A 40,486-nucleotide genomic window follows, 5' to 3' on the forward strand; every position below is an offset into this window, starting at 1 on the left:
GACAGCGGATCCTGGAAGATCATCGCCATGTCCCGACCCCGCAGCCGCCGCACCTCCTCCTCCGGCAGCCCCACGAGCTGACGCCCACCCACCGAGATCTCCCCGGCGATGGTGGCCCGCTTGGAGTTGTGCAGACCCAGGATCGCCAACGACGTCACGCTCTTGCCCGAACCCGACTCCCCCACGATCCCCAACGTGCGGCCGCGCTCCACGGCGAACGACACCCCGTCCACCGCCCGGACCACACCGTCCTCGGTGTCGAACCGCACCCGCAGATCCCTGACCCGCAGGTACGGATCCCGCGACGACGACTCCACCATGTCCACCCCTCCCTCTCAGCTCAGTCGGACCCGTGGGTCGATCACCGCGTACAGCACGTCGACGACGATGTTGGCGACAACGATGAACACCGCCGCCAACAGCACTGTCGCCATCACCACCGGCAGGTTGAGGAACTGCACCGCCTCCACGGTGGCCTTGCCGAGACCCTGGAGGCCGAAGATGGTCTCGGTGATGAACGTGCCGCCGAGGCTGGTGCCGATGTCCAGCCCGGCGATGGTGACGATCGGGGTGATCGCCGCGCGCAACGCGTGCCGGGTGTGCACCTGCCGGGCGGAGAGGCCCTTGGCCCGGGCGGTGCGGACGAAGTCCTCCGACAGCGTCTCCAGCATCTGGGCCCTCGACAGCCGGGCGTAGAGCGCCGAGTTGAGGAACCCCAACGTCATCCAGGGCAGCACCAGGCCCGCCGCCCAGCGGACCGGGCTCTCGGTCAGCGGGGTGTAGCTGGGGAACGGCAGCAGCCCGGTGGAGTAGACCAGCAGGTAGAGCAGGATCAGCCCGAAGAAGTAGACCTGCATGGACGCCCCGGCCAGGGTGATGCCGATGGCGGCGCGGTCGAACGCCGTACCCCGGCGCAGCGCCGACACCATGCCCAGCGAGATGCCCAGGGCCAGCCAGAGCACGGCCCCGCCGAGGACGATGCTGAACGTCACCGGGGCGCGCTGCACGACGATCTGGGTGACCGGTTGGTTGTTGCGGAACGAGTAGCCCAGGCAGGGCGCCGGGCAGTCCTGGCGGAAGTCGCCGTCGCCGTAGCTGCGGCCGACGAACACGCCCTGGACGAAGTCCGCGTACTGGCGCGGCAGCGGCCGGTCGATGCCGAGGCGACGCTCGACCTGGGCGATGTCGGCGGCGGTGCAGTTCTTGCCGCACATCACCTTCGCCGGGCTGCTCGGCACCGCGAAGAACAGGCCGAAGGTGACCAGGCTGATCACCACCAGGGTCAGGACGGCGACGAGCAGCCGCCGGACGACGAATCGGAGCACGGGACACACCTCCCCCGGAAGGGGCGGGGGCGGCCGTGGCGACCGCCCCCGCCGGTGGCTGTCACTTCTTCACGTAGATGCCGTTGAGCGAGATGATGCCGAACGCGTCGCTGAGGACCGCGTTGCCGACCTTCGAGCCGAACAGCTCGTAGGTGGCGTCGTAGTAGCAGGGCACCACCGGGGCGTACTCCTGCATGATGGTGCGGTCGAGCGCCATCCAGCCGGCGTCCTGCTCGGCGGCCGGCAGCTTGCGGACCCGGTCGATCTCCGCGCTGACCGACGGCTGGTTGAGGTACGACAGGTTCTGGTTGCCCTCGGCCACGATCTCCCGGCCGTCGTAGACCGGCGGGATGACAGTCGAGCCGGTGGGCCAGTCCGAGCCCCAGCCGCTGAGGTAGATGTCGTACGGGTTGTCCTTGCGGCCGATCTCGTCGTAGTAGCTGCTGTTGTCGATCGGCTTCATCACGATGTCGAAGCCCATGTCGGTGAGGTTCTTGCGCAACGCCTCCGCCTGCTGGGTGCGCAGCTCCAGGTTGGAGTGGGCGAGCACCAGCTTCGGGCGCTTCCCGGCGAGCAGCTCGTCGACCTTCGCCTTGTCCCCGGTGACCGGGGCGTTGAACAGGTCGTACTTGGCGAAGCCGGCGGTCGTCGGTGACATCAGCGTGGTGGCCGGCGAGCCGGCGGCCTGTCCACCGAGCACCTTGAGCAGCGCGTCCTTGTCCACGGCGTAGTTCAGCGCCCGCCGTACGTTCAGGTCGGTGACCCGCTGGGTGTTGATGCTCAGCACCCAGTTGTACTGGGTGGGGCCCTTGGCCACCCGGTCGGCCACGCCGGCGCCGGTGGTGCGGGGCAGCACCGACGGCGGCACGTCGGACCAGCTCAGCGACGCCTGGTCGGCGGGGCCGTCGGCGACCAGGCGCTCGGCGATCTGGGCCTGCTCCAGGCCGAAGGTCATCCGCACCGAGTCCGGGTAGGCGTTGCGGATCGGGTCGGTCGCCGGGTCCCAGTTCGGGTTGCGTTCCAACTCCAGCGCCACGTCGCGCTGGTACGACTTCACCTTGTACGGGCCGGACGAGAACGGCCGCAGGTCGTAGTTGGCGCGGGTGTCCTTCGCGGCCGGGACCGGCGCGCTGGTGGCCAGCGCGGCGGCGTACGGCAGGTCGCAGTGCGGCTGCGGGAACGTGAACCGGACGGTCCGGTCGTCGGGGGTGGCGACGCCGTCGGGCACCGGCTTGCCGCCGTCGTACGGCCCCTGGTAGCTCGCGTTGTACGTCCCGCCCGGGTAGAGCCACTGCTGGATGTAGTGCGGGCCCTCGTTGAGCGCCGGCGCGAACGAGCGGGCGATGCCGTGGGCGACGTCCTTGCTGGTGACCGGCGAACCGTCCTCGTACTTCACGCCGTCGCGGAGGGTGAACTCCCAGACCTTGCAGTCGCCGTCGACGTCCTTGCCCGGACCGGTCGCCAGGTCGCCGACGAGCAGCAGCTTGCCGGTGCCGTCCTCCTTGTAGCCGTTGAGCGCGCGGTAGAGCAGCCCGCCGGCCACCTGCTGGGTGTTGACGTAGTTGCGGGCCGGGTCGAGGTGCTCGAAGTCGGCCGGCTGCATGACGGTCAGGGTGCCGCCGCGGGCCGCCCCGTCGACGGGCTTGGCCGGGCCCTGGTTGTCGGCCGCGTCGTAGGAGATCGAGCCGCTCTGCGTCTTGGTCTTCTGGTCGTCGCCGCCGCCACCGTCCGTGGTGGGGCTGCAACCGGCGGTGACCAGCGCCGCCGCCGCGAGGACACCGGTCAGTGTCCGGGTTCGGGTACGCACGTGGTGCTCCCTTCCTTGCCCGGCGGCCCCCGCCGGCCGGGCACGTGATGGCCGGATGGGGACTACCGGGCGGAACGGGGGTCCAGCGAGTCGCGCAGCGCGTCACCGAGCAGGTTGAACGCCAGGACCAGCAGGAAGATCGTCAACCCGGGGAACAGGGTGTACCAGGGGTCGCTCGCGACGCAGCCGATGCTGTTGAAGATCATGCGGCCGAGGTCGGGCGTGGGTTCGGTGACGCCGATGTTGACGAAGGCCAGCGCCGCCTCGATGGCGATGAACTGGGGCACCATCAGCGAGACGGTGACCAGGATCGGCGCCCAGATGTTCGGCAGGAGTTGCCGCAGCAGGATGTGCCAGGTGCCGGCGCCGGCGGCGCGGGCCGCCTCGACGAACTCCCGCTCCCGCAGCGAGATCACCTGCCCGCGGACCAGCCGTGCGGTATAGGTCCAACTGAACAGGCCGAAGGTGGCGACGATCAGGGCCACCCGGAAGGCCGGTGAGGGGGACTCCCGGTCGGAGTAGAACCGGTCCTGCAGGATCGGGATCACGGCGAGCGCGAAGATGAGGAACGGAAACGCCAGGGTCAGGTCGACGAGCCAGTTGACGACGCTGTCCAGCCAGCCTCGCGCCCAGCCGGCGAGCACCCCCACGGCGACGCCGATGAACGACGCCAGCAGCGCCGAGGCGAACGCGATGAACAGGGACGTACGCAGGCCGTAGACGAGTTGGAGGAGGATGTCGCGGCCACTGCCCGGTTCCAAGCCGAGCCAATGGTCGGCGTTGATGCCACCGGCGTATCCGATCGGCATTCCGAAATCGTTGAGCCGGTCGACGAACTTGTCGGTCGGGTCGATTCCGGTGGCCCGGCCCAGCAGCGGCGCGCCGATCGCGACCACTGCGGCGACGGCGAGCGTGACGGCACTCGCGCGCGCCGTGCGGTCGCGCTTGAGCCGCAGCCAGGCGAGTTGGTTGGGGGACCGACCGACGATCTCCCGGCGCCCGGCGGTGGTGCCCGGCGGGGCGGTGACGATCGGGTCGCCGGCGGCCGGATCGCCGGGGGCGGTCAATGACGGTGGATGGGAAAGGTCGCTCATGTCACGTCCTCGAGACGGGAACCGGAAACGCCCTGCCACCCGACGGTAAAGCGAATGGGAACACTCGAATGAATCGTTACGGTAACGGCCGTTCCGGTTGTCGTCGACGGGCAACGATATGGCCTACGAGCGGCATCGGCGCAATAACGGAAAGGATAGGTTGTCAACCGTTCGGCCATTCCTCCCGCTGTTTCGGAATGTGTTTCCCCGGGGCGCGGAACCGGTTGTCAGCCGTTCGGGCATTCCCCGGCGCCGATGTCACACCGATCGTCCCGCACCGTCGGCGGGTGTAACACTTCGTGACTCTTCGCGTTCACACCGTCCACCTAGGGTTCTCGGCGGTCCGGTTCGCACGACGGCCCGGGCCGCCCACCGGCCCCCACCCGGGGCCCCGACGGAAGGACCACCCATGCCCTTCACCCGACGTACCGCAGCCCTGGCCCTGGCCGCCGTGCTCGGCGGCCTCGCCTCGGTGGCCGCCCCCGGCTCGGCCGGCGCGGCGCCCCGCCCCGGTCCGGAGACGCCCTCGGTGCTGCTGCTCACCGTCGACGGCGGCGCCGACGTGCGCGCCACGGTGCTGGTGTGCGGCCCGGCCGGCGGCCTGCACCCGGACCCGGTCGCGGCCTGTCGGCTGGTGGCCCGGGTCGACGGCGACCTCGACGCGCTCGACGTGGACGCCGACCCCTGCACCACGGTCCACGCCCCGGTCGTCGCGCGCGCCGTCGGCGTCTGGCAGGACCGCCCGGTCCACTACACCCACACGTTCGGCAACCGTTGCCTGCTGACCCGCGCCACCGCCGCCCTCTTCACCTTCTGATCCCCCGAGCCCACCCGCCGGGCCGATCATGAAGTTGGCGTCTCCGCGACGGCAACTTCATGATCGCCGGGGCGGGTGAGGGGTGGGGTGGGGGTGGGCGGAGAATGGGGGGATGGTGGACGGCGGGTGGGACCTGCAGGCGGACTGCTCGCGCTGCGCCGGGGTCTGCTGCGTCGCCCCGGCGTTCGCCGCGTCGGCGGACTTCGCCATCGACAAGCCGGCCGGGCGCCCCTGCCCGAACCTGCGCGCCGACGCCCGCTGCGGCATCCACTCGGAGCTACGGCGGCGCGGCTTCCCCGGATGCACCGTGTTCGACTGCTTCGGCGCCGGCCAGCACCTCACCCAGGGCACCTTCACCGGCCGTGACTGGCGCGCCGACCCGGACACCGCCCGGCGGATGTTCGACACGTTCGCCGTGCTGCGGCCGTTGCACGAGCTGCTCTGGTATCTGACCGAGGCGGTGCGGATCACCCCGCCCGGCGCGCTGCGCGACGACCTGACCGCGGTCCTCGACGAGACCGGCCGGCTCACCGACGGCACCCCGGACGACCTGCTCGCGGTGGACGTCGACGCCCACCGCGGCCGGGTCAACCGGCTGCTGTCGCGCGCCGGCGAGCGGGCCCGTGCCGGCCGGGCCGGCCCGGACCGCCGGGGCGCCACGCTGATCGGGGTCGACCTGCGCCGCGCGACGCTGACCGGGGCGAACCTGCGCGGCGCGGTCCTCGTCGGGGCGGACCTGCGGGGCGTACGCCTCGGCGCCGCCGACCTGACCGGCGCCGACCTGCGCGGGGCCGACCTGCGCGGCACCGACCTCGGCGAGTGCCTGTTCCTGCACCAGTCCCAGCTCGACGCCGCCCGCGGCGACCACCGCACCGTCCTGCCACCGGCCCTGCACCGCCCCACCCACTGGTCCCCGTCCCTCCCCCTCACCCCCGTCCCCCGCCCCACCCCCCGCACCCGCACCCGCCGCTCCCGGTGATCACGGAGTTCGCGTCACCGTCGACCGGCTCCCCGACGCAAACCCCTTGATCACCGCACCGACCGGCCGGCGCGCGGTCGACGGAGCGCGGCCCGGGGGGACGCGGTGGGGGTGGGGCCGGAGGGCGGGGTGGCGGGTTTTGGTGGGGGTGGGGTGGGTAGGCGTGGGCACGGCCGGTCGAGGCGGAACGGGGGCGCACCGATGGGGTATCGGGCACGCGACGGCGAGGAACCGGTGGACCCGGCGCACGCCGAGGACGCCGCCGGCCAGGCGAGGCTGGTGCAGGTGCCGGCGGACACCGACGTGCCCGCCCCCGCGCCGGACACGCCGCGACCGGACGAGGTGACCGAGGACGACGGGTCCGGGATGGCCGGCGGCGCCTCCGGCAGCAGTTCGGGCGGCTCGTCGATGCCGACGCATCCGGACGCCACCCGGTGAACGTTTGCCGCCACCGGATGCGGGCAGGAGTGCGACATGACCAGTGAAGAGTCCTTCGGCCGCGCCCCCGGCGACGAGCCCGACGGCGCCACCGCGTACGAGGCGTCGCTGCGCCCGCCGGGCGAATCCCTGCACACCACGGACGACACCGGCGACGACTTCGCCGACCTGCCGGCCGAGGACCGGCGCTCGGCCCGGGAGACGAGCCGGGCCGGCTACGACGTGGACGCCGTCTCCGGCACCGCCGACCCGGCCGACGGGCCGGAGGAGATCGAGGAGGGCCGTCCGCTGCGCTGACCCGACGCGGCGCGCGGGGCGGCCGGTGCGCCGGCGCCCCGCGCCTCGGTCATCCCCCGGTTGGCCAGCGCGTCGGCGCGTTCGTTCTCCGGGTGCCCGTTGTGGCCCTTGACCCACAGCCAGGTGACGTCGTGCCGGGCGCACGCCGCCTCCAGCCGCTGCCAGAGGTCCGCGTTCTTCACCGGCTGCTTCGCGGCGGTCCGCCAGCCGTTGCGCTTCCACCCGGTCAACCAGCCGGTGATGCCGTTGCGCACGTAGGTGCTGTCGGTGTGCAGCCGCACGGTGACCGGGCGGGTCAGGCTCTCCAACGCGCGGATCGCGGCGGTCAGCTCCATCCGGTTGTTGGTGGTGGCGCTCGCCTCGCCGCCGCACAGCTCCCGCTCCCGATCGCCCCAGCGCAACACCGCGCCCCAGCCGCCGGGCCCCGGATTGCCGCTGCACGCGCCGTCGGTCCAGATCTCCACGACCCGGCCGGTCTCCGCCTCCACCATGCCGGCAACCTACCCGGTACGCCGCCCTCGGCTGCCCGCCGACCCGCCGCGAGCCGACCGGCGCACGGGCCGACGGGGCCACCCGATCCGACGACGCGCGGCCCGGCGCCCCCGCCCGTCCACCACCGCCACGCCCGGCGCGGATGCCCCGCCCCCGGCGGGACCGCGGGTCACGCGCCGTCCGGCTACGGTGCGGACCATGACCGCACCCCCGCCGTTCAGCACCCTGTGCAACTTCCGGGACCTCGGCGGCTGGCGCACGGCCGACGGCCGCACCGTCGCCCGGGGCCGGCTCTACCGCTCCGACTCGCTGGCCAAGCTCGACGGCGACGACCTGACCCGCTTCGCCGCGCTCGGCGTCCGCACCGTCATCGACCTGCGCTACCCGTGGGAGATCGCCGACCGCGGCCGGGCGCCGGAGAGCCTCGGCGTGACCTGGCACAACCTGAGCATCGAGCACCGACCCTACGTGCAGGCCGACATCGACCCGGACGTGGACCCGTGGCGCTACCTGGCCGACCGGTACGCCGAGGTCGCCGAGGACGGGGTGGTGGAGTTGCGCCGGGCGCTGGAGGTGATCGCCGACGGGGAGCACCCGCTGGTGTTCCACTGCGCCTCCGGCAAGGACCGCACCGGGCTGCTCGCCGCGCTGGTGCTGGCGCTGCTCGGGGTGGACGACGACCAGATCGCGGCGGACTTCGCGCTCACCGGACACGCCACCGACCGGCTGGTCGACGAGTGGCGGGAGCGCAACGGCGGCGCGACGCCCTCCTGGCCCGCGTACGGGCGGGCGCCCGCCGCGCTGATCCGGCTGGTGCTCGCCGAACTGGTCGCGGCGCACGGCTCGGTGCGCGGCTACGTCACCGGCCGGCTCGGCGTCGGCGAGGAGACGATCGCCGCGCTGCGCGCCCGACTGCTCACCGACGACGATAAACCGCACGACGGCGACGCCGCCCTCTGGCAGGCTCCCTGATCATGGACAGCCGGTGGGACGGCCTGCGGGCCGAGGTGCGCGCCGCTATCGACGAGCTGGTCTCCGCCGGCCGGGAGGCAGGCGTGCAGGTGGCCGCCTACCTCGACGGCGCGCCGATCGTGCAGGAGCAGGCCGGCCTCGCCGACACCGGCGCCGGGCGGCCGATGACCGCCGACACCCCGGTGCACGCGGTCTCCACCGGCAAGGGCCTCACCGCGACGGTGGTGCACGTGCTCGCCGAGCAGGGCCGCCTCGACGTCGACCGGCCGCTGGCCGACGTGTGGCCGGAGTTCGCCCGGCACGGCAAGGACCGCATCACGCTGCGGCACGTGCTCACCCACACCGCCGGCCTGCCCGCCCTGCCCGCCGACGTGACCCGCGCCGACCTCACGGACTGGACCCGGATGTGCAAACTGCTCGCCGACGCGACACCGTTGTGGGCGCCCGGGGAGCGGCTGGCCTACCACGCCTGGACGTGGGGGTGGCTGGTCGGCGAGGTGGTCCGGCGGGTCACCGGCCGGTCCGTGTCACGGGTGCTCGCCGAGGACGTCGCCGGGCCGCTCGGCGTCGAGCGGGAGCTGTTCCTCGCCGTGCCGGAGGCGGAGCTGCCCCGGCTGGCCCGGCTGGAGGACGCCGGCCTGTCCGCGCTGATGACCTGGGCCGGGGCCAACCTGCCGCACTTCGACGCGGTCGCCCCGCCCGGGGTCCGCCCGGACGCGACGACAGGCGCCGACCCCGACGTGCTGCGCGCCGAGGTGCCGTCGGTCGGCACGATGAGCGCCCGCGCCGTGGCCCGGATGTACGCGGCGCTGCTCGGCCCGGTCGACGGGGTCCGGCTCGTCTCCCCCGACCGGCTGCGCGCGATCTCCGCGCCGGCGGTCCGCGCCCGGGAGTGGGTGTTCGGGCAGGAGAGCACGTTCGGGCTCGGCTACGCGGTCGACGACGACGGGTCGTTCGGCACCGCCGGCAGCGGCGGCAGCCTCGCGTTCGCGTACCCGGAACTGGGGTTGACCGTGGCGGCGGTGCGCAACCGGCTCGGCGCGGGCGACGGCGACCCGATGGAACGGCTGCGCGTGCTGGTGCGCGACCGGGTCGCCGAGACGCTAGGCCGGGCGCAGCCGGGCGCGTAGCCGGCCGGCGGCGTCGCCGAGCACCGCGCCGGTCATCGGCAGCAGCGGGCTGGACCGCATCACCGCCAGGTCCTCGGCCGGCGTGGTCACACCGTCGAGGAAACGCAACACCCGCTCCGGCGGGTTGCGGTCGAACAGCCGCTCGAAGAACCCCACCCCGTCCACGTGCCCCCGGTCCAGGGCGCGCAACGCCACCGCGTCCATCCACCGGTGCCGGCCCGGATAGGCGGGCGCGGGCACCGGCGGCCGGCCCGCCGCGACCGCCCGGGCCACCTGGTCGGCCTGGCGGAGCATCGCGGAGAAGGTGAACCCGGTGGACGGCCGGGTCGCCCCGCCGGCGGTGCCCAGCCGCACCACCCGAGGGCTCGGGCGGGCCACGAACGGGCCGTCGGTCATCGGGATCACCCCGTTCTCCACCTCCCGCACCCGCAGCGCCGCCAGGTCCAGCCCCAGCAGGTCCGCGTAGCCCCGCAACGCCGCGTCGTAGCCGGCGTCGTCGAGCAGCGCCGGCCCGAACTCGGTGTACTCCACGAGCGCGAAGCGGTCGTCGACAGGCAGCACGTAACCGAACGACACCCCGCGCGCCGGCTGCGGCGTGCGGAAGTCCATCAGCACCGCCCGCCCCGGGTCGAACGTCGGCTCGTCGGCCGCCAACCACCAGCCCCGGAAGTGCTGCAACCAGCTCGTCCGACCGGGCCGAGCCGGCTTGCGGGGACGCGAGTCGAGCACCCAGCCGGCCCGCACCAGCGCCCGGCCCTCCGGATCGCACACCGTCACCCGGTCGCCGTCGTCGCGCAACTCCCCCGCCGGCGCGCCGATCCGCACCGCGCCCAGCCGCCGCTCGGCCTCGGCAGCCCGGTCGTAGACCGGGGCGGAGCGCACCATGGCGTACCGCAGCGGGTCCAGCGGCAGGACGCGGCGGCCCGCCGCCGTGACCACCTCGACCCGCGACCAGCTCGCGCTCAACAGCGGCTCCAGGTCGCCGCCGGGCGTGCCCCAGAACGCCCAGGTGCGGTCCTGGCCGCGCTTGTGCACCGGGTCCACCACTGCCACCCGCACGCCGGTCACCCGGTGCCGGTCCAGGGCGGCCAGGACCAGCGAGGCGGCGCCACCGCCACCGACCAGCGCGAGGTCGACGTCGACCGGGGAGGAGTCGGGCACCCGCCCACGCTGTCACACCGGCGGGGAGCGCCGCCGGGGACCCCACCGCCCGCGTTGGCGCACGCCGTAGATTCGGCGGCATGACGGGCGAGCCGCTGCGGGTGGGGTTGCTGGGCTACGGCACGGCCGGGCGGTTCTTCCACGCCCCGCTGATCGCCGCCACCGACGGGCTGCGGCTGGACGCCGTGGTGACCCGCGACGCCGAACGCCGCGCGCAGGCCGCCACCGAGCACCCCGACGCCCGGGTGGTCGACGACGCCGAGCGGCTCTGGTCCGACACCGACGCGCTCGACCTGGTGGTGGTGGCCGCGCCCAACCGGCAGCACGTGCCGCTGGCCCGGGCGGCGGTCGCCGCCGGCCTGCCGGTGGTGGTGGACAAGCCGGTCGCCCCGGACGCCGGGCAGGGCCGGGCGCTGGTCGCCGAGGCCGCTGCCGCCGGGGTGCCGCTGACCGTGTTCCAGAACCGGCGCTGGGACGGCGACTACCGCACCGTGCGGCGGCTCGTGCAGGGCGGCGACCTCGGGCGGGTGCTCCGCTTCGAGTCACGGTTCGAGCGGTGGCGTCCGGCGATCAAGCCGGGCTGGCGGGAGAGCGCCGCACCCGGCGGGGCCGGCGGCGCGCTGTTCGACCTCGGCGCCCATCTGGTCGACCAGGCGGTGCACCTGTTCGGGCCGGTGGAACACCTCTACGCCGAGGTGGACCGGCGACGCGCCGGCGCCGAGGTGGACGACGACGCGTTCGTCGCGCTCACCCACACCTGCGGCGTGCGTTCGCACCTGTGGATGGGCGCGGTCACCGCGCAGCTCGGCCCGCGTTTCCGGGTGCTCGGCGACCGGGCCGCCTACACCAGTTGGGGCCTCGACCCGCAGGAGGCGTCGCTGCGCGCCGGCCGGCGACCCGGCGAGCCCGGCTGGGGCGAGGTCGACCCGGACCGGTACGGGCGACTCGGCGCCGACGGCGACCTGCGCGCCGTGCCCACCGAGGCGGGCCGCTACCCGGACTTCTACGCCGGGGTCGCGGCGGCGCTGCGCGACGGCACGCCGATGCCTGTCGACCCGGCCGACGCGGTCACCGTGGTGGAGCTGATCGAGCTGGCCCACTCCTCCGCCGCGCAGGGCGTCATCCTCCCCGTGCCCCCGGTGTAAGGAGGGGCCCCCTGTTAACGCCTGCGGTAGAGAAGGGGCCCCCTCTCACACCCGCCAGGCGAGCACGGTCGGGGCGAGCGGGTCGGTCAGGTCGAGCAACACGTCGGCCCGCTCCGCCGGGCGGGCCCGCGCCCGGTACAGCTCCTGCCCCGGCAGGTAACGCGCCCGGTAGCGGCGGCGCACCTCGTCGGTCGAGCCGAACACCTCGAGGTCCCGGGCCAGCGCCCGGCGCAGCGTCTCCTCCGCAGCGACGTGCAGGTGGACCGTCACCTCCCAGTGCTCCCGCAGTTCCGGGCGGAGCAGGAAAACCCCGTCGAACAGCAGCACCGCGTCCGCCTGCGCGGTCACCGGCTCGACGGTCACCGGCGTGTCGGCGCACACGTCGTACGCGGCCGGCAGGTAGCGCCGGTCGCCGCCGGGGCCGAGCGGGCGCAGCACCCGCGCCACGATCGTCTCGTGGTCGAACGAGTCCCGGTAGTAGCCCTCCGGCGAGAGCCGTCCCCGCGCCGACCTGATCGCGGCGGGCCGATGAAACCCGTCCACGCTCACCCGGCACACGGGTCGCCGCCGGGCCAGCACCCGGGCCAGGTCGTCGGCGAACCAGGTCTTGCCGGCCGCGTCGGGACCGTCGATCGCCACCCGCAGCGGGTGCGGCGGCCGGCGGCCGGCGAGGTCGTCGGCGAGGCGGTCGAGCAGTTCGGCCCGCACGATCTATCCGGTGACCCGCTCGCGGGCGTCCACGGCGGCCGGCTCGGCGTACGCGGCGGCCACCGTGGCCCGGTCGAAGACCCGCCAGGTCGCGGCGATCACCCCGATCGCCACCGCGAAGCCCACCCAGTACGGGGCGGTGATGCCGAACCGGGCGGCGACCACGCCACCGAGCAGCGCGCCGACACAGTTGCCGCCGGCCGCGACGAACAGCGTGGTGCTGCCCACCCGACCCATCATCGCCGGCGGGGTGAGCCGCTGGCGCAGCGAGTTGGCCACGATGTTCCACAGTGCGCTGTGCACGCCGAACGCGAACAACGCGACGCCGACCACCACCGCGCTGCGTGAGGCGGCCAGCGCCAGGTGCAGGCCGGCCTCGACCAGCAGACCGACCCGGACCGTCCAGGTGGCGGTGATGGCGGCGATCAGCCGGTCACCGAGCACCGACCCGAGCAGCCCGCCCACCGCCATGCAGGTGAACAACGCGCCGTAGCCGACCGAACCGAGGCCCAGGCGCTCGGTCGCGAGCAGCACCAGCACCGCGATCGCCGCGGTCAGCGTGACGTTGAGCAGCCCGATCAACGCCGCCATGGTGCGCAGCAGCCGCTGCGACAGCAGCCACCGGAAGCCCTCGGCGATCTCCGCCCGCGCCGATCGCCGGCCGTCCGGCGGCGTGCCGCCCCGGTACGTGCCGGCGAGCAGGCCGACCAGCACGGCGCTGAGCGCGTACGTGCCGGCGTTGAGCGCGAACGGCGCGGCCGCCGCGAGCACGAACAGGAACCCGCCGAGCGGGCCGGCGATCATGTTCTGCGTCACCTGGGTGCCGCCGCCGAGCCAGCCGTTGGCCCGTTCCAACCGGGAGCGCGGCACCACGGCCGGCAGCACCGCCTGGGCGGCGACGCGGAACACCACCTCGCCGGTGTTGACCACGAACAGCACCACGTAGAGCAGCGCCACCCCGGCCCGGTCGGTGACCATCGCGGCGGCCAGCACGACAAGCGCGACGACCCGTACCCAGTCGATGAGCACCATCAGCCGACGCCTGTCCACCCGGTCGGCCAGCACGCCGCCGGGCAGCGCGAACAGCAACCACGGCAGCCAGGACACCGCCGCGCCGGCGGAGACCACCAGCGGATCGTCGGTACGCGACGCCACGTACAGCGGGGCGGCCACGGTGGCCGTGCCGCTGCCGAGCGCGGACAGCGTGCTCGCGCTCCACAGCAGGGCGAACCGCCCGCCGAGCCGTTCCCCCGTCACGACGAGGCAAGCTACCAGCGGCCGCGCCGCCTGCCGAGCGGTTTACGGAGGGCGGCGCACCACGCCTCGGGTGTCGGCGGCGGCCCCGCGCACCGTCGACAGGCCGGCGCCGGTCCTTCGACGCTCAGTCGCGCTCACCGGGGAGGGGAATCGGCAACGCGAACGGGACCGTCGGGCCGACCGCCGTGACCGAGTGCGCGGGTGCCGGCAGGTCCGCCGCCGGGCGCCGCGAGTACCGCCGGCCCTGGCCGGCCGGACCGTTGCGGCGGGACACCTCGACCGTCACCATCCGGATCGGCGCGGGCGGCTCGGCGAACCCGGGTACGCCCCAGCGCAGCCAGATCGGGATCCGCCCGGCCCCGGCCTCGGCCAGCAGCTTCTCCACGGTGCGTCGGCGATCGGTGTGGTCGACCTCGACGACGACCGGTGGACGGCCCGGCCGGGCGCAGGCGATGTCGAGCACCGACTGCCGCCCCGCCAACGGAGGCGGCAACGGCAGCACGCTCGCCGCCCGACGGTAGACCCGCCAACCCTCACCGGTGGCCCACTCGGCCACGGCGTCGAGGAGCCGGGTGGTCACTTGGTCGGCGGAGAGATCCTCGAAGGTCAGCAGGTCGAGTCGGTGCGCGAGGGAGACGGCCACCCGCTCGCCGTCCTGCCCCAGATCCATGCCCGCAGGCTAGCGCGCGGCCGCAGCCCACCGTCGAGGACCACCGGCCCGGGTCACCGGGTGTTCAGGCGGGCGGCCTGCCGGGTCAGGTGGTCGCGTTCGGCCAGGTTGGTGGCCCGGCGGGCCGCTTCGGCGTAGAGCCGGGCCGCCGTCGACCGGTCGCCGTCTCGTTCGTGCAGGTAGGCCGCCGCGGCGGTGTGCCGGGGCAGGGTGCCGTCCAGCGCCGCGAGCGCCGCCAGCCCGGCCCGTGGGCCGTCCGCCTCGCCGACCGCCACCGCGCGGTTGAGCCGCACCACCGGGTTGTCGGTGAGGCGGACCAGTTCGTCGTACCACTCGACGATCTGCACCCAGTCGGTCGCCGCGGCGGTGGGCGCGTCGGCGTGCAGGGCCGCGACGGCGGCCTGGGCCTGGAACTCACCCAGCCGGTCGCGGGCCAGGGCGGCCTGCAGGATCTCCACCCCCTCGGCGATCAGCCGGGTGTCCCAGCGGCGGCGGTCCTGCTCGGCCAGCGGCACCAGGCTGCCGTCCGGGCCGGTGCGGGTGGCCCGGCGGGCGTGGTGCAGCAGCATGAGGGCGAGCAGCCCGGCCACCTCGGGATGGTCGACCACGGCCGCGAGCTGCCGGGTGAGCCGGATCGCCTCGGCGGCCAGGTCGACGTCGCCGGAGTAGCCCTCGTTGAACACCAGGTAGAGCGCGCGCAGCACGGTGGCGACGTCGCCGGGCCGGTCGAACCGTACGCCGGTCACGGTGCGCTTGGCCCGGCTGATCCGTTGCGCCATGGTCGCCTCGGGCACCAGGTAGGCCCGCGCGATCTGGCGGGTGGTGAGCCCGCCGACGGCGCGCAGGGTGAGCGCGACCGCCGACGACGGGGTCAGCGACGGGTGCGCGCACAGGAAGTAGAGCCGGAGCGTGTCGTCGGTGTCGGGCACCGGCCCGGGCGCCGGCTCCTCGTCGACGAGGTCTTCGCGCCGGCGCCGGGCGGCGTCGGCGCGGGCCACGTCGAGGAACCGGCGCCAGGCCACGGTGACCAGCCACGCCTTCGGCTCGCGCGGCGGGTCGTCCGGCCAGACGCGCAGCGCCTCGACCAGCGCGTCCTGCACGGCGTCCTCGGCCGCCGCGAAGTCGGCTCCGCGGCGGACGAGGACGCCGAGGACGCCCGGCGTGAGGCTGCGCAGCATCGCCTCGTCCATCGGGTCAGGTCACTCCGTGATGGTGGGCCGGTCGGTCATGAACGGGCGCAGCTCCAGCCACTCGCGGATCGGCTGGCCGCCCTGTCCCGGCGCGGCGGACAACTCGGCGGCCAGTTCGAGGGCGCGCTCGTAGCTGTCCACGTCGATCACCATCCAGCCGGCGATGAGGTCCTTCGTCTCGGCGAACGGCCCGTCGGTGACCGGCGGACGCCCCTCGCCGTCGTAGCGGACGAACGTGCCCTCCGGGGAGAGCGCCTGCGAGTCGACGAACTCGCCGGAGGACTCCAGCCGGGCCGCGAAGTCCTTCATGTACTGCACGTGCGCGGAGAACTCCTCCGGTGCCCACCTGTCGAACTGCGGCATGTCGGTGACCGGGTCCGGGCCGCCGCGGTAGTGCTTCAGCAGCAGGTACTTCGCCATGGTGCTTCTCCTCGGTACGGGTGCGACCCATTCTGGTCGCGTTCGAACCGGGGACGGAGCCGACGCCCGGTTCTCGACGTTCGCGGCGGAGATACTTTCTCCGCCGCACACTGCCTAAGGCATCCTAGGAGGCTAGCCTCGGACTGGACGGGCAGCCGACAGGGTGCCTATCCTTCGGAAGGGCAACCGAACGGCTGCCCTTTTGCGACGGGTGGAGCGACGGGTGGACGACGTGTTCCGGGCGCTGGCGGACGCCAACCGGCGACGCCTGCTCGACCGCCTGAACGCCCGCAACGGCCAGAGCCTGCGTGAGCTGTGCGCCGGGCTGGACATGACCCGGCAGTCGGTGAGCAAGCACCTCGCCGTGCTGGAGGCCGCCGGCTTGGTGACCACCACCCGGCGAGGGCGGGAGAAACTGCACCACCTCGACGCCGCTCCGATCAACGCGGTGGCCGACCGCTGGATCGGCCGCTACCACCGGGAGCGCGCCCGCGCCCTCGCCGACCTTTGGACCGCACTGGAGGCGGAGCCCATGGAGAGCCCCAAGTTCGTCTACACCACCTACGTCCGGACCACGCCCGAACGGCTCTGGCGGGCCCTGACCGAACCCGCGTTCACCCGCCGCTACTGGGGCGGCGTCACGTTGGTGTCCGACTGGCAACCCGGCTCACCGGTGCGGTGGCAGGACACGCCGGACGGCGAGCCGAAGGACCTCGGTCAGCGGGTGCTGGTCGCCGAGCCCTACCGGCGGCTCGCGTACACCTGGCACGGCTTCCAGGCCGAGCACGCGGCGCACTTCGGGTGGTCCGACGAGGAGCTGGCCGCCCGGCTCGGCGAGCGCCGTTCGACTGTCACGTTCGATCTCGTTCCGCGGGGCGAGACCGTCCGGCTGACCGTGGTCCACGACGACTTCTCGCCGGACAGCGAGATGCACCGGGCGATCAGCGGGCAGCTCGACGGCAGCGGCGGCTGGCCGGAACTGCTGGCCAGCCTCAAGAGCCTGCTGGAGACCGGCGAGCCGCTGCCGGAGCCGGTCCCGGCGAGCTGACCGGCGGTCGGGTCGGGACCACGCGCCCCCGTGACGGCGGTCCCGACCCCCACCGGTCAGCGGACGGCGCTCCGCCGCAGGCCGGGCACCAGCACGGCGCCGGCGAGCAGGTGCAGGACCACGAGCGTCACCGTGGCCGGGCGACCCACTCCCCCGGTCAGCGGACCGAGCAGGGACAGCAGCAGCACCACCGCCGCCACCGCGGTCCAGACCGTCCGCGCCCGCCCGGTGAGGCGCTCCAGCACGGCCAGCAGCGCCCAGCCGGCCACCCCGGCCAGCAGCGTGCTCGCCGCCACCGCCACCGGGGTGACCCGCTGCTCACCGCCGCCGCTGCGGGCGGTCAGCTCCACCCCGGCGAGCGGCACCGCGACGGCCCAGCCGGACAGCGTGGCGGCGGTGGCGGCGAGCACCGTGAGCAGCCGGTCACGGCGGTGGGCCGGACGGACGGTGGTGGCGGGCATCGCGGTCTCCATCGGTGCGTACCTCCGGTGCGGCGGAATCGACTGCCGCAACGCTAGGGCGGAACGGACGTCGCGCGGATCACGCCGCGGACCGGTTCCCCGTTCCGTCGCGAGGACCAGGACCCGACCGGATCTCCGTCTCGCGGCCGATGAACACGCGCGGGCCGGCGGCCTAGCATCCGGACATGAGGTGCCCGTCCCGCTCCCGGACCGCGCTGCTGGCGATCGACGGTGGCATCGCCGTCGTCGTCCTCGCCGTGTCGCTGCTCGTGCTGCTGACCTCCGGCACCGGGCCGGCCACCGCGGGCGGGACCGCCGTCGCGGTCGGCCTCGCCGCGCTGCAGGCCAGCTGTCTGCTGTGGATCCGCCACCGACCCGGGTACGCCCTCGCGCTGGCCGCGCTGGCCGGCGTCGGGCTGGAGGCGCTCTGCCCGGCGCTCGGCTGGCTCGGCCTGGTGGCCGCGCCGCTGTCCTACGTGGCCCGGCTGCGCCCGCCCCGGTTCTCGCTCGTCGCGCTCGCCCTGCTGGCCGCCCCCACGCCGTGGAAGCTGGCCACCGGCGACTGGCGCGACCTGCTGCTCGCGCTGTTCGCGCTCGGCTTCAGCTGGTCCGTCGGTGAGGTGATGCGGGCCCGGGAGCAGCGGCGCTGCGAGTGGGAGCGGCAGGTGCGCGCCACCGAGCGGGAGCGGATCTCCCGGGAGCTGCACGACGTGGTCGCCCACCACGTGGCGGTCATCGCGGTGCAGGCCGTCGCCGCCGAGGACGTCTTCGACAAGCACCCGGAGCAGGCCCGCGCCGCGCTCGGGTCGATCAACGCGGCGGCCCGGTCGGCGCTGACCGAGCTGCGCGCCATGCTGCACGCGCTGACCGCCGACGACGGTTCCGACCCGGACGGGCCGCAGCCGCGCCTGGCGCAGCTCGACGCTCTGGCCGACGCCGTCCGCGCGGTGGGGTTGCCGGTGACGCTGCGCCGGGAGGGCGACTGCGAGACGCTGCCCGGCGGGGTGCAGCTCTCGGCGTACCGGATCGTGCAGGAGTCGCTGACCAACGCGCTGCGGCACGGGCACGCCACGCGCGCCGACGTCGACGTGCGGTACGACGACGGGGTGCTGCGGCTGGAGGTGGTCAACGACGGCGCGGCGCCCGCCCGCCGGGCCGGCACGACCGGCGGGCGCGGCATCGTCGGCATGCGGGAACGGGCCCGGCTGCTCGGCGGCACGCTCGACGCCGGCCCGCTGCCGTCCGGCGGTTTCCGGGTCCGCGCCGACCTCCCGGTGGGGGCGCGCCGATGAGGACCCGCGGTCACGGACGGAGGAGGAACCGGTGAGCGTGCGGGTGGTGGTCGCCGACGACCAGGAGCTGATCCGCGCCGGGCTGCGGATGGTCCTCGACGCGCGGCCCGACCTGACCGTGGTCGGCGAGGCGGCGGACGGCGTCGAGGCGGTCGAGGTGGCGACGCGTACCCGGCCGGACGTGGTGCTGATGGACGTGCGGATGCCCCGGCGGGACGGCATCGCCGCGACCCGCGAGCTGGTGGCCGCCGGCAGCCCCGCCCGGATCGTCATGCTCACCACGTTCGACGTGGACGAGCACGTCTACGCCGCGTTGCGGGCCGGGGCGAGCGCCTTCCTGCTCAAGGACACCCGCCCGGCCGACCTGGCGGAGGCGGTGCGGGTGGTCGCCCGGGGCGAGGCGCTGCTGGCCCCGACCGTGACACGGCGACTGCTGGACCGGTTCGCCGGTCGGCTGCCCGGCCCGGCGCCCACCGCCGAGCGGGCCCTGGCCGCGTTGACCGCCCGCGAGGTGGAGGTGCTCACGTTGACCGCGCGGGCCCTGTCCAACGCGGAGATCGCCGCCCGGCTGCACCTCAGCACCGCCACCGTGAAGACGCACGTCTCGGCCGTCCTCACCAAGCTGGGCCTGCGCGACCGGATCCAGGCGGTGGTGCTGGCGTACGACACCGGGCTGGTCCGGCCGGAGCCGCCGGCCCGGTGAGGCCGGGTTCGTCCGCTCGGGCGCCGGCTGTGCCGGCATGTCCGTCGACCGGTGGCGAGACGGGGAACACCGGACGGCAACGAAGATTTCTCAATTACCCCCAGTGACGGTCGCAACCCTCCTAGTGTTGGCCACACCGGTGCTAGTCACGGAGTTGGCCACCCGAACGACGTCCCACGCAGACAGCGGACGAAAAGTGAGGGAAGACGCGGATGAAGGCACAGTCAATTCTCGGAACGGCGGCGGTCGGCGTGGGCCTCGGCGCACTGCTGCTCCCGGCCGCCGCGCTGGCGGACACCAGAGTCTCACCCGCCACCACCCCGGTCGGCGGCACGGTCGTGCTCACCACGACGTGCAACCCGAACGCCGGTGACGCGATCTTCCGGGTCACCGGACCGGACCGCGACCAGAACGTCCGGTCCACCACGGCCGCCGTCGGCGGCGGGCTGAGCGCCGAGCTGTTCACCGCCGGGTTCACGCTCGGCACGTACACCGTGGCCGCCACCTGCGGCGACGGCAGCGACGGCGGGAGCGCCACGTTCACCGTCACGCCGATCGGCGGCGCCCAGGCCGGCGCCGGCGGAAGAGGCGGCGACACCGGAGTGCTGGTCGCGGGCGGCGCGCTCGCCGTCGGCGCGCTGGCCGGCGGGACGTACGTCCTCGTCCGTCGCCGTCGGCGGGCCGGCGTCACCGCCTGAAACGGCTCACCGAGCGGGTCGCCCGCGCCGGTCCACCGGCGCGGGCACCGCGTCCACGTCGGACGGAGGTGGAACCGGTGTCCTCGTCCAGTCGCCCGGTGCGCGGGGCGTCGCGCCTGCGCACCGCGGTCGTCGTCACCGCCGTCACCCTCGCCGGCGCCCTCGGCGTCGGCCTGGTCTCGGCCGGCCTCGGCCGCACCGCGGCGGCCCCGCCGCAGCCCGGCGCGTCCGCCGCGCCGGCCACCGAGCGTCCCGGTTCCGCCGGCCCGACGCTCCCCCGCTCGACGCCGGTCCGGATCGCCATCCCCCGCATCGGCGTCGACGCCGACGTCGTGGCGGTCGCCACCGACGACAACGGCGCACTGGAGGTGCCGCCGCTGGAGCGCCCGGAGGTGGCCGGGTGGTACCGCCCCGGCCCCGCGCCGGGTCAGGCCGGCAACGCGGTGCTGGTCGGGCACGTCGACTCGCAACGCGGGCCGGCGGTCTTCTTCGACCTGGGCAGACTCCGCCCGGGCGACACCGTCCGGGTGGTCCGGGCCGACGGCCGGACCGCGGCGTTCACCGTGGACGGTGTCGGGGCGTACCCGAAGGACCGCTTCCCCACCGAGCGGGTGTACGGCGGCGGCGCGGCGGCCCGGCTGCGCCTGATCACCTGCGGCGGGCGGTTCGACCCGCGCACCGGCAGCTATCCTGACAACATCGTGGTCTTCGCCACCGCCGCCCGTTGACGCGGGCCGGACACCGCCGGGACCCGGAAGCACCGTACGGTAGGCCGTCGGTTTCCCGGGCGGGCGGAGGTTGCGGTGGACCGGATCCGGTGGCGGGAGCGGCTGCCCGGCCTCGTCGGTCGGCTGCTGCGGCGCGGCGAGGCGACCGTGCCGCGACAGCGCCGGGTGAACCCCGACGCGGTGGTCGACTGCGCGGTCTACGTCGCGGGGCGGCGGGAACCGGGCCGGCCGCACTACGCCGACGCGTACGACCGGGCGCGCCGCGGCCGGCGTACCTTCGTCTGGCTCGGGCTGCACGAGCCCGGCGCCGCGGTGCTGGCCGCCGTCGGGCGGACGTTCGGGCTCGACGAGGCGGCGGTGCAGCAGGCGCTCGCCGACGGGCACCGGCCCACCGTGCGGCGCTACGGCGACGTGACGCTGCTGCTGCTGCGCAGCGCCGGCTACGTGGAGCACGCCGAGCTGACCGCCACCTCCGAGGTGGTCGACACCGGCGACGTGCTGGTGTTCCTCGGCGAGCGGTTCGCGCTGACCGTCCGGCACGGCGCGACCGGCGCGCTCGCCCCGGTGCGCGAGGAGGTGCAACGCCGGCCGGACGTGCTGGCCCAGGGCCCGTGGGCGGTGGGGTACGCGGTCTGCGCCCGGATGGTGGAGCTGTACCTGGAGGTCGCCGAGCACTTGGAGCGCGACCTGGACCGGGTCGAGGAGAGCGTCTTCGCCCGTGAGCACGGGGCCGACATTCAGCATCTCTACCAGCTCAAGCGGGAGGTGGTGGAGTTCAAGCGGGCGGTGCTGCCGCTGACCGCGCCGCTGCGCGCCCTGCTGGACTCCCCCGACGGCGGCCCGCCGGCCGCGCTGCGGCACCGGTTCGCCACCGTGGCCGACGGGTTGGCGCGGGCGGTGGAGCGGATCGGCGCCTACGACGAGCTGCTCACCTCGCTGGTGCAGTCCCGACTGGCGCAGCTCGCCGTGGAGCAGAACGACGACATGCGCCGGATCGCGGCGTGGGCGGCGATCGCCGCCTCGCAGACCGCGGTGGCCGGGGTCTACGGGATGAACTTCGCGCACATGCCCGAGCTGCACTGGCGGTACGGCTACGGCGGCGCGCTGCTGCTCATGGCGACGCTTGCGGTGACGCTGCACCGGCTGTTCCGCCGCTCCGGCTGGCTCTGACCGGCCCGGCCAGGTCGGACAGCTCCGCGTCGAGCAGCTCGGCCAGCCGCGCCACCCGCCCCGGGTCCGACTCCGCGGTGATGGCGCGGCTGGGCATCTCCACCGTCATCAGCAGGTAGAGGTGCAGCCGGTAGAGGCCGAGCCGGCGCCGCGCGCCCGCGTCCCACGCGAACGGCGCCACCTCCCGGTAGGCCCGCACCAACGCGTCGTCCGGCTCGTCCTCGGCGCGGCGGAACAGCAGCGGCGAGACCAGGTCCAGCAGCGGGTCGCCCCACAGGTGCCGTTCGCCGTCGACCAGGCCGCTGAGCCGGAGCGCGCCGTCCGGCCCGTCGACCGCCAGCACGTTGCCGGCCCAGCCGTCGAAGTGCAGCAGCGCCGGGCGGCGTACCACGTCGAGCACGGCGGCGTGCCGGGCGACCACCTCGCGGATCCGGTGCGCGGGCGCCGGCAGCGGCACCGCCCAGTCCGCCGCGTCGGCGAGCAGGTCGTCCACCATCGCGGTGTAGGCGGCCCGCCAGGTGGGAGCGGCGGCCCGGCCGCCGTCGTAGCCGTACCGGTCGCCGGTGACGGCGTGCAGCGCGGCGAGCGCCCGGCCGAACTCCGCCCGCAGCGACGCGACGTCCGCGCCGGCCCGGGTCAGGTCCCACAGGGTACGACCGGGCAGGCGCGCGGTGAGCAGCCAGTCGCCCAGCTCCGGGTGGTGGCCGTGGTGCAGCAGCGACGGCACCGGCACCGCGGGCGCGCGGGCGGCCACCAGGCGCAGGTAGCGCGCCTCCGCGCCGATCATGTCGCGCTCGTAGCGCAGCAGCGGCACGTGCGGCGGCGGCCCGACCTTGAGCACCACGTCACGGCCGTCGGTGAGGTGCACCCACCACACCGCGGCGAACCCGCCACCGGCCAGCGGGCCGCAGTCGACCACCTCTGCGGCCAAGCCGACCGATGCGGCGAGGTAGCGGCGCACCTGGGCCGGGTCGAGGTCGCGCCGCGTCGGGCTCACGCTCATGGTTCCCGCACCCTAGTGCCCCGCGTGCAAGGAGGGGCCCCCTGTTAACGGATTCGGTAGAGGCGGGGGCCCCGCTTAACACTCGCGCGTCGAGCGGGGCCTCCTCCGTGCGCTCCCCGGCGGTGGGTGAGAATCGGCGGATGGTGACACGCGCAACGGCCTGCCCGTGCGGCTCCGGCCGGCCGTACGAGGACTGCTGCGCCCCGGTGCACCGGGGCGCCGCGACGGCGGCCACCGCCGAGGCGCTGATGCGGTCCCGGTTCAGCGCGTTCGCCCTCGGCGACGCCGACTACCTGCGGCACAGTTGGCACTCCCGCACCCGCCCCGACCTGCTGGACCTGGACGCCGGCACCCGGTGGACCCGGCTGGAGGTGCTGGAGACCGGCCAGGGCGGCCTGTTCGACAGCGTCGGCACGGTCCGGTTCCGGGCCCACTACCGCGAGGGCGGCCGCCCGGGCGTGCTGGCCGAGCTGAGCCACTTCACCCGCGAGGACGGCCGTTGGGTGTACGTCTCCGGGGAGAGTGGTTAAGAGGGGGCCCCTCCTCTACCGAATGCGTTAACAGGGGGCCCCTCCTTACACCCTCGGCGCGGGTTGGGCCAGCTCGCCGATCTCGCGGGGGAGCTGGGCCACGGCGCGGTCGAACTCGGCCGGTCCGACCACCCGGTGCAGCGCCTGGAGCACCGCCCGCGCACCCCGCTCGGCGTCGGCCGGAGTGGCGCCGGCCCGCTCGGCGATCCGGCGCAGGAACTCGTCGTACCCGAAGGACTCCGCGTCCTCGGTGCGGACCCGGGCCAGCAGCGGGCGCAGCTCGTGCGCGACGTGCGCGGACAGGTCGGCGGCCTCGCCGCCGCTGAGCCGCTCGGCGAGCGTGGTAAGCGTCGCCTCGGTGAGGGCGCGGGCGGTCGTCTCCGGCACGCCGGCGCGCGCGGCCACCCGGGCGTGGAACTGCGATTCGGCCATTGTCGGTCCTCCCGTCGCGGCGGCAGCGTGGCTACCCGCCGGGGCTCGTGGCAAACGCCTGTCAGGCCAACGCGCGCGCCGCCGCGACGACCGCGTGCGGGCCGATCCCGGCGCGGTCGAGCTGTTGGGCCGGGGTGCCGGAGCCGGGCAGCCCGCGCACCGCGAGGTGCTGGACCCGGACCGGTTCGGCCAGGTCGGCAAGCGCCTCCAGCACGGCCGAGCCGAGGCCGCCCTCCGGGTAGTGGTCCTCGACCACGACGAGCCGGCCGCCGGTGTCCCGGACCGCCTCCCGCAGCCGATCCCGGTCCACCGGCTTGATCGAGTAGAGGTCGACCACCCGGGCGTCGATCCCCTCGCGGGTCAGCTCGTCGGCGGCGGCGAGGCAGACGTGCACGGTGACGCCGGCGCCGAGCAGCGCGACGTCGCCGCCCTCGCGGACCACCCGGCTGCCGCCGATCGGGAACGCCTCGCCGGCGTCGTAGAGCACCGGGTACGCCCCGCGGGTGGTGCGCAGGTAGGCCACGCCCGGACGGTCGGGCAGTTGGGCGACCAGGGCCGCGCAGGAGACCGCGTCGGCCGGGCAGAGCACCGTGGAGCCGGGTACCGCGCGCAGCGCCGCGACGTCCTCCAGGCCCATCTGGGACGGGCCGTCCGGGCCGATCTCCACCCCGGCGTGCGAGCCGACCAGGGCGATGTCGGCGCGGGAGACGCCGGCCATCCGGATGAAGTCGTAGGCGCGGGACCAGAACGCGGCGAAGGTGGCCGCGAACGGTCGCCGGCCCCGCACCGCCAGGCCCACGGCGGCGGCGACGAGCTGCTGCTCGGCGATGGCCATCTGGAAGTACCTGTCGGGGTACGCCTCGCCGAAGCGGTCGGCCCGGGTGGAGTCGCCGACCTCGCCGTCGAGGGCGACCACGTCCGGCCGGGCGGCGCCGAGGGCGCGCAGCGCGTCGCCGTACGCGTCCCGGGTGGCGACCTTCGCGCCGCGTTCGTAGCGGGGCAGCTCCGGCCGCCGGTGCTCGACCGGGTCGGCCCGGGGCACGGCGAACGGCTTCGGTCCGGCGACCCGGATGCGCCGCGGCCCGCCGAGCCCTCGCACGGCCCGGTCGGCCAGCTCGGGGTCGAGCGCCTTGCCGTGCCAGGACGGGTCGTCCTCGATCTCGGGCACGCCCCTGCCCTTGACCGTTCGGGCCAGCACCACTGTCGGGCCGCCGGCGTCGCGGGCCTGCCCGTACGCCTCGTCGACCGCGCCGAGGTCGTGGCCGTCGACCACGATCGCCCGGCAGCCGAACGCCTCCACCCGCCGCCGGTAGGTGTCCAGGTCCCAGCCCAGCTCGGTGGGGCCGCGCTGGCCGAGCCGGTTGACGTCGACGATGGTGGTGAGGTTGCGCAGCCCGTAGTGGCCGGCCTTGTCCAGCGCCTCCCAGACCGAGCCCTCGGCGGTCTCGCTGTCGCCGCAGAGCACCCAGACGTGCGCCGGTGAACGGTCGAGGTACTGCGCGGCAAGCGCCACGCCGACGCCTACCGGCAGGCCCTGCCCGAGCGAGCCGGTGGCGACGTCGACCCAGGGCAGGACCGGGGTGGGGTGGCCCTGCAGGCGCGAGTCGGCCCGGCGGTACGTCTCCAGCAGTTCCTGCTCGCTGATCGCCCCGGTGGCCCGGAACACCGCGTACAGCAGCGGCGAGGCGTGGCCCTTGGAGAAGATCAGGTGGTCGTTGCCGGGGTTGCCCGGGTAGGACCAGTCGTAGCGCAGGTGCCGGGCGACGAGCACGGCGAGCAGGTCGGCGGCGGAGAGGCTGGAGGTGGGGTGCCCGGAACCGGCCATCGTGGTGCACCGGATCGCGTCCACCCGTAGCTGGGCGGCCAGCTCCGCCAGCCCGGTCAGGTCCTCGTCGCACAGGGTGCGCTGTGCTTGCAGGGTCACCGGACCCACCGTAGTGACGAGCGCCCTTTTTGTTTCGCTTTCTGGCGACTCACCCCCGACCCGGTGAGCACCCGGAGCGCCACCGGCAGGTACGGCAGGACGGCCACCGCGAACGCGGCCGGGTTGCCCAACGCGCCGGCCAGCAGCCCGTACCCGCCGTAGAAGGCGACGGTGGTCAGGTCGGTGGCCATCCCGGCCAGCGAGGTGACGGTGGCCCGGGCGTCGCCGGTGATCCGCGCCTGCAACCGCACGTCGGCGAGCACGGTGGCGAGCTGGAACGCGGCGAACGAGACCGCCAGCAGCAGGAACCCGGCCGGATGGCGCAGCAGCGCCCCGGCCGCCGTCGCCGCCGCCGCGAGCACCAGCAGGCCGGCGTACCCCCGGTGGGACAGCCGTTCGCCCCACGGGGCGAGCAGCCCACCCACTGTCATTCCGGCCCACACCAGCAGGAGCAGCAGCGGGACGGCCACCTCGCCCACGCCGGTGTCCCGGGCCAGCAGCCCGGTGTACTCGTCGAGTCCGCCCCAGATCGCGGTGACGGCGGCGACCAGCAGCACCGCGGCGCGGACGGCGCGGACGGCGCGTACCTCGGCGAGACCGGCGCGCAGGCTGTCCCACCAGCCGGGCTCGCCCTCGTCCGGCCGCTCCCCCGGCGCCGGGCCGGCGTCCGCCGGGGACCGGTGTTCGGGGAGGCGGGCCGCCACGGCGGCGGCGAGCAGGCAGGTCAGCACGCTGGCGGCGCCGACGGCGAGGTAGCCGCCGAGCGCGTACACCGGGCCGGCGAGCACTCCCGACCCGACCGCGCCGAGCACCTCGGCGGTGCGGGTGCGGCCGATCAGCCGGGCGTAGCGGTCGGCGGCGCCGAGGCGGTCGAGTTCGGTGAAGACCAGCGCCTCCAGCGCCCCGGAGCGCAGCGCGCCGCCGGCGCCCCAGAGCAGGAAGCCGGCGGCGAAGGCCGGGTAGGACGGCACCAGCACCCAGAGCGCGAAGCCGGCGGCCGCGAGCAGCGGCGCCAGGCAGAGCAACAGCCGGCGCGACAGCGCGTCGGCGAGCGCCCCGGAGGGGACCTCCAGCAGGATGCCGGCGGCCGACCAGAGGACGAAGAGCGAGGAGATCTGCCCGACCGACAGCCCGGTGTCGGCGAACAGCAGGACGTAGAGCGGGTAGAGCAGGACGAGGTCGGTGAGGAACGCGTAGCCGTAGAGCGTCGCCGCCAGGCGGCGGATCGCGGGCACGCGGGCAGGTGCGACGAGCATGAAACCTTCCCACGGGACGTGACGGACACCTGTCGCAGTGCGTGGTGTCCGCGGCGGCCCGCGGGCTCGTCGCTCAGGCGGGGATCAACATCGCCAGGTCATGCCGACGATCCTAACCGGACCCGCGGCTTGACGGGCGCCCCGCCGACCGGGCAGTCTGTTAATCGATTAACAACGGAAGGCGGGCCATGGGATCCCGGGTCACGTTGCGGTCCGTCGCCGAGGCGGCGGGCGTCTCCACGGCGGCGGTCTCCTACGCCTTCAACAGGCCGCAGCGGCTCTCCGCCGAGATGCGGACCCGGATCCTCGCGGTGGCCCGCGACCTCGGCTACGCCGGCCCGAACGCCGCCGCCCGCTCGCTGCGCACCGGGCGGGCCAACGCCGTCGGCGTCATCCTCACCACCGAACTGGGGTACGCGTTCCGCGACCCCTACGTGCTCGACCTGCTCGGCGGTCTCGCCGAGACGCTGGCGGCGGGCCGGACCAGCCTGGTGCTCATCCCGTTCGCGCCGGTCGTCGCGGGCCTCACCGACGCCCAGGTGGCCGAGTCGCTCGACGCCGTGCACCGCGCCGTGATCGACGGCGCCGTGGCCGACGGGCTCACCGACGCGCACCCGGCCGTCCGGGCGCTCGCCGACCGCTCGCTCCCGCTGGTCCTCTCCACCGAGTCCACCGCCGCCCGCGCCGTGCTGATCGACGACCGGCAGGCCGGCCGGGCGATCGGGCGGCACCTGGTCGACCTGGGTCACCGCGACCTCGCGATGGTGGTCGCCGCGCCGCAGCCACCCGGGCGGTACGTCCCGACGGTGGACGAGGCGGCCCTCTACCCGTACTCCCGCAACCGGCTGGCCGGGGTCCGCGACGCCCTGCCCCCCGGCGCCCGCCTGCGGGTCGTCAGCGCAGGCAGCAACGCCACCGCCTCCGGCCACGCGGCCGCCGTGGCGCTGCTCGCCGACGGCGACCGGCCGACGGCGATCGTCGCGGACAGCGACGTGCTCGCCGCCGCCGTGACCCGCACCGCCGAGGACCGCGGACTGCGCGTCGGACACGACCTCTCGGTGACCGGCTTCGACGACGTGCCGCTGGCCGCGGCGGCCGGGCTGACCACCGTCCGCCAGCCGATCGCCGAGAAGGGGCGGTTGATGGCCCGGATGCTGCTCGACCCGGCCGGCACGCCCAACCGGATCACCCTCCCCACCCACCTCGTCGTCCGCGCCAGCACCGGACCGGCGCCGGCGCGCTGAGCAGAGAGGACCGTGACGTGACCCCTCCACCGGCTTCCCCGCCCGGACCCGTCGACCTGGCCGCGCACTGGCCTGTCGACGCGCTGGACCTCGACGCGTACCTGCGGCGCGTCGGCCACCGCGGACCCGTCACGCCGGACGGCGCGACGCTGCGCGCCCTGCACCGGGCGCACGTCGCCGCGATCACGTCCGGCCTGCTCGAACCGCTGCCGCTGGTCGAGGACGCCCCGCGCCGGCAGGGCCGCTGGGAGTACCGGCTCCGGCGCGGCCCGGACGGCGCGTGGCGGTTGCGGGAACGCGCCACCGACGACTGGGTCACGGTGCAGACCTTCACCGAGGAGCCGCAGTATCCGGTGGACGTCGAGGTCGCCAACCACCACACCGCCACCGATCCGCGCTCGCCGTTCACCAGGCAACGCGTCGTGGTCCGCAAGGACGACGAGTCGGTGCGCCGGCTGATCGACCGCGCATACACGTGGGAGAGCCCCGGCCACCCCACCCGGTGCCGCACGCTCACCGACGAGGAGTACGCCGACGCGCTGGTCGGCGAGTTCGCCCTCACGCTGAGCGAGGACGAGATCCGGGCGCTGGTGAACTCGCTGCCGCCGCCCGACGCGGACGCCGCCGTCGCGCCGGACCTCGAACTCCGCTCCCCGACCGGAGGACACCGTGCCTGAGCGGCTCTCCCCCTACCTGCTGGCGGTCATCACCGCCAGCGTCCGGCCGGACCGGATCGGCCCCACGGTGACCCGCTGGCTGCTGCGACGCCTCGACCAGCACCCGGCCGCCGAGGTGGACCACGTCGACCTGGCCGACCTCGACCTGCCGGGCGACCTGGCCGGCGGCGGCGACGCCGAGGAGTTCACCGAGCGGATCGCCCGGGCCGACGCGTTCGTCGTCGTCACACCCGAGTACAACCACGGCTATCCCGGCCCGCTGAAGACCGCGATCGACACCGCGTACGTCGAGTGGCGGGCCAAGCCGCTGGGCTTCGTCTCGTACGGCGGCACGTCCGGTGGCCTGCGCGCGGTGGAGCAGTTGCGCGGCGTCCTGGCCGAGCTGCACGTTCCCACCATGCGTACCGGCGTCCTGGTCCCCGACGTGCACGCCGCGTTCGACGCGCGCGGCGAGCTGCGCCGACCCGGGCCGGCGGAGTCGGGCCTGGCCGGGATGCTGGGCCAGTTGGACTGGTGGGCGGACACCCTGCGGCGCGGCCGGACCGAGCGCCCCTACCCCGGGTGAGACGCTTCCGGGGCGGGATCCGATCGGATCCCGCCCCGGTCGACCGGCTCGGCTCAGCGGCGGAACTTGTCCACGTCCGCCTGCGGGATGACCATCGTCGCCTCGCTGTCCGCGGCCTGCTCGGCCGTCGGCTGGCGCGGCGTGGTCGGCGGGGTGCGCCCGGTGTCGCCGAGCGCCGGGATCACCTGGGTGGTCTCCCCGACGGCCGTCGGGTCGCCCGCGGTCTGGGTCGGCACCACCTGGGTCGGCTCGGCCGAGCCCGCGTACGCCGGCACCGGCTGGGTGCGGTCCGCCTCGCCGCCCGCGACCACCGGCCGGGCCAGCTCGGCCTCGCGGTCCGCGGCGAGCCGGGCCGCCACGTCACGCCGGCCGGCCTGGTAGGCGCGGGCGTGGGTGGCGATGGTCCGCGACTCCTCCTCGGCCCGGGTCAGCCAGTTCTCCCAGCGGCTCTGCATCGGCCGGACCAGCCCGCCGCCGACGCCCACCACCAGGATGCCGCCGACGGTGGCGAGCACCGCGATCAGCACCGGGGTGGTCACCGCGGTGGCGACGCCGATCTGGTTGAGCGCGGCGATCACGCCGAGGCCGAGGATGAACACGGAGGCGAGGTTGGCCAACACCCGGCCGTAGGAGAGGCCGCCGAGCGCGCTGGAGATGATGTCCTTCACGGCCCGGGCGATGGCCGCGGCCACCACCACGATGACGATCGCCACGAACGCCCGGGGCAGCCAGGCGACCACGCCGGCGATCAGGTCGGAGATCGGGTTGGGGCCCCAGATGCCGAACGCGAGCTGGAGCGTGACCAGCAGCACCGCGTAGTAGGCGAGCTTGGCGACGAGGTCGCTGGCGTCGTACTTCGAGCGGGCCAGCGCGGTCTTGATGCCGCCGCGCTCGACCGCCCGGTCGAAGTGCACGCGCTCCAGGATCTTGTCCACCAGCTTGAGCACGGCCTTGGCGACCAGCCAGCCGGCGACCAGGATCGCGACGAACGCGACCGCCTTGGGCAGGAAGAGCATCACCGAACGGAACGCGTCGCCCACCGCGTCACCGAAGTTGTCTTTCATCGAAGGGCCTCCACGCACGAAGTCAGGGTCGTTCCGGGAGGGCCTACCCTGGCCGGCGCGCGGGGAAACGCTCAGCCGCCGGGGCAGCGGTAGTCGACACGCGTACCGGCCTGCGCCGGCGACGGCTCGACGATGTTGACGGTGGCCGTCCCGGTGGTCGCGCCGACCCCGCTGAACGTCCACCTGAGGGTGAGCGTGGCGGTCCGCTGCCCGTTGCCGACCCGCTCGGTGAGCAGAGCGCCGGGCGGCGCGTCCGAGCGGAACCACTGGTAGCGGATCGTGCCGGCGCGGCCGTTGGTGCGGACCGTGGCGACCACGTCGACGGTCACGTCGCAGGCCACCCCGGGCGGCCGGGGCACCGCCACCGCGACCTGCTCGACCTCCAGCGGGCGCAGCCGCTGCCACAGGTAGAGCCCGACCGTCACCAGCAGCGCGGCGGTGAGCAGAGTGGACAGCACCGAGACGACCCGACGCCACACCGGGCGCGGCGGGCGCACCGGTGGCGCGACCGGCCAGGCCGGGGCCGGCGGCGGCGTCGCCGGCACGCCCGGACCGAAGCGCAGTTCACCGCCGGGCGCGGGCGTCGACCCGCCGGTCACCGTCGGTTGCCGGTACGCCCCGGCGGTCGCCCCCGCCGTCCGGGCGGCCGGTCCGGTCACTGTCGCGCGGTACGACGCGGTCGGCTGCTCACCGGCCGGCCACGGCGCGGCCTGGTGCACGGTCGACTCCCCGCCGGCGGAGGCGCCGCCGGACGACCCGGTCGACGCGCCGAACGGGACGGTCCGCTCCCCCGTCGTCGGTCCGAGGTGCACGGTCGGCTCGCCGCGCCACCCGGGCGCGGCCGGCCCGGCGAGGTGCACCGTGGCGTCGGCGTCGGCGTCGGCCGGGGTCCGGGGCGGGACGAGGTGGACGGTGGACTCGTCGCCTGTCGGTGCGGTGGGCAGGGCGCGGGTGGGCAGCGCCTCGGTGGGCTCCTCCGGCCGGGTCACGCCGGCCGTCCCCGGTCGGGGCCGCGATGCGGGGCAGCGGGCACGTCGTCCTCCTAGCCGGGGGTGCAGTAGTTGTAGAGCGTCACGTACGCCGGCCTGGCCGAGGTGGTCGCGTTGCCGGCGGCGTCGACGGCGGTGACCTCGATCGGGATGCGGCTGCTCTGCCTCGGCGCGGCCAGCGGCCCGAGAGTGCCGGTGAACACGCCGCGCCCGGCGGCGGTCATCCGGACCGTCCCGGTGGCACCCTCCAGCGTGTAGCGGAACGTGACCTTCAGGGCGGCCGGAGGGCTGCGGTCGTCGGTGGCGGTGACGGTGACGGCGCTGCTCTGGACCCCGAACGGGCAGCCCTTCGGTTCGAGCTGACCCGGGTCGACGCCGACGCCGCCGACGACCGGCGCGGTGACGTCCGGCGGGGGCGGCGGCGACGTGCTGCGCGTCGGGGTGGGGATCGGCGTGCCGGTGCGTACCGGCGGCCGGGTCGGCGCCCGGGTCGCGTCCGGGGTGGCGGACGGGGTGGCCGCCGACGGGCTGGGCAGCGCGGACGGTGTGGGGGACGCAGTGGGGGTGGCGTCCGGGGTCACGGCGCCCGTCGGGTCCGGGGCGGTCGGGGCGACGGGTCCGGCGCCGGACGGCGACGGGCCGCCGGACGCGCCGGCGGCCGGGGTCTCCCGGGCGGCGTAGCTGTACCCGGCGCCGCCGACCAGCACGGCGGTGACCAGCGCGCCGACCGCCAGCAGGGTGCGCTTGCGTCCGCGCCGGAGCAGGCGGCCCCGGCCGGTCGTGGCGCCGAGCGCGGTGCTGGTCACCGCGGTGGCGCCCTCCGCCCGGTCGGGGAACGGCCACAGCGCGGCCAGCAGGGCGGCCCGCCGGGCCAGCTCACCCAGCCCGCGCTCCTCCCATCCGGGGCCGTACCCGGCCCCGGCCACCCGGTCCAGCAGCTCCAGGAAGACCTGGGCCGGTTGCGGCCGTTCCTCGGGACGCTTGGCCATGCCGAGCCGCAGCAGCTCGTGCACCTCGGCGGGCGCCGGGTCGGTGGGCACCGGCGCGGTGGCGTGCTGCACGCGGAGCGCGAGCAGGTCCGGACCCGGGTACGGGGGCCGCCCGGTGAGGCACTCGAAGAACGTGGCGGTGGCGGCGTAGATGTCGCAGGCCGGGCCGGCCGGGGCGCCGGTCCACTGCTCCGGCGCCATGTAGCGGGGCGTGCCGGAGACCGTGGTGTCCGAGCCCTGGCCGATCGGCATGGCGATGCCGAAGTCGGCGAGCTTGCTCGCCCCGGCACCGGTGACCAGCACGTTCTCCGGCTTGTAGTCGCGGTGCACCACCCCGTGAGCGTGCGCGGCGGCGAGCCCGGCGAGCGAGCCCTTCAGCACGCAGAGCGCCGCCTCGGGCGTGGTCGGGCCGTGCGCGCGCAGCATCTGCCGCAGCGACACGCCGTCGACCAGCTCCATCACGATGGCCGCGCCGTGCGGCGACTCCACATATTCGTAGAGCCGGCTGACGTGCGGGTCGTCGACCTCGCCGAGCAGCCGGGCCTCGTCGCGGAAGGCGAGGCGGAACGAGGAGTCGGCGCCGAGGTCGCGGACCAGATACTTGATCGCGACCGGGGTGCCGGTGGCGTCGTGGGTGGCGAGCACGACGCTGCCCGACGCCCCGGAGCCGAGCGTACGAACCGGCGTGTAGCCGGACAGCTTCCAGCCGCTCATGCGACGAACCCCACCGCGCTCCAGGGACGGCTGCCGGTTGCCGCCTCGCTGGTCATTCTGGTCGCGCCGGCACGGGCGTCCATCGGCGCAACGGACGCTTCCCCGCGCCGGACGGCGGCCCCGGACCGGCGGTGTCCCGCCGGGCCGGGGCCGGGCGGCGGATGGTCGGTAACGGACACACCGCCACTGCAGCAGACCGGCGCAACCCTCGGCCGGCAGGGCGCGGCGAGGTCAGAACAGGCGGCGGGCCGGGGGGACGCCCCGGGGCGGCGGGCGGCGCAGCAGCCAGAGCGGGTTGCTCGCGGCCACGACCGCGCCCTCGCGGTCGCGGACCTGGGTGCGGACGTACGCGCCGCCGCCCACCCGCACCGGCAGGTCGTGCCAGCCCGGTCGCATCTGCCGCCACGGCACCCGATCGGTGCGGACCGCCGGGGTCGGGTCCGCCGCGCCGGCCAGGTCGACGTCGCCGGTGACCACCTCCAGGGTGGCCCCGGCGGGCAGGTCGGTGGCGCGCAGCCGCACCGGGACGGTGTCGTCGGCGACCGTCGCCACCGCGCCCATGGCGCTGCGACCGCCGAGTTCCAGGTCCATCACGCCCCGGTAGCCGACCAGGTCGGCGAACCACGCCTGCCCGGCGCGCAGCGCCGCGACCAGGTCGTCGCGGCGGGTGGAGGCGGCCCAGACGGAGGTGATCCACCGGTCCCGCCCGGCCCGCCAGTCGGTGCCGTCGTGGTCGTCGGTCACCCCGACGGCAGTCAGCGGGATCGCGTTGCGGGCCGCCACGTCGTACGCCCAGAGGTGCTCCTCGACCGGCGCGCGTCCGATCTCGATCAGGTCGACGCCGAGCGCGTTCCGGTCCACCAGCAGTCGGGCCAGCGAGTCGCGGCGTTCCACGTCCAGCGGGTGGTTCCAGCAGACGACCCCGCCGTGGGCGTGCAGGAACTCCACCATCCGCTCGGTCGCGCCGGGATCGTTGTCCCGGTAGGGCGGGGACGGGAAGCGGGGCAGCGTGCCGTCGCCGCCGAACCAGTTGAGGTGGCGCACCATCGACACCTCGTACGCCCGGTGGTGGGTGACGCCCGGGTAGGACCCGTGGTAGCCGCGCAGCACCTCGGCGCGCAACTCCTCGCCGCCCTGCCCGGCGCGGCGGGCCCGGTCGAAGACCAGTCGGTCCACGAGGTACGCGCCGCGCGCGCCGCCGGCGACGGTCACTCCGAGGCGCAGCCCGCGCAGCGAGTTGTCGCCGGCCACCAGGTCCGGCCACAGTCGCCGGACGTCGGCGAGCAGGTCGAACGTGTGCCGCCGCCACGCGCCGGCCGGTGCGGGCAGGTCGACGGTGCCGTACCGGCCGTCGACGCGGTGCCGCACCGTGGTCACCGCGCCGAGGCGGTAGCTCAGCACCAGTTGGCCGGCGGGTCGGCCGGGCCCGGCCGGGTGGTGGGACAGCGCGACCTCGACGGTGAGCGTGGCGTCCGGGCCGGCCGCTTCGGGCCGCACGTCCAGGTGCAGCGTGGTGTCGGCGATGTTCCCGGTGTGCGTCCAGTTCCAGGCCTTGCCGGCGTACCAGTGGGTGCCGGCGCCGGTGGCGGCCAGGCGCAACGCGTGGCCGGGGCCGTCGGCGGCGTCAGGCGCCGCGACGAAGTCGGCGGTGGCGTCGGTGAGCCGCCCCTCGGTGGCCGCCGTCCAGGTCCAGGCCAGCGCGCCCTCGGACTCCTCCGGGCCGTCGAAGCGCACCTCGCGTCGGTGGTCGTGCGCGGCGACCCGGAAGTCGTGGTCGGTCCACCAGAGCACGTCGACGGCGTTGCGGCGGGCCTGGTCGAGGTGGGCGGCGTAGCTGGCGACACCCTCGCTGAACGACGCGTGCAGGTGCATCGCCATGCTGACCGCCCGGCGTCCACCCGCGACCACCGGCGCTCGCTCGCGGCCGAGCGCCAGCCCGACCGGCACGCCGATCCCGGCCACCGCCAGCCCGCCCGCCGCGGCAAGCACCCCCCGCCGATCCACCGCACCTCCCCTCCCCTCCCCCGCACCCCCAGCGTAAAGCCCCGCCCCGTAATCCGTCGATCTTGCAGTTGCGGCCCTGGATACGGGCGGAAAGCCCCTTTCGCCGGGGCACCAAGTGCAAGATCGGCGGGTCCGGAGGGGTCGGCGTGTGGGGACGGGGGGTTGTCGATCGCGGACAGGGCACGGTCCGAGGTGTCGCGGCGGGCGGTCGCCGACATGGTCCGTACCGGTCGTCGGGCGTGACATCGCCTACTGATCCGATGGGAGCCGCACGGCCCGGGTGGCATTTGTCCTCTGGCGTACGGCGCGGTGTTGGCAATATTCTCCGGATCGCGCGCTGCATTTGGAGTTCCTTTACATCACCCGGCGTCGGTCGGGTAACCGAGGAGATGCCATGCACTTCGACCACCCCGAGCTGGACCGCCGTACGCTGCTGCGAGCCGGCCTCGGCGCCGCCACGGTCGCGGTCGTCGGGACCGAACTCGCGCTCCCGGCCGCCGCGCACGCCGCGCCGGGCGCGGACCTCGACTGGATCATCGGCTGCGACGAGTGGGCCGCCCGGCCGCCGTCCGGCGCGCTGTCGGTGAGCGCGATCCCCACCAACAAGATCATCCTGCACCACATGGCGTTCCCGAACGTCACCGACTACTCCGAGGAACACGCCAAGCAGTTGGCCCGCGACTGCCAGGACCTGCACATGGACGGCAACGGCTGGTCGGACACCGGGCAGCACTTCACGGTGAGCCGGGGCGGTCACGTCCTGGAGGGACGGCACGGCAGCCTGGAGCGGTTGCAGGCCGGCGACCGGCAGATGATCGCCGCGCACTGCCCGGGCGAGAACGGCCGGGCGATCGGCATCGAGAACGAGGGCACGTACGTCACCGAGGCGCCGCCGGAGGACCTGCTCGACGGGCTGGTGCGGCTCTGCACCACGATCTGCCGGCAGTACGGGCTGTTCGCGCACGACATCTTCGGCCACTGGGACTTCCGGGAGACGCAGTGCCCGGGCGCGACGTTCTACCGGGAGTTCCCGGCGGTGCGGCGCCGGGTGTTCCGGGAGCTGGGCACCAGCCTGGGCGACGTGCCGGCGCGCCGCTGGCCGGACATCTGGCGCTTCGTCGGCGGCCCGGTGGTGCGGGTGGCGCAGCAGCTCCTCACGTTCCGCGGCTACGCGGTGCCGGTGACCGGCGTGTTCGACGCGGCCACCGTCGCGGCGGTGCAGGACTGGCAGGCCCGCAACGGCATCCCGGTCGACGTGGACGCCACGCTGACCGCGCCCACCTGGGAGACGCTCGCGCCGGAGCTGGACCAGCGCGACAGCGGCGTGCCGGTGGTGGCGGCGCAGACCATGCTGGTCTCGAAGGGTTACGCGGAGGTCACCCCGACCGGCGAGTACGACCACCCGACCCGGGCCGCGGTGAAGGACCTGCAGCGTCTGCACGGACTGCCGCCCACCGGCAAGCTCAGCACCACCACCTGGTGCGCGCTGGTGGGCGGGGTGGTGCGCCAGTCGTTCCACAAGCGCTGACGGGCGCGCCGGCTCAGGAACGCGGTGGGGGGTGGCAACGGCGCCACCCCCCACCGTCGCGTCCACCGGCGACAGTAGGGGCGAAACGTCGGCATTCGCGGCTGGTGAACGACGGGTATCCCGAGCGACGGTTCGACGCCGATCATTGCCCCGAGATATATGTGAGTCATTCTCACCTCCGGGTGGAGCGCCCGGGCGCGGAGGGCGAGACGTCGGCACGGCCGCCGGGCGCACCGAAGGCCCGACTCCGCGTCCCCGGAGGAATCGCCATGCCCCGTCGTCCCCTGCGTGCCCGGCTCGCGGCGCTCACCGCCGCCGCCCTGACCGCGAGCGTGCTGACCGTCACCCCGCCCACACCGGCGCTCGCGGCCACCACGTTCGCCCCCAACGACTACTGCCTCGGCCAGTGCTCCGACATCCTGCCGCCGGGGCAGAACGGCAACGCCACGCTCGTCGCCATCCTGGCCCACCAGACGCTTGGTACCCGCCCGGCGCACTCCAGCGACCAGCTCGACGAGTACGCGAACCTGGTCTACAACTACGCCGGGCTGACCGACGAGCAGATCGCCCAGTTCTACAACGACTCCTCGTTCGGCGTCCCCGCCGCGCAGGTCGAGAGCACCGTCTCGCCGCGCTCCGACGTCACCATCGTGCGCGACAGGGCCACCGGCGTCCCGCACGTCACCGGCACCACCCGCGGCGGCACCATGTTCGGCGCCGGCTACGCCGGGGCCCAGGACCGACTCTGGGTGATGGACCTGCTGCGGCACGTCGGCCGCGGCAACGTCACCTCGTTCGCCGGCGGCGCCCCCGGCAACCGCGAGCTGGAGCAGAGCGTCTGGGCCAACTCGCCCTACACCGAGGCGGACCTCCAGGCCCAGGTGGACGCGCTGCGCACCAAGGGCGCCCGGGGCCAGCAGCTCTACACCGACGTGGTCGACTACATCGCCGGCATCAACGCCTACATCGACAAGTCGATCGCCGACGACAACTACCCGGGCGAGTACGTGCTCGCCGGCGCCGGCAAGCCGAAGCACTTCACCATGACCGACCTGATCGCCACCGCCGGCGTGATCGGCGGCCTGTTCGGCGGCGGCGGGGGCAGCGAGATCCAGTCCGCGCTGGTCCGGGTCGCCGCCCGGGCCAAGTACGGCGCCACCGAGGGCGACAAGGTGTGGGCGGCGTTCCGCTCGCAGAACGACCCGGAGACCGTGCTGACGCTGCACGACGGGCAGAGCTTCCCGTACGGCGCGACGCCGCCCGGCGCGACGAGCGCGGTGCTGCCCGACGCCGGCTCGGTGGTCGCCGAGCCGCTCGCCTACGACGCCACCGGCGGCGCCGCCTCGCGCACCGGCGCCAGCACCGCCACCAAGGAACTGCTCGGCGGGCTGTCGAACCTGCGCGCGCACGGCATGTCCAACGCGGTCGTCGTCTCCGGCCGGCACACCACCACCGGCAACCCGGTGGCCGTGTTCGGGCCGCAGACCGGCTACTTCGCCCCGCAACTGCTGATGCTCCAGGAGTTGCAGGGGCCGGGGATCAGCGCCCGCGGCGCGGCGTTCGCCGGGCTCAACCTCTACGTGCTGCTCGGCCGTGGCCAGGACTACGCGTGGAGCGCCACCTCCGCCTCGCAGGACCTGACCGACACGTACGCGGTGCCGCTGTGCACCACCGACGGCAGCGCGCCGACGCTGCGCGCCAACCGTTACCTCTACCACGGGCAGTGCCTCGCGATGGAGGCGCTGGAGCAGCGCAACTCCTGGTCGCCGACTCTCGCCGACTCCACCCCGGCCGGCTCCTACACGCTGCGCGCGTTGCGCACGAAGTACGGGCTCGTCGCGTACCGGGGGCTGGTGAACGGGCAGCCGACCGCGTTCACCAAGCTGCGCTCCACCTACCGGCACGAGGCCGACTCGGCGATCGGTTTCCAGGCGTTCAACGACCCGTCGGCGATGGGCAGCGCGGCGGCGTTCCAGGCGTCCGCGGGCAGCGTCGGCTACGCGTTCAACTGGTTCTACGTCAACTCGACCGAGGCCGCGTACTACAACTCCGGCGCGAACCCGGTGCGGTCGTCGGTGACCGACCCGAACCTGCCGGCGAAGGCCGAGCCGGCGTACGAGTGGGCCGGGTGGAACCCGGACACCAACGACGCCAGCTACGCGCCGGCGTCGGCGCACCCGCAGTCGGTCAACCAGGACTACTACGTGAGCTGGAACAACAAGCAGGCGCGGGACTTCGGGGCGGCGGACGGCAACTTCAGCTTCGGCTCCGTACACCGGGGTCAGTTGCTCGACGGCCCGGTGCGGGCCGCGATCGCCCAGCGCAAGCTCGGCCGCGCCGACGTCGTCAAGATCATGGCGGACGCGGCGGTGACCGACCTGCGCGGCCAGCAGGTCCTCGGTGACCTGCTGCGGGTGCTGGACAGCGCGCCGGTCACCGACCCGGCGCTGGCCGACGCGGTGACCAAGCTGCGGGCCTGGCAGCAGGCCGGCGCCCGGCGGGTGGAGACGTCCCCGGGATCGAAGGTCTACCAGCACGCCGACGCGATCCGGATCTTCGACGCCTGGTGGCCGCTGCTCGCCTCGGCGGAGTTCCGCCCCGGGCTCGGGCCGGACCTCTACGCCGCGCTCGTCGACGCGATCGAGGTCAACGAGGCGCCGTCGGGCGGGCAGAACGGCGGTCGCGACGGCGCGGTGAGCTGGGCCCTGGCGGGCCAGGCGCACAAGGGCTCGTCGTTCCAGTACGGCTGGTGGGGCTACGTCGACAAGGACGTGCGCACCGTGCTCGGCGACCCGGTGGCCGGCGGGCTGGGGCGCGCGTACTGCGGCAACGGCAACCTCGGCGCGTGCCGGCAGTCGCTGCTCGACGCGCTCGGGCAGGCCGCCGCGGTGCCGGCGACCACCGTCTACCCGGGTGACAAGTCCTGCGGCACCGGCGACCAGTGGTGCGCCGACTCGATCGCCCAGTCCGGGCTGGGTGGCATCACCCACCCGCTGATCGCCTGGCAGAACCGGCCCACCTACCAGCAGGTGGTGTCGTTCCCGGCACGCCGGGGCGACGACGTCACCAACCTGGCCCAGGGCCGCCCGGCAAGCGCGTCGAGCACCCAGTTCCTGACCAGCTACACGCCGGACAAGGCGGTCGACGGCAGCCTGGGCAGCCGGTGGGCCAGCAGCTACAACGACAACCAGTGGCTGCGGGTCGACCTCGGCGCGGCCCGCACGGTCAGCCGGGCGGTGCTGCGCTGGGAGTCGGCGTACGCCACCTCGTACCGGATCGAGGTCTCCGGCGACGGCAGCTCCTGGACGCCGGTGTTCGCCACCACCACCGGCAACGGCAGCGTCGACAACGCCACCTTCGCCCCGGTCAGCGCCCGCTACGTGCGGGTGTACGGGGTCAAGCGGGCCACCTCGTACGGCTTCTCGCTCTACGAGTTCGAGGTCTACGGACGGTGACACGGGCGGCCGGCCGGCGCGGCGGCTCTGCCCGGACGCGATCGTGGTGCCGCCCCGGATGGCTGCCTACACGGCGGCGAGCCGGGCGGTGTTCGCCGTCTTCCGGCAGA

General features: G+C 74.9%; 39 protein-coding genes and 1 pseudogene. 20 read left to right on the plus strand and 20 right to left on the minus strand.

Annotation, left to right across the window (positions count from 1 at the left end):
* From ACIA5A_RS28740 to ACIA5A_RS28755, 4 genes are all read right to left on the minus strand, one after another.
* Positions 1-320, minus strand: a 320-nt coding sequence (locus tag ACIA5A_RS28740; protein ID WP_396767560.1) for an ATP-binding cassette domain-containing protein, incomplete at its 3' end; no start/stop codon positions are given.
* A gap of 15 nt (positions 321-335) precedes the next feature.
* Complete coding sequence (locus tag ACIA5A_RS28745; RefSeq protein WP_396767561.1) at positions 336-1,325, minus strand: ABC transporter permease; 990 nt, start codon at positions 1,323-1,325, stop codon at positions 336-338.
* 61 nt (positions 1,326-1,386) lie between these two features.
* Positions 1,387-3,132 carry an ABC transporter substrate-binding protein gene (locus ACIA5A_RS28750; protein ID WP_396767562.1) on the minus strand — a complete coding sequence of 582 codons (1,746 nt, stop codon included), beginning with the start codon at positions 3,130-3,132 and terminating at the stop codon, positions 1,387-1,389.
* Between the two features lie 62 nt (positions 3,133-3,194).
* Complete coding sequence (locus tag ACIA5A_RS28755) at positions 3,195-4,226, minus strand: ABC transporter permease (protein WP_396767563.1); 1,032 nt, start codon at positions 4,224-4,226, stop codon at positions 3,195-3,197.
* Positions 4,227-4,635: 409 nt separating this feature from the next.
* Here ACIA5A_RS28755 and ACIA5A_RS28760 point away from each other — a divergent pair, with 409 nt between their 5' ends.
* From ACIA5A_RS28760 to ACIA5A_RS28775, 4 genes are all read left to right on the plus strand, one after another.
* On the plus strand, positions 4,636-5,043 hold the full coding sequence (locus tag ACIA5A_RS28760) for an SSI family serine proteinase inhibitor (RefSeq protein ID WP_396767564.1): 408 nt from the start codon (positions 4,636-4,638) through the stop codon (positions 5,041-5,043).
* Between the two features lie 112 nt (positions 5,044-5,155).
* A complete protein-coding gene (locus tag ACIA5A_RS28765; RefSeq protein WP_396767565.1) occupies positions 5,156-6,022 on the plus strand; it encodes a pentapeptide repeat-containing protein in 867 nt (288 codons plus the stop codon).
* A gap of 201 nt (positions 6,023-6,223) precedes the next feature.
* Entirely contained in the window at positions 6,224-6,460 is a 237-nt protein-coding gene (locus ACIA5A_RS28770; RefSeq protein WP_278105607.1) for a preprotein translocase YidC, read from the plus strand.
* Positions 6,461-6,496: 36 nt separating this feature from the next.
* Complete coding sequence (locus tag ACIA5A_RS28775) at positions 6,497-6,757, plus strand: hypothetical protein (protein WP_091056529.1); 261 nt, start codon at positions 6,497-6,499, stop codon at positions 6,755-6,757.
* Here the strand turns inward: ACIA5A_RS28775 and rnhA are convergent.
* The gene (gene rnhA / locus ACIA5A_RS28780) at positions 6,676-7,248 is read right to left on the minus strand and encodes a ribonuclease HI (protein WP_396767566.1); all 573 of its coding nucleotides are present in this window, start codon (positions 7,246-7,248) and stop codon (positions 6,676-6,678) included. The genes ACIA5A_RS28775 and rnhA overlap by 82 nt on opposite strands.
* 199 nt (positions 7,249-7,447) lie before the next feature.
* Between rnhA and ACIA5A_RS28785 the strand changes: the two genes are divergently transcribed.
* Both ACIA5A_RS28785 and ACIA5A_RS28790 read left to right on the plus strand, forming a co-directional pair.
* Positions 7,448-8,221 (plus strand): tyrosine-protein phosphatase, encoded by a 774-nt coding sequence (locus ACIA5A_RS28785; RefSeq protein WP_396767567.1) that lies wholly within the window; start codon positions 7,448-7,450, stop codon positions 8,219-8,221.
* 2 nt (positions 8,222-8,223) lie between these two features.
* Positions 8,224-9,351, plus strand: coding sequence for a serine hydrolase domain-containing protein (locus ACIA5A_RS28790; RefSeq protein WP_396767568.1), 1,128 nt, complete (start codon positions 8,224-8,226; stop codon positions 9,349-9,351).
* On the opposite strand, the gene ACIA5A_RS28795 is transcribed toward ACIA5A_RS28790, so the two are convergent.
* Positions 9,325-10,512, minus strand: a complete 1,188-nt coding sequence (locus ACIA5A_RS28795; protein ID WP_396767569.1) for a lycopene cyclase family protein — start codon at positions 10,510-10,512, stop codon at positions 9,325-9,327. The two genes, ACIA5A_RS28790 and ACIA5A_RS28795, sit on opposite strands and share 27 nt — an antisense overlap.
* 80 nt (positions 10,513-10,592) lie before the next feature.
* Here ACIA5A_RS28795 and ACIA5A_RS28800 point away from each other — a divergent pair, with 80 nt between their 5' ends.
* Positions 10,593-11,657, plus strand: coding sequence for a Gfo/Idh/MocA family oxidoreductase (locus ACIA5A_RS28800; protein ID WP_396767570.1), 1,065 nt, complete (start codon positions 10,593-10,595; stop codon positions 11,655-11,657).
* Between the two features lie 45 nt (positions 11,658-11,702).
* On the opposite strand, the gene ACIA5A_RS28805 is transcribed toward ACIA5A_RS28800, so the two are convergent.
* The 5 genes from ACIA5A_RS28805 to ACIA5A_RS28825 all read right to left on the minus strand — a co-directional run bounded on the left by ACIA5A_RS28805 (position 11,703) and on the right by ACIA5A_RS28825 (position 15,902).
* The gene (locus tag ACIA5A_RS28805; RefSeq protein ID WP_396767571.1) at positions 11,703-12,365 is read right to left on the minus strand and encodes a uridylate kinase; all 663 of its coding nucleotides are present in this window, start codon (positions 12,363-12,365) and stop codon (positions 11,703-11,705) included.
* A gap of 3 nt (positions 12,366-12,368) precedes the next feature.
* Entirely contained in the window at positions 12,369-13,622 is a 1,254-nt protein-coding gene (locus tag ACIA5A_RS28810) for an MFS transporter (RefSeq protein WP_396767572.1), read from the minus strand.
* 124 nt (positions 13,623-13,746) lie between these two features.
* Positions 13,747-14,292 (minus strand): hypothetical protein, encoded by a 546-nt coding sequence (locus tag ACIA5A_RS28815; RefSeq protein ID WP_396767573.1) that lies wholly within the window; start codon positions 14,290-14,292, stop codon positions 13,747-13,749.
* Positions 14,293-14,345: 53 nt separating this feature from the next.
* On the minus strand, positions 14,346-15,482 hold the full coding sequence (locus ACIA5A_RS28820) for an RNA polymerase sigma factor (protein ID WP_396767574.1): 1,137 nt from the start codon (positions 15,480-15,482) through the stop codon (positions 14,346-14,348).
* Between the two features lie 9 nt (positions 15,483-15,491).
* Positions 15,492-15,902 (minus strand): YciI family protein, encoded by a 411-nt coding sequence (locus ACIA5A_RS28825; protein ID WP_396767575.1) that lies wholly within the window; start codon positions 15,900-15,902, stop codon positions 15,492-15,494.
* Positions 15,903-16,125: 223 nt separating this feature from the next.
* Here ACIA5A_RS28825 and ACIA5A_RS28830 point away from each other — a divergent pair, with 223 nt between their 5' ends.
* Positions 16,126-16,950, plus strand: a complete 825-nt coding sequence (locus ACIA5A_RS28830) for an ArsR/SmtB family transcription factor (RefSeq protein WP_396767576.1) — start codon at positions 16,126-16,128, stop codon at positions 16,948-16,950.
* Between the two features lie 56 nt (positions 16,951-17,006).
* Here the strand turns inward: ACIA5A_RS28830 and ACIA5A_RS28835 are convergent, their stop codons facing one another.
* Complete coding sequence (locus ACIA5A_RS28835) at positions 17,007-17,411, minus strand: DUF6069 family protein (protein WP_396767577.1); 405 nt, start codon at positions 17,409-17,411, stop codon at positions 17,007-17,009.
* Between the two features lie 185 nt (positions 17,412-17,596).
* On the opposite strand from ACIA5A_RS28835, the gene ACIA5A_RS28840 reads away from it, so the two are divergent.
* The 5 genes from ACIA5A_RS28840 (at position 17,597) to ACIA5A_RS28860 (ending at position 22,002) form a co-directional block, all read left to right on the plus strand.
* The gene (locus ACIA5A_RS28840) at positions 17,597-18,703 is read left to right on the plus strand and encodes a sensor histidine kinase (RefSeq protein ID WP_396767578.1); all 1,107 of its coding nucleotides are present in this window, start codon (positions 17,597-17,599) and stop codon (positions 18,701-18,703) included.
* A 31-nt stretch (positions 18,704-18,734) separates the two neighbouring features.
* Positions 18,735-19,406, plus strand: coding sequence for a response regulator (locus ACIA5A_RS28845; protein WP_396767579.1), 672 nt, complete (start codon positions 18,735-18,737; stop codon positions 19,404-19,406).
* Positions 19,407-19,618: 212 nt separating this feature from the next.
* Positions 19,619-20,104 carry a hypothetical protein gene (locus tag ACIA5A_RS28850; RefSeq protein ID WP_396767580.1) on the plus strand — a complete coding sequence of 162 codons (486 nt, stop codon included), beginning with the start codon at positions 19,619-19,621 and terminating at the stop codon, positions 20,102-20,104.
* Positions 20,105-20,181: 77 nt separating this feature from the next.
* Positions 20,182-20,832 (plus strand): class F sortase, encoded by a 651-nt coding sequence (locus ACIA5A_RS28855; protein WP_396767581.1) that lies wholly within the window; start codon positions 20,182-20,184, stop codon positions 20,830-20,832.
* A gap of 75 nt (positions 20,833-20,907) precedes the next feature.
* Entirely contained in the window at positions 20,908-22,002 is a 1,095-nt protein-coding gene (locus ACIA5A_RS28860; RefSeq protein ID WP_396767582.1) for a magnesium and cobalt transport protein CorA, read from the plus strand.
* Here ACIA5A_RS28860 and ACIA5A_RS28865 read toward each other — a convergent pair.
* On the minus strand, positions 21,944-23,005 hold the full coding sequence (locus tag ACIA5A_RS28865; RefSeq protein WP_396767583.1) for a phosphotransferase family protein: 1,062 nt from the start codon (positions 23,003-23,005) through the stop codon (positions 21,944-21,946). The two genes, ACIA5A_RS28860 and ACIA5A_RS28865, sit on opposite strands and share 59 nt — an antisense overlap.
* A gap of 140 nt (positions 23,006-23,145) precedes the next feature.
* On the opposite strand from ACIA5A_RS28865, the gene ACIA5A_RS28870 reads away from it, so the two are divergent.
* Positions 23,146-23,535 (plus strand): YchJ family protein, encoded by a 390-nt coding sequence (locus ACIA5A_RS28870; RefSeq protein ID WP_396767584.1) that lies wholly within the window; start codon positions 23,146-23,148, stop codon positions 23,533-23,535.
* A 45-nt stretch (positions 23,536-23,580) separates the two neighbouring features.
* Here ACIA5A_RS28870 and ACIA5A_RS28875 read toward each other — a convergent pair whose 3' ends face one another.
* The 3 genes from ACIA5A_RS28875 to ACIA5A_RS28885 form a co-directional block, all read right to left on the minus strand.
* Positions 23,581-23,967 (minus strand): DUF2267 domain-containing protein, encoded by a 387-nt coding sequence (locus tag ACIA5A_RS28875; protein ID WP_396767585.1) that lies wholly within the window; start codon positions 23,965-23,967, stop codon positions 23,581-23,583.
* Between the two features lie 61 nt (positions 23,968-24,028).
* Positions 24,029-25,891, minus strand: a complete 1,863-nt coding sequence (locus ACIA5A_RS28880; RefSeq protein WP_396767586.1) for a transketolase — start codon at positions 25,889-25,891, stop codon at positions 24,029-24,031.
* Positions 25,888-27,147, minus strand: coding sequence for an MFS transporter (locus ACIA5A_RS28885; protein ID WP_396767587.1), 1,260 nt, complete (start codon positions 27,145-27,147; stop codon positions 25,888-25,890). The genes ACIA5A_RS28880 and ACIA5A_RS28885 overlap by 4 nt, the downstream gene beginning before the upstream one ends.
* A gap of 188 nt (positions 27,148-27,335) precedes the next feature.
* Here ACIA5A_RS28885 and ACIA5A_RS28890 point away from each other — a divergent pair, with 188 nt between their 5' ends.
* From ACIA5A_RS28890 to ACIA5A_RS28900, 3 genes are read left to right on the plus strand one after another with little or no spacing between them, the layout of a single operon-like run.
* Complete coding sequence (locus ACIA5A_RS28890) at positions 27,336-28,391, plus strand: LacI family DNA-binding transcriptional regulator (protein ID WP_396767588.1); 1,056 nt, start codon at positions 27,336-27,338, stop codon at positions 28,389-28,391.
* 17 nt (positions 28,392-28,408) lie between these two features.
* Positions 28,409-29,068 carry an arylamine N-acetyltransferase gene (locus tag ACIA5A_RS28895; RefSeq protein ID WP_396767590.1) on the plus strand — a complete coding sequence of 220 codons (660 nt, stop codon included), beginning with the start codon at positions 28,409-28,411 and terminating at the stop codon, positions 29,066-29,068.
* Positions 29,061-29,633 (plus strand): NADPH-dependent FMN reductase, encoded by a 573-nt coding sequence (locus ACIA5A_RS28900; RefSeq protein ID WP_396767592.1) that lies wholly within the window; start codon positions 29,061-29,063, stop codon positions 29,631-29,633. The genes ACIA5A_RS28895 and ACIA5A_RS28900 overlap by 8 nt, the downstream gene beginning before the upstream one ends.
* 53 nt (positions 29,634-29,686) lie before the next feature.
* On the opposite strand, the gene ACIA5A_RS28905 is transcribed toward ACIA5A_RS28900, so the two are convergent.
* The 4 genes from ACIA5A_RS28905 to ACIA5A_RS28920 form a co-directional block, all read right to left on the minus strand.
* Entirely contained in the window at positions 29,687-30,697 is a 1,011-nt protein-coding gene (locus ACIA5A_RS28905; protein ID WP_396767594.1) for a hypothetical protein, read from the minus strand.
* A gap of 71 nt (positions 30,698-30,768) precedes the next feature.
* A complete protein-coding gene (locus ACIA5A_RS28910; protein ID WP_396767596.1) occupies positions 30,769-31,686 on the minus strand; it encodes a hypothetical protein in 918 nt (305 codons plus the stop codon).
* A gap of 53 nt (positions 31,687-31,739) precedes the next feature.
* Positions 31,740-33,389 carry a protein kinase gene (locus ACIA5A_RS28915; protein ID WP_396767598.1) on the minus strand — a complete coding sequence of 550 codons (1,650 nt, stop codon included), beginning with the start codon at positions 33,387-33,389 and terminating at the stop codon, positions 31,740-31,742.
* Positions 33,390-33,620: 231 nt separating this feature from the next.
* Complete coding sequence (locus tag ACIA5A_RS28920; RefSeq protein WP_396767600.1) at positions 33,621-35,393, minus strand: hypothetical protein; 1,773 nt, start codon at positions 35,391-35,393, stop codon at positions 33,621-33,623.
* Between the two features lie 394 nt (positions 35,394-35,787).
* On the opposite strand from ACIA5A_RS28920, the gene ACIA5A_RS28925 reads away from it, so the two are divergent.
* The 3 genes and pseudogenes from ACIA5A_RS28925 to ACIA5A_RS28935 form a co-directional block, all read left to right on the plus strand.
* Complete coding sequence (locus tag ACIA5A_RS28925; protein ID WP_396767602.1) at positions 35,788-36,921, plus strand: N-acetylmuramoyl-L-alanine amidase; 1,134 nt, start codon at positions 35,788-35,790, stop codon at positions 36,919-36,921.
* Positions 36,922-37,190: 269 nt separating this feature from the next.
* Positions 37,191-40,376 carry a penicillin acylase family protein gene (locus ACIA5A_RS28930; protein ID WP_396767604.1) on the plus strand — a complete coding sequence of 1,062 codons (3,186 nt, stop codon included), beginning with the start codon at positions 37,191-37,193 and terminating at the stop codon, positions 40,374-40,376.
* 25 nt (positions 40,377-40,401) lie between these two features.
* Positions 40,402-40,486, plus strand: a pseudogene (locus ACIA5A_RS28935) (hypothetical protein); the annotation flags it as partial.

Origin of the sequence: Micromonospora sp. NPDC051300 (assembly GCF_044455315.1) — a bacterium.
Classification (GTDB): domain Bacteria; phylum Actinomycetota; class Actinomycetes; order Mycobacteriales; family Micromonosporaceae; genus Micromonospora; species Micromonospora robiginosa.

Coding starts and splice junctions, on each gene's coding strand:
- ACIA5A_RS28755 (WP_396767563.1), bottom strand. CDS start 4,226: ATGAGCGACCTTTCCCATCCACCGTCATTGACCGCCCCCGGCGATCCG.
- ACIA5A_RS28760 (WP_396767564.1), top strand. CDS start 4,636: ATGCCCTTCACCCGACGTACCGCAGCCCTGGCCCTGGCCGCCGTGCTC.
- ACIA5A_RS28765 (WP_396767565.1), top strand. CDS start 5,156: ATGGTGGACGGCGGGTGGGACCTGCAGGCGGACTGCTCGCGCTGCGCC.
- ACIA5A_RS28770 (WP_278105607.1), top strand. CDS start 6,224: ATGGGGTATCGGGCACGCGACGGCGAGGAACCGGTGGACCCGGCGCAC.
- ACIA5A_RS28775 (WP_091056529.1), top strand. CDS start 6,497: ATGACCAGTGAAGAGTCCTTCGGCCGCGCCCCCGGCGACGAGCCCGAC.
- rnhA (WP_396767566.1), bottom strand. CDS start 7,248: ATGGTGGAGGCGGAGACCGGCCGGGTCGTGGAGATCTGGACCGACGGC.
- ACIA5A_RS28785 (WP_396767567.1), top strand. CDS start 7,448: ATGACCGCACCCCCGCCGTTCAGCACCCTGTGCAACTTCCGGGACCTC.
- ACIA5A_RS28790 (WP_396767568.1), top strand. CDS start 8,224: ATGGACAGCCGGTGGGACGGCCTGCGGGCCGAGGTGCGCGCCGCTATC.
- ACIA5A_RS28800 (WP_396767570.1), top strand. CDS start 10,593: ATGACGGGCGAGCCGCTGCGGGTGGGGTTGCTGGGCTACGGCACGGCC.
- ACIA5A_RS28815 (WP_396767573.1), bottom strand. CDS start 14,292: ATGGATCTGGGGCAGGACGGCGAGCGGGTGGCCGTCTCCCTCGCGCAC.
- ACIA5A_RS28820 (WP_396767574.1), bottom strand. CDS start 15,482: ATGGACGAGGCGATGCTGCGCAGCCTCACGCCGGGCGTCCTCGGCGTC.
- ACIA5A_RS28825 (WP_396767575.1), bottom strand. CDS start 15,902: ATGGCGAAGTACCTGCTGCTGAAGCACTACCGCGGCGGCCCGGACCCG.
- ACIA5A_RS28835 (WP_396767577.1), bottom strand. CDS start 17,411: ATGCCCGCCACCACCGTCCGTCCGGCCCACCGCCGTGACCGGCTGCTC.
- ACIA5A_RS28840 (WP_396767578.1), top strand. CDS start 17,597: ATGAGGTGCCCGTCCCGCTCCCGGACCGCGCTGCTGGCGATCGACGGT.
- ACIA5A_RS28850 (WP_396767580.1), top strand. CDS start 19,619: ATGAAGGCACAGTCAATTCTCGGAACGGCGGCGGTCGGCGTGGGCCTC.
- ACIA5A_RS28865 (WP_396767583.1), bottom strand. CDS start 23,005: ATGAGCGTGAGCCCGACGCGGCGCGACCTCGACCCGGCCCAGGTGCGC.
- ACIA5A_RS28870 (WP_396767584.1), top strand. CDS start 23,146: ATGGTGACACGCGCAACGGCCTGCCCGTGCGGCTCCGGCCGGCCGTAC.
- ACIA5A_RS28875 (WP_396767585.1), bottom strand. CDS start 23,967: ATGGCCGAATCGCAGTTCCACGCCCGGGTGGCCGCGCGCGCCGGCGTG.
- ACIA5A_RS28885 (WP_396767587.1), bottom strand. CDS start 27,147: ATGCTCGTCGCACCTGCCCGCGTGCCCGCGATCCGCCGCCTGGCGGCG.
- ACIA5A_RS28890 (WP_396767588.1), top strand. CDS start 27,336: ATGGGATCCCGGGTCACGTTGCGGTCCGTCGCCGAGGCGGCGGGCGTC.
- ACIA5A_RS28905 (WP_396767594.1), bottom strand. CDS start 30,697: ATGAAAGACAACTTCGGTGACGCGGTGGGCGACGCGTTCCGTTCGGTG.
- ACIA5A_RS28915 (WP_396767598.1), bottom strand. CDS start 33,389: ATGAGCGGCTGGAAGCTGTCCGGCTACACGCCGGTTCGTACGCTCGGC.
- ACIA5A_RS28925 (WP_396767602.1), top strand. CDS start 35,788: ATGCACTTCGACCACCCCGAGCTGGACCGCCGTACGCTGCTGCGAGCC.
- ACIA5A_RS28930 (WP_396767604.1), top strand. CDS start 37,191: ATGCCCCGTCGTCCCCTGCGTGCCCGGCTCGCGGCGCTCACCGCCGCC.